Origin of the sequence: Lachnoclostridium sp. An196 (assembly GCF_002160135.1) — a bacterium.
Lineage (GTDB): Bacteria > Bacillota > Clostridia > Lachnospirales > Lachnospiraceae > Hominiventricola > Hominiventricola avistercoris.
In genome coordinates this window covers 57,672-114,050 of the sequence record NZ_NFJZ01000009.1, presented here as the reverse complement: position 1 = coordinate 114,050, position 56,379 = coordinate 57,672, and the positions used below count along the sequence as shown (strand labels likewise).

At 51.0% G+C, this 56,379-nt stretch carries 59 protein-coding genes, 1 other RNA gene and 1 pseudogene (2 of these 61 running past the window's edge); 22 read left to right on the top strand and 39 right to left on the bottom strand.

Features of this window, described 5'->3' with window-relative positions; all coding sequences use genetic code 11:
* The 8 genes from B5F29_RS11555 to B5F29_RS11525 all read right to left on the bottom strand — a co-directional run.
* Window positions 1–537 carry the 5' portion of a DUF2815 family protein gene (locus B5F29_RS11555; protein WP_087154783.1) on the bottom strand. The gene continues 12 nt to the left of window position 1, outside the view, so the window shows 537 of its 549 coding nt (coding positions 1–537); its start codon is at window positions 535–537; the stop codon falls past the left edge of the window.
* Between the two features lie 18 nt (window positions 538–555).
* A complete protein-coding gene (locus B5F29_RS11550) occupies window positions 556–1,734 on the bottom strand; it encodes a DUF2800 domain-containing protein (RefSeq protein WP_087154782.1) in 1,179 nt (392 codons plus the stop codon).
* Entirely contained in the window at window positions 1,724–2,173 is a 450-nt protein-coding gene (locus B5F29_RS11545; protein WP_087154781.1) for a hypothetical protein, read from the bottom strand. Before B5F29_RS11545 ends, B5F29_RS11550 begins: the two co-directional genes overlap by 11 nt.
* Before the next feature lie 71 nt (window positions 2,174–2,244).
* Entirely contained in the window at window positions 2,245–2,376 is a 132-nt protein-coding gene (locus B5F29_RS16980) for a hypothetical protein (protein ID WP_275532933.1), read from the bottom strand.
* Between the two features lie 39 nt (window positions 2,377–2,415).
* Window positions 2,416–2,622 carry a helix-turn-helix domain-containing protein gene (locus B5F29_RS11540; RefSeq protein WP_087154780.1) on the bottom strand — a complete coding sequence of 69 codons (207 nt, stop codon included), beginning with the start codon at window positions 2,620–2,622 and terminating at the stop codon, window positions 2,416–2,418.
* Between the two features lie 14 nt (window positions 2,623–2,636).
* Window positions 2,637–3,401, bottom strand: coding sequence for a BRO family protein (locus B5F29_RS11535; protein WP_087154779.1), 765 nt, complete (start codon window positions 3,399–3,401; stop codon window positions 2,637–2,639).
* A 14-nt stretch (window positions 3,402–3,415) separates the two neighbouring features.
* Entirely contained in the window at window positions 3,416–3,628 is a 213-nt protein-coding gene (locus B5F29_RS11530) for a hypothetical protein (protein ID WP_087154778.1), read from the bottom strand.
* A gap of 16 nt (window positions 3,629–3,644) precedes the next feature.
* A complete protein-coding gene (locus B5F29_RS11525; RefSeq protein ID WP_087154777.1) occupies window positions 3,645–4,244 on the bottom strand; it encodes a hypothetical protein in 600 nt (199 codons plus the stop codon).
* Between the two features lie 163 nt (window positions 4,245–4,407).
* On the opposite strand from B5F29_RS11525, the gene B5F29_RS11520 reads away from it, so the two are divergent.
* From B5F29_RS11520 to B5F29_RS17310, 3 genes and pseudogenes are all read left to right on the top strand, one after another.
* Window positions 4,408–4,836 (top strand): helix-turn-helix domain-containing protein, encoded by a 429-nt coding sequence (locus B5F29_RS11520; RefSeq protein ID WP_162608413.1) that lies wholly within the window; start codon window positions 4,408–4,410, stop codon window positions 4,834–4,836.
* Between the two features lie 5 nt (window positions 4,837–4,841).
* Window positions 4,842–5,276: a hypothetical protein gene (locus B5F29_RS11515; RefSeq protein ID WP_087154775.1), complete on the top strand. Its 435-nt coding sequence runs from the start codon at window positions 4,842–4,844 to the stop codon at window positions 5,274–5,276.
* A 4-nt stretch (window positions 5,277–5,280) separates the two neighbouring features.
* Window positions 5,281–6,195: pseudogene (locus B5F29_RS17310) on the top strand (recombinase family protein); the annotation flags it as partial.
* Window positions 6,196–6,708: 513 nt separating this feature from the next.
* On the opposite strand, the gene ssrA reads toward B5F29_RS17310, so the two are convergent.
* From ssrA to B5F29_RS11450, 11 genes are all read right to left on the bottom strand, one after another.
* Window positions 6,709–7,048, bottom strand: a transfer-messenger RNA (tmRNA) gene (gene ssrA / locus B5F29_RS11500).
* A gap of 88 nt (window positions 7,049–7,136) precedes the next feature.
* Window positions 7,137–7,604 (bottom strand): SsrA-binding protein SmpB, encoded by a 468-nt coding sequence (gene smpB / locus B5F29_RS11495; protein ID WP_087154774.1) that lies wholly within the window; start codon window positions 7,602–7,604, stop codon window positions 7,137–7,139.
* A 7-nt stretch (window positions 7,605–7,611) separates the two neighbouring features.
* Window positions 7,612–9,747, bottom strand: a complete 2,136-nt coding sequence (gene rnr / locus B5F29_RS11490) for a ribonuclease R (RefSeq protein WP_087154773.1) — start codon at window positions 9,745–9,747, stop codon at window positions 7,612–7,614.
* Between the two features lie 69 nt (window positions 9,748–9,816).
* Window positions 9,817–10,053: a preprotein translocase subunit SecG gene (gene secG / locus B5F29_RS11485; protein ID WP_087154772.1), complete on the bottom strand. Its 237-nt coding sequence runs from the start codon at window positions 10,051–10,053 to the stop codon at window positions 9,817–9,819.
* A gap of 68 nt (window positions 10,054–10,121) precedes the next feature.
* Entirely contained in the window at window positions 10,122–10,859 is a 738-nt protein-coding gene (locus B5F29_RS11480; protein ID WP_087154771.1) for an amino acid ABC transporter ATP-binding protein, read from the bottom strand.
* Window positions 10,849–11,535 (bottom strand): amino acid ABC transporter permease, encoded by a 687-nt coding sequence (locus B5F29_RS11475; RefSeq protein WP_087154770.1) that lies wholly within the window; start codon window positions 11,533–11,535, stop codon window positions 10,849–10,851. The genes B5F29_RS11480 and B5F29_RS11475 overlap by 11 nt, the downstream gene beginning before the upstream one ends.
* Before the next feature lie 31 nt (window positions 11,536–11,566).
* Window positions 11,567–12,409, bottom strand: coding sequence for a basic amino acid ABC transporter substrate-binding protein (locus B5F29_RS11470; protein WP_087154769.1), 843 nt, complete (start codon window positions 12,407–12,409; stop codon window positions 11,567–11,569).
* A gap of 165 nt (window positions 12,410–12,574) precedes the next feature.
* Window positions 12,575–12,961 carry a 4Fe-4S binding protein gene (locus B5F29_RS11465; RefSeq protein ID WP_087154768.1) on the bottom strand — a complete coding sequence of 129 codons (387 nt, stop codon included), beginning with the start codon at window positions 12,959–12,961 and terminating at the stop codon, window positions 12,575–12,577.
* Window positions 12,962–13,052: 91 nt separating this feature from the next.
* The gene (gene yfcE / locus B5F29_RS11460) at window positions 13,053–13,598 is read right to left on the bottom strand and encodes a phosphodiesterase (protein ID WP_087154767.1); all 546 of its coding nucleotides are present in this window, start codon (window positions 13,596–13,598) and stop codon (window positions 13,053–13,055) included.
* On the bottom strand, window positions 13,576–15,054 hold the full coding sequence (locus tag B5F29_RS11455; protein ID WP_087154766.1) for an AAA family ATPase: 1,479 nt from the start codon (window positions 15,052–15,054) through the stop codon (window positions 13,576–13,578). The genes yfcE and B5F29_RS11455 overlap by 23 nt, the downstream gene beginning before the upstream one ends.
* The gene (locus B5F29_RS11450; protein ID WP_087154765.1) at window positions 15,051–16,388 is read right to left on the bottom strand and encodes a vWA domain-containing protein; all 1,338 of its coding nucleotides are present in this window, start codon (window positions 16,386–16,388) and stop codon (window positions 15,051–15,053) included. Before B5F29_RS11450 ends, B5F29_RS11455 begins: the two co-directional genes overlap by 4 nt.
* A gap of 124 nt (window positions 16,389–16,512) precedes the next feature.
* On the opposite strand from B5F29_RS11450, the gene B5F29_RS11445 reads away from it, so the two are divergent.
* Window positions 16,513–16,872 carry a metal-dependent transcriptional regulator gene (locus B5F29_RS11445; RefSeq protein WP_087154764.1) on the top strand — a complete coding sequence of 120 codons (360 nt, stop codon included), beginning with the start codon at window positions 16,513–16,515 and terminating at the stop codon, window positions 16,870–16,872.
* Window positions 16,873–16,890: 18 nt separating this feature from the next.
* On the opposite strand, the gene pflA is transcribed toward B5F29_RS11445, so the two are convergent.
* From pflA to B5F29_RS11430, 3 genes are all read right to left on the bottom strand, one after another.
* On the bottom strand, window positions 16,891–17,652 hold the full coding sequence (gene pflA, locus B5F29_RS11440) for a pyruvate formate-lyase-activating protein (protein ID WP_087154763.1): 762 nt from the start codon (window positions 17,650–17,652) through the stop codon (window positions 16,891–16,893).
* Window positions 17,639–19,891 carry a formate C-acetyltransferase gene (gene pflB, locus B5F29_RS11435; RefSeq protein ID WP_087154762.1) on the bottom strand — a complete coding sequence of 751 codons (2,253 nt, stop codon included), beginning with the start codon at window positions 19,889–19,891 and terminating at the stop codon, window positions 17,639–17,641. The genes pflA and pflB overlap by 14 nt, the downstream gene beginning before the upstream one ends.
* Before the next feature lie 137 nt (window positions 19,892–20,028).
* Entirely contained in the window at window positions 20,029–20,829 is an 801-nt protein-coding gene (locus B5F29_RS11430) for a PDDEXK nuclease domain-containing protein (protein WP_330397603.1), read from the bottom strand.
* 171 nt (window positions 20,830–21,000) lie between these two features.
* On the opposite strand from B5F29_RS11430, the gene B5F29_RS11425 reads away from it, so the two are divergent.
* The 7 genes from B5F29_RS11425 to B5F29_RS11395 all read left to right on the top strand — a co-directional run bounded on the left by B5F29_RS11425 (window position 21,001) and on the right by B5F29_RS11395 (window position 30,164).
* Complete coding sequence (locus tag B5F29_RS11425; protein ID WP_242955650.1) at window positions 21,001–23,682, top strand: sensor histidine kinase; 2,682 nt, start codon at window positions 21,001–21,003, stop codon at window positions 23,680–23,682.
* Window positions 23,675–24,373, top strand: a complete 699-nt coding sequence (locus B5F29_RS11420) for a response regulator (protein ID WP_087154761.1) — start codon at window positions 23,675–23,677, stop codon at window positions 24,371–24,373. The genes B5F29_RS11425 and B5F29_RS11420 overlap by 8 nt, the downstream gene beginning before the upstream one ends.
* Window positions 24,374–24,635: 262 nt before the next feature.
* Window positions 24,636–24,713 (top strand): K(+)-transporting ATPase subunit F, encoded by a 78-nt coding sequence (gene kdpF, locus B5F29_RS17305; RefSeq protein ID WP_087154834.1) that lies wholly within the window; start codon window positions 24,636–24,638, stop codon window positions 24,711–24,713.
* A 21-nt stretch (window positions 24,714–24,734) separates the two neighbouring features.
* Window positions 24,735–26,510: a potassium-transporting ATPase subunit KdpA gene (locus tag B5F29_RS11410; RefSeq protein ID WP_087154760.1), complete on the top strand. Its 1,776-nt coding sequence runs from the start codon at window positions 24,735–24,737 to the stop codon at window positions 26,508–26,510.
* A gap of 13 nt (window positions 26,511–26,523) precedes the next feature.
* Window positions 26,524–28,587 (top strand): potassium-transporting ATPase subunit KdpB, encoded by a 2,064-nt coding sequence (kdpB, locus tag B5F29_RS11405; RefSeq protein ID WP_087154759.1) that lies wholly within the window; start codon window positions 26,524–26,526, stop codon window positions 28,585–28,587.
* A 17-nt stretch (window positions 28,588–28,604) separates the two neighbouring features.
* Window positions 28,605–29,258, top strand: a complete 654-nt coding sequence (gene kdpC, locus B5F29_RS11400; RefSeq protein ID WP_087154758.1) for a potassium-transporting ATPase subunit KdpC — start codon at window positions 28,605–28,607, stop codon at window positions 29,256–29,258.
* Between the two features lie 15 nt (window positions 29,259–29,273).
* Window positions 29,274–30,164, top strand: a complete 891-nt coding sequence (locus B5F29_RS11395) for a hypothetical protein (RefSeq protein ID WP_087154757.1) — start codon at window positions 29,274–29,276, stop codon at window positions 30,162–30,164.
* A 135-nt stretch (window positions 30,165–30,299) separates the two neighbouring features.
* Here the strand turns inward: B5F29_RS11395 and B5F29_RS11390 are convergent, their stop codons facing one another.
* Genes B5F29_RS11390 through B5F29_RS11380 form a run of 3 tightly spaced genes read right to left on the bottom strand, consistent with a single transcriptional unit; the run spans window position 30,300 to window position 32,379 of the window.
* Window positions 30,300–31,049: a hypothetical protein gene (locus B5F29_RS11390; RefSeq protein WP_242955649.1), complete on the bottom strand. Its 750-nt coding sequence runs from the start codon at window positions 31,047–31,049 to the stop codon at window positions 30,300–30,302.
* Window positions 31,046–31,762: a CPBP family glutamic-type intramembrane protease gene (locus B5F29_RS11385; protein ID WP_087154756.1), complete on the bottom strand. Its 717-nt coding sequence runs from the start codon at window positions 31,760–31,762 to the stop codon at window positions 31,046–31,048. The genes B5F29_RS11390 and B5F29_RS11385 overlap by 4 nt, the downstream gene beginning before the upstream one ends.
* A 17-nt stretch (window positions 31,763–31,779) precedes the next feature.
* On the bottom strand, window positions 31,780–32,379 hold the full coding sequence (locus B5F29_RS11380; RefSeq protein ID WP_087154755.1) for a DUF1349 domain-containing protein: 600 nt from the start codon (window positions 32,377–32,379) through the stop codon (window positions 31,780–31,782).
* 151 nt (window positions 32,380–32,530) lie between these two features.
* Here B5F29_RS11380 and B5F29_RS11375 point away from each other — a divergent pair, with 151 nt between their 5' ends.
* A complete protein-coding gene (locus B5F29_RS11375) occupies window positions 32,531–33,220 on the top strand; it encodes a helix-turn-helix domain-containing protein (protein ID WP_087154754.1) in 690 nt (229 codons plus the stop codon).
* Here B5F29_RS11375 and B5F29_RS11370 read toward each other — a convergent pair.
* From B5F29_RS11370 to B5F29_RS11330, 9 genes are all read right to left on the bottom strand, one after another.
* Window positions 33,217–33,510 (bottom strand): hypothetical protein, encoded by a 294-nt coding sequence (locus B5F29_RS11370; protein WP_330397597.1) that lies wholly within the window; start codon window positions 33,508–33,510, stop codon window positions 33,217–33,219. The two genes, B5F29_RS11375 and B5F29_RS11370, sit on opposite strands and share 4 nt — an antisense overlap.
* Window positions 33,511–33,575: 65 nt before the next feature.
* On the bottom strand, window positions 33,576–34,850 hold the full coding sequence (locus tag B5F29_RS11365; RefSeq protein WP_087154753.1) for an ATP-binding protein: 1,275 nt from the start codon (window positions 34,848–34,850) through the stop codon (window positions 33,576–33,578).
* A gap of 249 nt (window positions 34,851–35,099) precedes the next feature.
* Window positions 35,100–36,014 (bottom strand): SIR2 family NAD-dependent protein deacylase, encoded by a 915-nt coding sequence (locus tag B5F29_RS11360; RefSeq protein ID WP_087154752.1) that lies wholly within the window; start codon window positions 36,012–36,014, stop codon window positions 35,100–35,102.
* Window positions 36,008–36,802, bottom strand: a complete 795-nt coding sequence (locus tag B5F29_RS11355) for an ABC transporter ATP-binding protein (protein ID WP_087154751.1) — start codon at window positions 36,800–36,802, stop codon at window positions 36,008–36,010. The genes B5F29_RS11360 and B5F29_RS11355 overlap by 7 nt, the downstream gene beginning before the upstream one ends.
* A gap of 13 nt (window positions 36,803–36,815) precedes the next feature.
* Window positions 36,816–38,354: an ABC transporter permease/substrate-binding protein gene (locus B5F29_RS11350; protein WP_087154750.1), complete on the bottom strand. Its 1,539-nt coding sequence runs from the start codon at window positions 38,352–38,354 to the stop codon at window positions 36,816–36,818.
* A 2-nt stretch (window positions 38,355–38,356) separates the two neighbouring features.
* Complete coding sequence (locus tag B5F29_RS11345; protein WP_087154749.1) at window positions 38,357–38,968, bottom strand: pyridoxamine 5'-phosphate oxidase family protein; 612 nt, start codon at window positions 38,966–38,968, stop codon at window positions 38,357–38,359.
* 232 nt (window positions 38,969–39,200) lie between these two features.
* Window positions 39,201–41,486, bottom strand: coding sequence for an endopeptidase La (gene lon / locus B5F29_RS11340; protein WP_087154748.1), 2,286 nt, complete (start codon window positions 41,484–41,486; stop codon window positions 39,201–39,203).
* A 105-nt stretch (window positions 41,487–41,591) separates the two neighbouring features.
* Window positions 41,592–43,529: an oleate hydratase gene (locus B5F29_RS11335; RefSeq protein WP_087154747.1), complete on the bottom strand. Its 1,938-nt coding sequence runs from the start codon at window positions 43,527–43,529 to the stop codon at window positions 41,592–41,594.
* A gap of 132 nt (window positions 43,530–43,661) precedes the next feature.
* Window positions 43,662–44,228, bottom strand: coding sequence for a TetR/AcrR family transcriptional regulator (locus B5F29_RS11330; RefSeq protein WP_087154746.1), 567 nt, complete (start codon window positions 44,226–44,228; stop codon window positions 43,662–43,664).
* Between the two features lie 190 nt (window positions 44,229–44,418).
* Here B5F29_RS11330 and B5F29_RS11325 point away from each other — a divergent pair, with 190 nt between their 5' ends.
* From B5F29_RS11325 to B5F29_RS11295, 7 genes are all read left to right on the top strand, one after another.
* A complete protein-coding gene (locus tag B5F29_RS11325) occupies window positions 44,419–45,570 on the top strand; it encodes a pyridoxal-phosphate-dependent aminotransferase family protein (protein ID WP_087154745.1) in 1,152 nt (383 codons plus the stop codon).
* Window positions 45,563–46,924, top strand: a complete 1,362-nt coding sequence (locus B5F29_RS11320) for an MATE family efflux transporter (RefSeq protein ID WP_087154744.1) — start codon at window positions 45,563–45,565, stop codon at window positions 46,922–46,924. Before B5F29_RS11325 ends, B5F29_RS11320 begins: the two co-directional genes overlap by 8 nt.
* Before the next feature lie 43 nt (window positions 46,925–46,967).
* A complete protein-coding gene (locus B5F29_RS11315) occupies window positions 46,968–47,441 on the top strand; it encodes an RNA polymerase sigma factor (RefSeq protein ID WP_087154743.1) in 474 nt (157 codons plus the stop codon).
* On the top strand, window positions 47,438–48,028 hold the full coding sequence (locus tag B5F29_RS11310; protein WP_087154742.1) for a hypothetical protein: 591 nt from the start codon (window positions 47,438–47,440) through the stop codon (window positions 48,026–48,028). Before B5F29_RS11315 ends, B5F29_RS11310 begins: the two co-directional genes overlap by 4 nt.
* 618 nt (window positions 48,029–48,646) lie before the next feature.
* A complete protein-coding gene (locus tag B5F29_RS11305; protein WP_087154741.1) occupies window positions 48,647–49,489 on the top strand; it encodes a MerR family transcriptional regulator in 843 nt (280 codons plus the stop codon).
* A 180-nt stretch (window positions 49,490–49,669) separates the two neighbouring features.
* Window positions 49,670–50,092: an Hsp20/alpha crystallin family protein gene (locus tag B5F29_RS11300; RefSeq protein ID WP_087154740.1), complete on the top strand. Its 423-nt coding sequence runs from the start codon at window positions 49,670–49,672 to the stop codon at window positions 50,090–50,092.
* A 92-nt stretch (window positions 50,093–50,184) separates the two neighbouring features.
* Entirely contained in the window at window positions 50,185–50,649 is a 465-nt protein-coding gene (locus B5F29_RS11295; protein WP_087154739.1) for an Hsp20/alpha crystallin family protein, read from the top strand.
* Between the two features lie 66 nt (window positions 50,650–50,715).
* On the opposite strand, the gene B5F29_RS11290 is transcribed toward B5F29_RS11295, so the two are convergent.
* Window positions 50,716–51,627 (bottom strand): ketopantoate reductase family protein, encoded by a 912-nt coding sequence (locus B5F29_RS11290; protein WP_087154738.1) that lies wholly within the window; start codon window positions 51,625–51,627, stop codon window positions 50,716–50,718.
* A 27-nt stretch (window positions 51,628–51,654) separates the two neighbouring features.
* Window positions 51,655–52,437 carry a ZIP family metal transporter gene (locus B5F29_RS11285; protein WP_087154737.1) on the bottom strand — a complete coding sequence of 261 codons (783 nt, stop codon included), beginning with the start codon at window positions 52,435–52,437 and terminating at the stop codon, window positions 51,655–51,657.
* A gap of 105 nt (window positions 52,438–52,542) precedes the next feature.
* Here B5F29_RS11285 and trxA point away from each other — a divergent pair, with 105 nt between their 5' ends.
* A complete protein-coding gene (trxA, locus tag B5F29_RS11280; protein WP_087154833.1) occupies window positions 52,543–52,854 on the top strand; it encodes a thioredoxin in 312 nt (103 codons plus the stop codon).
* On the opposite strand, the gene B5F29_RS11275 is transcribed toward trxA, so the two are convergent.
* Window positions 52,851–53,717 (bottom strand): NAD(P)/FAD-dependent oxidoreductase, encoded by an 867-nt coding sequence (locus tag B5F29_RS11275; RefSeq protein WP_087154736.1) that lies wholly within the window; start codon window positions 53,715–53,717, stop codon window positions 52,851–52,853. The genes trxA and B5F29_RS11275 overlap by 4 nt on opposite strands.
* A gap of 230 nt (window positions 53,718–53,947) precedes the next feature.
* Between B5F29_RS11275 and B5F29_RS11270 the strand changes: the two genes are divergently transcribed.
* The gene (locus B5F29_RS11270) at window positions 53,948–54,325 is read left to right on the top strand and encodes a DUF5655 domain-containing protein (protein WP_087154735.1); all 378 of its coding nucleotides are present in this window, start codon (window positions 53,948–53,950) and stop codon (window positions 54,323–54,325) included.
* A 470-nt stretch (window positions 54,326–54,795) separates the two neighbouring features.
* A complete protein-coding gene (locus B5F29_RS11265) occupies window positions 54,796–55,362 on the top strand; it encodes a biotin transporter BioY (protein WP_087154734.1) in 567 nt (188 codons plus the stop codon).
* Between the two features lie 98 nt (window positions 55,363–55,460).
* On the opposite strand, the gene B5F29_RS11260 is transcribed toward B5F29_RS11265, so the two are convergent.
* The gene (locus B5F29_RS11260; RefSeq protein WP_087154733.1) at window positions 55,461–56,063 is read right to left on the bottom strand and encodes an ABC transporter ATP-binding protein; all 603 of its coding nucleotides are present in this window, start codon (window positions 56,061–56,063) and stop codon (window positions 55,461–55,463) included.
* 41 nt (window positions 56,064–56,104) lie between these two features.
* Window positions 56,105–56,379, bottom strand: partial view of an ABC transporter ATP-binding protein gene (locus B5F29_RS11255; RefSeq protein ID WP_087154732.1) — the 3' portion only. It continues 649 nt past the right edge of the window; the window shows 275 of its 924 coding nt (coding positions 650–924); its start codon lies off the right edge, out of view — the gene reads right to left on this strand; it ends in the stop codon at window positions 56,105–56,107.

The following is a 56,379-nucleotide window of genomic DNA, read 5'->3' as shown; positions in this document are numbered from 1 at the left end:
GTCGTCCTCGAAGTCGTCGCCGCCGAAGTCGGACTCGGCGGAAGCACGGGCAGCGCCCAGGCGGTCGTCGTCCTTCAGCTTCTGGATGTTATTCAGGCCGACGCCGATGCCCTTGTTGCCGTTGGTGTTGAAGGGGAAGAAGTTGATGGAGGCGCGGCCCCAGCAGCCGGAGTAGACCTCGTCGGGGTCCAGGATCTCGTTCAGATCCTTGTCCACGATGCCGGGCTTCTGGGTGCTGTTGCAGTTGAGGAAGTACATACCCTCGTACTCAGGAGCCTCGTCAGCACGCTCGGCGTCGCCGTCGCGCAGGGGCAGCTTCAGGTTGGCAGGCTTCTTGCCGCCCCACTTGGAGCTGATACCGTCCTGGACAGCTGCGTCGATGGCTGCCTTGATCTTCTTGATGGTGGCCTTGTCCTCTTTAGGGATCAGCAGGCACACGCTGTACTTGGCGTCCTGGCCAGCCTGGAAGGCGCGGCTCTTGAAGATGTTCACATAGCTGAAACGAACTTTTCCGGTGATAACTTTGGTAGTAGACATTTTATAATCCTCCTTAATTTAGAACGGCGCGACTTCGTCGTCGCCGGTGGTGAAGTCGGCCTTGGCCGCTTCGGTTGTGTTGATGGCTTCGCGCTTATCAGACTCCGGCACGAGGACCGGCTTGCCTGCTGGTTTGATCAGCAGGTCGCCCAGGGTGGCGGCCAGCTTCTTCTTGCCGACGAGCTTCTCCATCTCGGTGATGCCGTAGAGCTTGCGCTGGTAGAGCATCGCCTCGTCGAAGCCGGCGGCCTTCAGTTTGTCGGCCACCTGGATCTCGTCGGCGTACTTGCGGTTGCTGCGGCCTTCGACCAGCTTCCAGCCGTCGAAGTGCTCACCGGCCAGGGCCTGCTCCAGAGCGTACTCGCTGACCTCCTCGGCCCACTTCTTCAGGTGGTCGGCCTTGGCCAGCACTTCGCCGATCTCCTCGTTGGAGAGCAGCGGGGGCTTCTGGAACTCCATCCGGGCCAGATCCAGGTTGAACTCGGCACGCTTGCGGCAGCGGGCCTTCGCCGGGCAGAAGCGGCACCAGTCGCCGGCCACGAAGTAGTCGGAGCCCTCCATGGCCATGATGGCGCGGGGCGCGACTTCCTCCTCGCCCCAGAGCAGCAGCTCCTTCAGGATGACGACCTCGCTGTCAACGTGATCGAGGCGGGGCTGCACGACGGTGGTCTTCACGGTGTCGAAGTCGTAGAGATCGCCGAACAGAGAGACGGCGCCCAGGCCGTAGAGGCGGAACTGGGGGTTGTTCTTGGCCTCGACCTTGATGCCTTTGCCGTACTTCAGGTCGATGACCTGGATCATGCTGCCGCCGATGATCACGGCGTCGGAAGTGCCGAAGCCCTCCGGGATCCACTGGGAGAGATCGAGGCGCTGCTCGATCATCAGCTCGGCGCCTTCGCCGGCTGCGACGAACTCCTCCAGGACGGTCTCGACATAGAAGTCGGTGGCCTCGTCCATCTCGCCGTTGTAGTAGTCGTCCTGCTGGATCTTGGCCAGGCGCTTCTTGTACTGGGCGTCGGTGATCTCATGCAGGACGTGGCGGAGCTTCAGCTCTGCCAGGTTGTGGGCGACTGTTCCCTCGTCGGCGTAGCTGCTGGAGCCGGGATCCGGGCACTGATCAGACAGGGCGACGGATCCGGGGCAGTTGATCCAGCGGTACGCGGCCGACGCGGAGCAGCGGGCGTGCTTAGTCGGCATTGGTTTCCTCCTTTGCTGCTTCCATGAGCTTCGGCAGGTCAGCGAGTGCGACCTCGGTGAGCTTGCCCTTGCCGGTCTGCTCGTTGATGAGTTCCGCCGCGCGGTTGTAGCCGCACTTCTTGTTGAGGGCCGCGAGCTGCTTGCGGACGGTGATGCGGAAGTCCTCGGTCACTGCCGGAGCACTCTCATCGGGTGCAGGGTCGTCAGCAGGCTCAGGAGCGGGCTCAGCTGCCGCAGGGGCGGCCTTTTCGGTCTTCTTGGCGTTCTTCTTAGGGGCAGGGGTCTCAGGTGCTTCCTGGGGCTCCTGGACGGCCTCAGCGGGTGCAGGTGCCGGAGCGTCTGCGGCTTCCTTGGGTGCCTGGGCGAGCAGGCTCGGGGACTCGATGCCCATGTACTGCTTGAACTCGTCCAGATTTGCAAATTCGACGGTGATCTTCATGCTTATTTCCTCCTTGTTTGTGCTATAATGGGGCTGTGTTCTCTTGGGCTCCGGGGCATTAGCTCCGGGGCTCAATCTTTTTGCGCAGCCATAGGCACCACCTCCTTCACAGTCTCAGACTCCTCGGCCTCTGCGGTTTCCATGCTTCTCAGGATCGCCCGGTAGGCCGAGCGGGCCAGCATTGTCAGGTCAATGTCTTCCATGCGCTTGTCCTCCATCAAAAGATGAATAACATTCAACTTTTATTCTAAAAAAATAAGCGACTTTTCTTCTGCACTTTCAATGTGCAGCAGCTCGCAGAGTTTCTTGATCTCGTTCTGGCGAAAGTCCGAGACGTTCTCGATTTTCATAGTTAGCGCGGCCCGGCTTATGCCCAGATAATCAGCGATGTGCTGGAGCTTCAGGCCGCTGGCTTTGATACGCTGTCTGAGCAGCACTGTGTTCGTCATACAATCCTCCTCTCTTACAGTCCCAGGCAGAGCAGTCGGAAGGTCTCCACGCCCTTCGGGGTCAGTAGTGTCTGGCAGCCAGCCCAGCCGGTCTTCTGATTGGTGGATTGCTTCACATCAAAGAGGCCGTCCGACTTCTTGTTGGCGTAGGGGAGCAGGTTGCCCTTCTTGTCCCGGTAGAGGTAGCCGTGGTCTACCATGAAGCCGATCAGGGCTTTGCGTTTGACCCCGATTTGCTTGGCCGCCTCCGTGAAGTTGGTTAGCAGGTTGCGGTCTACCAGGTCGTCAAAATATTCGGCCTTTGGCTGCATGATCTGCTTGTCCACGGTGAGTGCAGAGATCTCAGCGGCCTGGGCCTGGATGCGAGCCTCGCGGTCTGCGATGGTCTGCTGTGCGACCATGAGCGCCTTGGCCATCAGTTCCTCGGGGCTCAGTGTCTCCTGCTGGGCGATGTAGCCGCCGTTCTTCCGAATGGAGGGGAGCACCTCAGCAGTCACCCAGTCAGTGAAGCGCTCGGCACTGGGTAACTTTGAGCGAAAGATCAGACGATAGAGGTCGGACTCTGGGATGAAGATAGCCTCCTGGGATCTTCCGAGGGTGTCAGTGATGGGGTAACGTTTCGTTAGGTCACCCTTGCAGTGATCGGTGAGAGCCTTGCTCGGATTGGTGTAGCCGAGGGCGCGAGCGACATCACTGCCGCAGAATAGCACGGCGCCATTCTCGCTGATCGTTCTGATCTCTCCGAACTCGGGGTTGTTAAAAATCTGTAATTCGTTCATGCGTTTCTCCTTTCTTAGTGCTGGGCCTTCTTCTGGAGCTTCAGCCAGAGCCTCATGGTGTCGCGGGCCAGATACCAGGCGCCGCACACGGCGATGAAGTGGTCGAGGTAGGTGTGCACCACTTCGCCCTCGATGACGTACTTGGCGCCGATCCAGCAGAGCTCGAAGGCGATCAGAGTGCCCAGCAGGCAGGCGATATAGTTAGAATAAAATTTGAAGCGGGTCATGGTTGTGTGTCCTCCCTTACTTCCCGGCGACCAGCAGGTCGTAGAGCTTAGCCTTCAGCTGGATGACTTCGGCCTCGGCGGTCTCAGCACGACGCTGGGCCTCTCCAGCGGCGGTCGCTTCCTCATCACATCTCTGGCCATTCCAGCGGGCGGTCTCCTGGATCTGCTTCAGCTGATCCTTCAGCCTTGCAATCTCGGCGTCCTTTTCCTCGGCGACCGCATGGGCGGCCTCGTAGTCCTTCACGGCCTCGGACAGCTTATCCTCCAGTTCTGCGACGCACTTCTCAGCGCTGCGGGCGCGGTCAGCCATGGAGCAGGCCCAGTCGTTGTCGATGTTCTCAGCGGCCAGGTCGAAGCAGCCCTCGAAGGCGGTGGCCAGGTAGGAGTCCGGGCCCAGCTGCTCGACCATCTTCCGGATCTTCTCCAGGGTGTCGCGCTCCTGTTGTTTGGTGGCCGGGGTATTGGTGCTGGCCAGCTCGATGCTGATGATGGTGGCCGTGCTGTGACGGTAGCACTCGCCGAAGTCTTTGCGGGCCTGGCGCTCGTTGATGGCGGCGAAGTGGTCGGTGCCCTGGGTCCCGTTTTCGCGGGTGAAGGTGATCTTGTAAGTGTTCATGTGTGTCCTCCTATCGGTGGTGTGTTCTCTTGTTTGGAAGTTGCATTTAATTCAACTTTCGTGAATAAGCATAGCAGAGTCAAAAATAAATGTCAAGTGTATTTTTCAAAAATGTTGAATTTATTTCATTTTTATGATACGATACGCATGGGAGGCGATTGATATGTTGAAGACCATTCATAAAAATATTAAATCTCGTCGTAAAGAGTTAAAAATGACCCAGTCGGATCTTGCGGAGAAGCTGGGATATGCTGATAAATCTATGATAGCAAAAATAGAGGCCGGTCTCGTAGATCTTCCGCAGTCCAGGATCGAGGCCTTCGCTGCCGCCCTTGGCACAACTAAAGAGGCATTGACGGGTTGGACGGAAGAGCGGGCTCGGAACAGCTTCAGCTATTGCGTGGAGCAACAAATGGCTGTCATTGGGTACAGTTTGACATACACTACAGAGGGGGATGTTATTCTGTCCTATGAGGGAGCCGACTATGAGATAACAGAAAATGACATAAAAGAGCTAGAGTCTCAGATGGCGGTATATTTGGATCTTCTCCTCGGTGGTATTATGAGAAAGTCCCGGAAGATCGGAGGCTGATGGCTATGTTCGGGCGCAGTGAGAAAAAGAAAAACGCGGAGCTGATTGCTCCGATCTGGCTAAGGGATATGCAAAAAGCCAGGGACATTGTAAACAGGACAACGGATCCAGATGCATTTTTTACGGAGTATGATAGTTTGAAAGAGTTGGCGGAAAAGCTGACCGTGGCGTCGAAGTATGTCAAGATGAAGGGCACGAAGCCCGCCGAGGTGCTACGGATGGCCAGAGATCAGGAGGAAGCTGCCACCCGGAACTTTATCCTTCGCTGCTTCCAGAAGGCGATGCTAAACGCCGAAAAAGTGAAGACAGAGAAGGGGAAGCGCGGCCAGTTCGAGAAGTTCCAGACCTCTCTGGAGCCTTATTTCTTCCGGATGTCTGACGAGAACGCCAGGCTGGTCCAGGATCTACACGATGAAGCACTAAAGAAGATCGGAGGTTGATGCCATGCGCGGCGTCATTTATGCGAGATATTCACCTGGCCCACGCCAGACGGAGCAGTCCATCGAGGGCCAGGTTGCCGACTGCCAGCAGTATGCTGAGGAGCACGGCATTGACATCATAGAGATATATGCAGACCGGAAGGTCTCAGGCAAGAGCGTCGTCGGCCGCGACGAGCTCCAGCGGATGCTGCGCGACGCGGAGAAGGGGCGCTTCGACTGCGTCCTGGTGTGGAAGATCGACCGCTTCGGCCGAGATCGCCAGGACATTGCCATGGGAAAAATGACCTTGAAGCGGGCCGGCGTCAAGCTGATGTACGCCCGGGAGAGCGTTCCGGAGGGCCCGGAGGGGATCATCCTGGAGAGCGTGCTGGAAGGCCTGGCCGAGTATTACTCCGCCGACCTGCGTCAGAAGGTCATCAGAGGCATGAGAGAAACGGCGAAGAAGGGCCAGTATTGCGGCCAGTCTTTGCCGATAGGTTACAAAGTAGACGCCGAGCGCCACATCGTCGTGGATGAGCGCGAGGCGGCAGTTGTCCGGGAGGCGTTCAAGCTCCACATCGCCGGCGGCCAGATCCGGGACATCGTCCAGCTGTTCGCCGACCGCGGGATCATGGGCCGGCGCGGGAAGCCGGTCTCCAATGCGGTCGTCTATCGTATGCTGCGGAATGAGAAGTACCTGGGCGAGTTCTACATCCAGGACGTGAAGCTGAACGTGGAGCCGATCATTGACAAGGCCACCTTCGAGGAGGCGGCCCAGCATTTCAAAACGAGCCGCAACAATGCGGCAGGGAGGGCGAAGGTGAACTATTTGCTGAGCTGTAAAATGTTCTGCGGGTACTGCGGCTCGATGATCAATGCAGAGGCCGGCACCGGGAAGCTGGGGAAGGTGTACCGGTATTACAAGTGCGGAGACAAAAAGCGTGGGAAGGCCTGCGAGCTGAAGCCGTTCCCGAAGGACCATCTGGAGGACGCGATCATCCTGGCCACGGTGAACGATATGCTGACCGATGAGATGATCGAGAAGCTGACCGTCCGGATCCTGGAAGTCCAGGAACAGGAAAACGCCGACGATCCCGTGGTGGGATTGCGTCGGCGTCTTGACTCAAACCAAAAGCGCCAGCGGAACTTGCTGGACGCGATAGAAGAAGGCGGGGCCCGTGGCCTGGTCTCTCGTTTGGCTGCCCTGGAGGAAGAGGAGGAGCAGCTGGTGCTGGAGATCCAGCGGGCAGAAATAAAAAGACCCCGACTCACCCATGAGGTGGTCGAGGCCTGGCTGCGCTCCTTCCGCGTCGGAGACGTCACGGATGACGACTTCCGCGCTCGGTTGGTTGACACGTTCATCGCCCGAGTCGAGCTCCGCAACAATGAGGCTCTGATCTTCTACAATATCAGAGAAAAAGGACCGCACTCGAGTGTTCGAGTACGGCCCGATTACTGGACCTGGCGGGAATCGAACCCGCGTCCGAAAGCCCATCCATTGCAGTATCTCCCATCACAGCCGCTTATTTGACATTCCCTCCGCCGTACGCCAACCGGCAGGCTTACGGCTTCAGTAGCTTCATGATACGCCCATATGCGCAAAGCTTAGCATATGTCGTTTCCTGCATCGTCGATGCCTGGGCCGCAAAGTGCAGGTGCTCTGCGTCAGACAGCTGCCGTTAGGCAGCGACTGCTAAATTATCTTCAGCGTTTATATTTAAGTTTGCACCTTACGCGGTACCTTCGGATGGCTGCTCCAACTTCAAAACCCCCGTCGAAACCTTTACAAGCCCGAAAACAGGTAAAGTCAGATATGCTGAAGAAATCTCATCGTCTCGCTGTCACTTCATAGTATACGCTGGGCACGAAAATGTCAAGTGTTTAGTACAGATTCCGCACCTTGAACTCTTTTTCCGCCTCCCGGCGCATATCTTTTTTCGCGATATCCTGCCGTTTGTCGTAGAGCTTCTTGCCGCGGGCCAGGCCGATCTCCACTTTCACCAGACTGCCTTTGAAATAAACCCGCAGGGGCACCAGCGTGTACCCTTTTTCCGCGATCTTCCCGGTGATCTTATTGATCTCGTACCGGTGCATCAGAAGCTTCTTCGGCCGTAGCGGATCTTTATTGAAAATGTTTCCTTTTTCATACGGACTGATATGCATGCCGTAGACGATCACTTCTCCTTTTTCTATGCGCACGAAAGATTCCTTGATGCTGCATTTTCCCATGCGCAGGGATTTCACCTCCGTTCCGTGGAGAGCCACCCCCGCCTCATAGGTATCTTCTATAAAATAATCGTGATACGCCTTTTTATTGTTCGCTATCAGTTTAATACTGTCTTTCCCCATGAATTCCTCACTCTTCCTGTTGTTCTGCCAGCTCGAAATCTACGGTCCGGGTCGTCCGGTCCGCTTTTACCACCTGCACCCGGACTGTCTGCCCCAGGCGGTATGTCTTTCCGGTACGCTGGCCGACCATCTCGTATGCATTTTCATTATACTCAAAATAATCTCCCTGTAAAGAGGCCACATGCACCAAGCCTTCGACCGTATTCGGCAGTTCCACGTATAATCCCCATCCGGTCACTCCGGAGATCACGCCGTCGTATTCTTCCCAGAGGTGCCGGCTCATATATTCCGCTTTCTTCAGCCGGATCGTTTCCCGTTCCGCCTCGTCTGCCCGGCGCTCCCGTTCACTGGACTGTTTCGCCACTTCATCCAGAATCTTACGGTAGTGTTCGATCTTCTCCTGATTCATCCTGCCCCGCAGGGAGTCTTTGATGATCCGATGGATCTGAAGATCCGGGTAACGGCGGATCGGAGAAGTAAAATGGCAGTAATATCTGGCTGCCAGGCCAAAATGTCCGGTACACTCCGTCGTATATTTCGCCTGCTTCATGGAGCGCAGGGTCAGCCGGCTGATCAGCGTCTCTTCCGGAGTCCCTTCCAGTCTCTCCAGAAGTTTCTGAAGTTCCTTGGGATGTACTTCATCCTCCCGGAAACGGATAGAGTAACCGAAATTATTGATAAATGTGCTCAGCTTTTTCATGCGGTCCGGATCCGGATTTTCATGAGTCCGGTATACGAACGGCAGTTCCTGCCAGAAATAGTCCTCCGCCACGGTCTCGTTGGCGATCAGCATAAAGTCTTCGATGATCTTTGTGGCCGTGTTACGGTCATAGGGCAGGATCTCCACCGGCTCTCCCTTCTCATCCAGGATCACTTTTGTCTCCGGAAAGTCAAAGTCGATGGAACCGCGCGCTCTTCTGCGCGCCCGGAGCAGCCCGGCCAGTTCCTGCATCCTCTGAAACATGGGGACGAGTTCCTCATAACGGGCAGATTCCTCCGCGTCCTGCTCCTCCAGGATCTTCTTCACACTGGTATAAGTCATCCTGCGGTCCACACGGATCACCGTCTCCGCGATCACATGGTCCAGCACTTTGCCCTTCTGATCGATGGTCATAATGCAGGAAAGAGCCAGCCGGTCCTGTCCTTCGTTCAGGGAACAGATCCCGTTGGACAGGCGGCGCGGCAGCATGGGAATCACCCGGTCCACCAGATACACGGAGGTTCCCCTCTCAAACGCTTCCCTGTCCAGCGCGCTCCCCTCCTGTACATAATTTGCCACATCCGCGATATGGACGCCCAGGATATACTGACCGCCGTTCATCTCCAGAGAGACCGCGTCATCCAGATCCTTGGCGTCCTCGCCGTCAATGGTCACCATCTGCACATCCCGCAGATCCGTCCGTCCCTGCATGTCCGCCTCACTGATCCGCTCCGGCACCCGCTCCGCCTGGCGCATGACTTTCTCGGGAAATTCTACCGGAAGATCGTAACCTTTCACAATGGACAATATGTCTGTACCCGGGTCACTGATATGGCCCAGGATCTCCACGACCTTCCCTTCCGGACTCTTTCTGTCCGTCCCGTAGGAGACCAGTTCCACCACTACCTTGTGGCCGTTCACGGCTCCTCCGGAATCTTCTTTCGGCACAAAGATATCCCGGGTATACCGCTCATTGTCCGGGATCACGAACCCGAAATTCCTGCTCTCCTGATAAAGTCCGACGATCCGGTCTGTTCCGCGCTTTACGATCCGGTTCACCGCGCCTTCCCGGCGTTTCCCGCTCTGTCCCGGTTTCACCGTGATCTGTACCGTGTCCTGATGCATGGCGCCGTGGACCTGATCCTCAGGGATAAACACATCCTCCTCCATACCGTCCACAGACACGAAGCCGAAGCCTTTGGGATGCGCCGTGAAGACTCCCGTCAGGAATACGCCTCTGCTCTTCTGATATTTCCCTTTCTGCGACACTTCGATCTTCCCCTCCTGCAGAAGCGCGTCCAGCACCTCCTGCAGTTCCTGGCGCCGTTCTTTCGGAACCTGCAGAAAAATCGCCATCTCCTTGATCTTCATAGGCACATAGAAATCGCTGCAGATCAATCCGTATACCATTTCTTTTTTCTGTTTTAATTCTTCCTGCGTCATCCCTTCACCTCCCTAGAACAACAAAATGGGCACCCTTGTCAATACAAGAGTGCCCAAAATCCAGTCGTTTTAAAAATTCAGATTCAAAATCACTGCCAGCAGAATAAACGCCGCAGCAAGAATCTTTGTAAGTCTTACCAGAGTCCCTTCCATGGAACGTCCCTTATTCTTGCCCCAGTATGTCTCCGCCGCGCCTGCGATCGCACCCAGACCTGCTGATTTACCTTCCTGCATCAGAACAAGCACTACCAACGCAATGCTGACTAATACAAAGACAACCGTAAGTACGATTCTCAGAATTCCCATTTTCACACCTCCTACGTGTCAAACAGTTGTATTCTAACACAAACCGACAGCAGTTTCAACCACGGCTTTTATAAAACTTTTCCAAGGAAGCTTTTTAAACGCTCATTCTGCGGATTGCCGAAAAATTCTTCCGGTCGATTCTGCTCCATCAGGATCCCGTCGTCCAGAAACACTACCCGGTCCGCCACCTCTCTGGCAAATCCCATCTCATGAGTGACAACCACCATGGTCATATGCTCTCTGGCAAGATCCTTCATAACCTGCAGCACTTCACCTACCATCTCCGGATCCAGCGCAGATGTAGGTTCATCAAACAGCATCACTTCCGGTTTCATGCAGAGGGCTCTCACGATAGCGATTCTCTGCTTCTGTCCGCCGGAAAGCTGACTGGGATAAGAATGCGCCCGATCCGCCAGACCTACGCGCTCCAGAAGAGCCATAGCCTCTTTTTCCGCCTCTTCTTTAGGAAGATTCAGCAGTTTCTCCGGGCCGATGGTCATATTCTTCAAAATATCCATATGCGGGAACAGATTAAAGTGCTGGAACACCATGCCCATCTTCTGACGATGATGGTCAATGTTCACTTTCTTCTCGGTAATATCCACATCATGAAACCATATATGTCCTGCATCCGGAACTTCCAGCATATTCAGGCATCGAAGAAATGTACTCTTTCCCGAACCGGACGGGCCGATGATCACGACCACTTCACCTTTATGAATATCCAGGTCGATTCCTTTCAGAACACCTTTTCCGTCAAAGCTTTTGCAGACACCCTCTGCACGGATCGCCACATTATCGTTCACTCTGCTTCAGCCTCCTTTCCAGCATGGATACCAGTTTGGTAAAGATCATAACCATCACCAGATAAATCAAAGCCACGGCAATCAGCGGGAAGAAAGCATCATAAGTACGGCTTCGGATAATATCTCCGCCCTTTGTCAGATCCTGCAGCGCGATGTAACCAGATACGGACGTTTCTTTCAGGAGCACAATAAACTCGTTGCCCAATGCAGGCAGGATATTCTTAAACGCCTGGGGCAGAATAATATACCACATAGTCTGGGCGTAGCTGAAACCGATGCTGCGCCCCGCTTCCAGCTGGCCGATATCGATAGACATAATACCGGCACGACAGATCTCTGCCACATACGCCCCTGAGTTGATACCGAACGCCAGCACGGCCACGATCACTTTATTGATATCCACTGATGCGAAGATTATATAATAAATAATCATCAGCTGTACTACCACCGGCGTTCCCCGGATCACAGTCAGATAAATCTGGGCGATGAAATTCAGCACCTTAAACTTACCCGTGCGGTCATGTGTAGATCGGATAATCGCGATAACGAAACCAATTACAATACCGAGCAGCGTAGCGAACAACGTCACCGTCAGCGTTATTTTCAGTCCGTCCCAAATATACAGCCAACGGTTATCTTTAATAAAGTTTAAATAAAAATGTTCCTGAAAACTCATGATTTATCCTCTGCCTGTATCAGCCGGCTGATTATTCAGCCGTAATATATTTGTCAACGATTGCCTGAAGAGTTCCATCCTCTTTCAGCTCTGCCAGAGCGGTATTGACCTGCTCCAGAAGTTCTTCATTGTCTTTCGCAACTGCCACCGCATAATCTTCGGTTGCAAATGCTTCATCCAGAATCTTGAGTCCTTCTACTTCAGACACAAATACGTTTGCCGGCTCGTTGTCGATGATCACCGCATCGATCTTGCCCTGGGACAGAGACTGCACTGCCTCCATACCTTTCGCATAGCGCTCGATCGTAGCGCCTTCCACATCTGTCGCATACAAGTCTCCGGTAGTTCCCTGCTGAACGCCAATGGTCTTTCCGACCAGATCGTCTGCGGATGCAATGTCGCTGTCTTCTGTTACGATAATTGCCTGAATACCGGTCGCATAGGTATCAGAGAAGTTTACAGAAGCCAGGCGGTCCTCTGTTACAGTCATACCTGCTGCCACGATATCTACCTTACCGGAAGAAAGCGCCGGAATCAGAGAGTCAAATGCCATATCCTCAATTTTCAGCTCCATCCCCAGCTTCTCAGCTACTGCCGCAGCCATCTCCGCATCGATTCCGACAACCTCCTGTCCCTCATAATACTCATACGGCGGGAACTCTGCGTTGGTACCCATTACCAGGGTTCCGCCCGCGCTTTCCTCTGTATCAGCCTCGGCGGTCTCTGCGGTCTCTTCCGCAGCTACATCCTCAGTTTCTTCCGCAGCTGCCGATGTATCCTCTGAGACGGTCTCAGCACTGCTGCTTCCACAGCCGGCCAGCACTGCAGCTGTCATGGCTGCACACAGCATCACACTTACTACTTTCTTTTTCATAATCATCATTCTCCTCACTTTGAACTGGTTTTAATTCTCATAAACCTATTTTATTATAATGCAAAGTTCCGTTAATGCAAGTCTTTTTCTGAATATATTTTCAAAAAAATTGCATAAAAAAGGGCTGTCACATCAGGACGGCCCCTTTAATCCGGTATCTCCGGTTTATTTCTCTACGACTTCCAGTACATCCATCGGACAGGCTTTTGCACATATACCGCATGCGATACACTTGCTCGTTACCGGTGAATCTTCTGCTTTCACCATTACATGGAACGGACAGACCTCCACACATTTGCCGCAGCCGGTACAGAGTTTTTTGTTAATCATGTACACGCCCTTTGCGTTCTGGGTAATCGCTCCTGCTTCGCAGGCTTTCGCGCATTTTCCGCACTGCACGCAGACAGACGGTTTTACAACCCCGTTCTTTTCCACGATCTGGATACAGGATTTTCCCGGATCCATCACCTTGTAAAAGGCTTCGGAGCAGGCCTGTACACACGCCAGACAGGCCATGCACTCTTTGTCTTTTCTAACTGTCAGTTTTTTCATGTCGATGTTCCTCCGTATTTGAGACTTTTTATCGTATAAAGTCATTATACGAAATTCCACCGGCAAATTCAACAATTATCGACAGCAATTATTAACCGACCCGATACTCCAGATACGCTTCCCGGTCCAGATTCTTCCAAATGAATATTCCGTCTTCGTACGTCATATAGCTGTGCTCGCTTCCTTCTTTCGGAATGGATACGGAGCCTGGATTCATATAAATATACTCCTCATGCTCTCTGCATACGGGCACATGGGTATGCCCGTGGAGCAGGATATCCCCTTTTTTCAGCATCGGAAGATGGTTTTCGTTAAACACATGTCCATGGGTCAGGAAGATCATGCGTCCCCTTTCGTACAGGAAACCATAATCCGCCAGGATCGGGAATTCCAGCACCATCTGATCAACCTCCGTATCGCAGTTTCCCCGTACGCACAGGATTTCCTGCTTCATGGGATTGAGCATGGCAATCACCTCTTTGGGCGCATATTCTTCGGGCAGATCATTCCGGGGGCCATGATACAGGATATCCCCCAGTAAAATCAATTTGTCCGCCTCTTCCTTTTTATAAGCTTCCAGCAGTTTCCTGCAATAATATGCAGAACCGTGAATATCAGATGCAATCAGCAGTTTCATATTGTTCCTCCAATGTTTTTATTTTTTCTTTCAGAGCCGCCTCCTGTCCTTTACGGTCCAGGAGTACGGCGTATTCCGGCCTGGAAAATCCCAGAGCATGCGCGTCCCCGTGGTTTTCGATTCCCCGGAGCCATTCCGCCAGTTCCAGGTCTTCCCCGAACGCGTCTCTGACAAAATCTGTCAGCCGGTTCAGGTTCTTCAGAATCTCCTCTTTCTGCCTTTTCAGATCTTCCGTCTCTTTTCCGATATCAGAGTCATCTCCCGGACCGTACAGGATCTCTCTCAGGCTGTCATCCACCCGGCGCTCCAGGCCTTCTTCGCCCGGCTTTAACAGACCGTTTTCTTTCCTGACCTTCAGAGCATGCGCCCGCTGCCTGAGAAAATCCTCCGCGTCCTGCCCGTCTCCCTGTCTGCTCCGGTACTGTTCCAGGACCTCCTGCCTCCGGGACAGATATCTGCGCCGCCTGCCGTATTCCGTCATCTGCGCGCCGGCTGCCGCCAGAAGATGTCTGATAAACACGCACCGGGCGTCTGCCGGAACATTCTGAAGAGATGCCTTCAGCGCATCCGTTTCCGCAGCTTCAAGCCGTCCGTCCGCCAGTTCCGCGATCCGGTATTTTCCGGTCATAGAGCAGTACATTTGATAATAAGAGGCAAAATCGCCGGCGATCTCCGGGCAGCGGAGAAATCCGGCCATAAAATCTCTGCCCGTCTCCATCCCCTGCCGCTCATATTCCGTAAGCACCACCGAGAGGTCCTCCCATCCTCTGGCGGTCACGAACTCCCTTTTTCCATGTTCCTGGTTCACCCGGTAAAAATGCTCCGGATGTGTCTCCAGATAGGACAGCACCGCCGGATGCACGCCTTTTTTCCACGCATAATCTTTCCAGACTCCAAAATCCGCCTCTACCTGGATCACCCGGACCCGGTCCAGCGAAGCCATATCCAGATCGCGCACAGAACGGTTGAATTCTTTCGGATTTCCCGCGGCGGCTATGATCCAGCCCTCCGGTACCCGGTGATTTCCAAAAGTCTTATACTGAAGGAGCTGGAGCATGGTGGGAGCCAGAGTCTCTGACACACAGTTGATCTCGTCCAGGAACAGGATCCCTTCCCGGTATCCAGTACGTTTCATATACGTATAGATCTCACCGATGATCTCGCTCATGGTGTATTCTGTCACCGTGTATTTCTTTCCCTCATATTCCTGTTCTGCCAACTGAGGGAGCCCTACCGCGCTCTGTCTGGTATGATGCGTCATGGTATAAGCGAGAAGTCCTACTCCGCATGCGTCGGCCGCCTGCTCCATGACCGCGGTCTTCCCCACACCGGGCGGTCCTATCAGGAGCAGCGGCCTTTGTTTCGGCACCGGTATCCGGCTGCATCCGTATGCGTCTTTCGCGGTATAGGCGCGCACACTCCGGATAATCTCTTCTTTTGCTTCTTCTATATTCATTCCCGTCTCTCCAATTCCCGGTCCAGGGTCAGGGAAATCGCCCAGTCAGGAGCCTTCCCTTTCCGTAATTTTTCATTTAAAAATACAAAAGCCGTATCATAGGAGGGCGCCTCCGAAGGGTAGACGCCATCCCCGTCTGTAAAATACAAAAGGCCTTTCAGGTTCCGGAGATCTCCTTCACTCACCAGCCGGTCCACCAGCCGGAAAACCGGCGTGAAATCCGTATCTCCATGTCCCTTGATCCGGATATGCTCCAGGTACTCCTTCCACTCCTCTTCACAGGTGATCCTCACATGCTCCTGAATCAGGCAGTCACACTGAATAATGTGAATCTCCATTTCCCGGAAAAAATTTTCGCGCTCGCTTAAAATCTCCCAGGTTTCCTCCAGAAAGCTGCGGACAATCTCTCCCGAACAGGAACCGGACGTGTCGATAGCGATCACGAACTCCTGAAGCTTCCTCATCTCTCTGTACTCCAGCGGTTCCAGAAAAACCAGCCGGTCGTACATTCTCCGGCTGTAATCATAAGGGATATAGTCGAAACTGTCCATATCCAGACACATTTCTTCTCTCTGCACCGCAAAGCGTTTCAAAAACCGGCGGAAATCATGCCCGCGTTCTTTTTCCAGGACAATGGAAACATCCCCTGATCCGGCGCTTCCCCCCGCCTGTCTCCGGTGCTCCGCCTCCCTGACGGGAAGCTGTTCAAAAATCGTTCTCCAGCGATGCAGCGCCTTGATTCTCTGTCCGGCGTCCGCCTGATCCGGCATACGCTCCCGCCTCAATGATCCGGCGCCTTCCCCTGCATCGTCATCCATACCGGAAAGCCAGTATTCATGACTGTCTCTGCCAAAAAGCAGTCTTAACTGCTCCAGTTCTTCCGCCGTCCGTGAAGACAGCCAGGAAAGCAGCTTCTTGCCGGAAAAAAGGCCGCCGTTTTTTCTCAGTGTCCGGTACACCCTGCTTCTGTCCCCGGGGATTGTCTTGCCGGCCTCCTCCAGATACAGGCGGTCAATCCGGTATTCTGTCATCAGATCGCAGGCGGCGTCCCAGACGGACTGCTCCTCCTCCGCCCTTCGCAGCGGATGCTGGTAAAGGTTATGATAGATAAGATGCAGATAGACGCGCCGGAGACTTTCTGTATCTTTGCGAAACTGCGCAAGAACCTCCGCCGGATTCCAGTACAGACTAAGACCGTCCGTCCCCGGATTCCCCGCCGTCTCTTTCCATTCCGGAAACGCCAGCGCCTCGCCAAGATAAGGGAAAACAGTCTGCAGGTCTCCCCGGATCAGCTTCAGCACTTCCCGGACAAATATTTTTTCCTCAGATTTCATACGCCCATTGTACCCTGTTTCTCCGGGATTTGCAATTGCATTCCGGGATTTCCTGTGTTATGCTTGACTTACTGATTGCAGTGCGAATAATAACACTTAAAATACAGAAAGGGGGAATTCATCTATGAAAATGCAGGAATCGCCGGAAGACTATCTGGAAGCCATCCTGGTCCTTTCCAGAGAATTAGGAAACGTGCGTTCCATCGATGTGGCGAATCATCTGGGCTACAGCAAGCCCAGCATCAGCGTGGCGATGAAGCGCCTCCGCGAGAATGGATATGTGACGCTGGACGACCACGGCAACCTGATGCTGACCGGTTCCGGTCTCTCCATCGCCCTGAAAATCTATGAGCGTCATCTGGTATTGTCCCAGTTCCTGATCTCCATCGGCGTGGACGAAGAAGTCGCCAAGAAAGACGCCTGCCGCATGGAGCATGTAATCAGCGACGAGAGCTTTGAAAAGATCAAACAGCTTCCCAGGTAATCCCGGGAAGCTGTTTTTCTACGCGCGCATGCCTGTCAGTTCTTCTGCCCGGCGGACTTCTTCCTCCGACGGAGGGCGCACTCCGTCCAGGGCATAAGGAAGTCCCATCTGCTCCCATTTTATCTGTCCCATGGTGTGATATGGCAGGATCTCGGCTCTTCGTACCGTCTCCAGTGTCCCGAGAAAGTCTCTCAGTGCCAGCAGGCTTTCCCGGCTGTCCGTCACTCCCGGCACCAGCACATGGCGGATCCACATATCTTTCCCCATGTCCGACAAAGTCTTTGCCATCTGCAGGATATTTTCATTTCCATGCCCCGTCAGTATCCGGTGTCTCTCACTGTCCATCTCTTTCAGATCCAGGATCACCAGATCCGTCACCTCCATCAAAGAACAAAATCTTCCCCGGAACGGATCTTTCATGGAAAACAAAGCCCCGGATGTGTCCAGCGCCGTGTGCACTCCCCGTTCTTTCGCCAGCCGGAAAAAACGGGTTACAAATTCCATCTGCAAAAGCGGTTCGCCGCCGCTCACGGTGATTCCTCCGGTCACTTCTCCTCCCCGTTTTCCCTTCCAGTACCTGTGGTACCGGCAGGCTCTGGCAAACAGAGTTTCTGCCGTCCAGAGCTCTCCCTCTTTCATCTTCCAGGTCTCAGGATTGTGACAGTACTGACACCGCATGGGACATCCCTGCAAAAAGACCACAAAGCGGACGCCCGGCCCGTCTACCAGGCCGAACGTCTCTATAGAATGAATATATCCTTCCACACTAGATCCTTGCATGGCAGGTTCTCGCGATCACATCCATCTGCTGCTCTCTCGTCAGATCGATAAATTTCACCGCATAGCCGGACACCCGGATCGTGAAATTGGCATACTCCTCTTTCTCGGGGTGCTCCATGGCGTCGATCAGTTTCTCTCTTCCGAACACATTTACGTTCAGGTGATGCGCTCCCTGATCAAAATATCCGTCCATTACCTGGACCAGATTGCGGATCCGTTCCTCTTCCGCATGTCCCAGAGCGTCCGGATTGATGGTCTGCGTATTGGAGATCCCGTCCAATGCCCACTCGTAGGGCAGCTTCGCCACCGAATTCAGGGAAGCCAGCAGGCCGTTCTGCTCCGCATGATAGCTGGGATTGGCGCCGGGAGCCAACGGATCTCCCGCTTTGCGGCCGTCCGGCATACTGCCGGTGGCTTTTCCGTACACCACGTTGGAAGTAATCGTCAGGATCGATGTGGTAGGCTCTGAATCCCGATAGGTATGGCACCGTTTAATCTTATCCAGGAACGTTTTCAGAAGCCATACGGCAATATCATCCGCCCGGTCGTCATCATTGCCGTAACGCGGGAAGTCTCCTTCCGTCTCGTAGTCCACCGCCAGCCCCCGTTCATCCCGGATCACTTTCACCTTTGCATATCTGACCGCGCTCAGAGAATCCACCACATGGGAAAATCCCGCGATGCCGGTGGCAAAGGTCCTTCGCACATCCGTGTCGATCAGCGCCATCTCCGCCGCTTCATAATAATATTTATCGTGCATATACTGAATGGCGTTCAGCGTATTGACATAAAGTCTTGCCAGCCAGTCCATCATCTGATCATATTTTTCGATCACTTCATCATAATCAAGATATTCAGAAGTAATCGGACGGTATGCGGGGCCTACCTGCTCTCCGGACTTGGTATCCACGCCGCCGTTGATGGCATAAAGCAGGCACTTGGCCAGGTTCGCCCGAGCGCCGAAGAACTGCATCTCTTTTCCTGTCTGGGTCGCGGACACGCAGCAGCAGATGGAATAATCGTCGCCCCATACCGGCTTCATCACATCGTCATTCTCATACTGCACCGAACTGGTACGGATTGAGATATCCGCCGCATAATTTTTAAAATTCTCCGGCAGAGAAGAGGAATAGAGAACCGTCAGGTTGGGTTCCGGACTGGGTCCCATATTTTCCAGTGTATGGAGGAACCGGAAGTCGGTCTTCGTCACCATGGAACGTCCGTCCACGCCGGTTCCCGCCACCTCCAGCGTCGCCCACACCGGATCGCCGGAAAAAAGCTGATTATATGACGGGATCCGCGCGAATTTCACCATGCGGAACTTCATGACCAGATGATCGATCAGTTCCTGCGCTTCCTTCTCTGTCAGGATACCCCTGTCCAGATCCCGCTGGATATAGATATCCAGGAAGGTGGAGATGCGTCCCACGCTCATGGCGGCTCCGTTCTGCGTCTTGATCGCCGCCAGATATCCGAAATACAGCCACTGCACCGCTTCCCTGGCATCCGCCGCCGGTTTGGAAATATCATATCCGTAGATCCGGGCCATCTTCTTCATCTCTCCCAGCGCCCGGTACTGCATGGATATCTCTTCTCTCTGACGGATCACATCGTCGGTCATGGTTCCATCCCCGCAGTTGGCTAAATCCCTGGCTTTCTCCTCCATCAGATAATCGATGCCGTAAAGAGCCACCCGGCGGTAATCGCCTACGATCCGTCCCCGTCCGTAAGTATCCGGCAGCCCCGTGATGATCTTATTATGGCGTGCCTTCTTGATCTCCGGCGTATAGACGTCGAATACACCCTGATTGTGCGTCTTGCAGTATTCGCTGAAAATCTTATGGAGCTCCGGGCTGGGTTCATAACCGTAAGTCCGGCATGCCTCCTCCGCCATACGGATCCCTCCGAAAGGCATAAACGCCCGCTTCAGCGGCTTGTCCGTCTGAAGACCCACCACCTTTTCCAGATCTTTCGTCTCTTCACTGATGTAGCCGGAGCCGTGAGAAGTCAGCGTGGAAACCACATCCGTATCCATGTCCAGCACTCCGCCTTTGGCACGCTCCTCCTTCTGTAATTTCTGTAAAATACCCCACAGCCTGTCGGTCGCTTCCGTGGGACCTTCCAGAAAAGAAGCGTCCCCGTCATAAGGCTGGTAATTCTTCTGAATAAAGTCTCTGGTGTTGACCTCTTCTTTCCAGAGACGTCCTTCGAATCCATCCCACTGTTTCCAGTCGTTCATCCTGCATCCTCCTTATTTCCATATTTTGGTTAGCTTATGCTAACTCTGCTCTATCATAACATATCATATAGGAAATGCAAGGGGAAAGAGATGGGAATTTTTCTCAGTGCGGACAATTATTACAGCTGATAAAAGATCTACTCTTTTTCGTTCATTTGCAAAGTTGAATGCTGCATGAAAAAAATTTCTTTTTGTCGATCAATTTCCGCTTTCAACTGCTCTTTCGTGGGTAAATAAGTCAAATATTTTGACATAAATAATCGATCATTATCATGAAGAACCGAATATCTGGCAATATCTTCATCCGTTTCTGAGCACAATAATATTCCAATGGTCGGATTATCTCCTTGTCCTCTCTTTAAATCATCGTACATACGGACATACATATCTATCTGTCCTACATCTTGATGAGTAATCCTCCCCATCTTCAAATCAATCAGGACATAACATTTGAGTTCGATATTATAAAATACAAGATCCAGATAATAATCCGATGTTTCCGTCACAATATGCTGCTGACGGGCAACAAAAGCAAATCCTCTGCCCAATTCCATCAAAAAATCTCTGATATGCGAAAGAATGGCTGATTCCAAATCACCCTCCAAGTAAGTGTCCTCATTTTTGAAGCCAAGAAATTCTGCAACTACCGGACTTTTGATCAATTCAAATTGATTCTTCTGAAATTGCGCCGTTTTCTGTTTCATTTCTTCAATTACAGCAGCTTTTTTCGGTGTCTGAAGAAGCCGATAATAATATTGCGTACTGATATTACGATCTAAGGTTCGCGAACTCCAGTTCTCATCAACAGCCTCTTTCATATACCAATAACGCGCATTTTCATCTGAAACACGAAGAAGACTTCTGATATGTGTCCAGTTAAGATTGTGAACGCATGCGTTCACAATCTGCTCATCAGGAAAATATTGATAAAATCTGATGTAATAATGGAAAGAGATTTGTCAAGGGTAAATTACACCTCATGTCCCATGGGTATCTTAATTTCGTCTTAATGTCAGTCTTGCCATCTTTATGGCATAACAAGGTCTCTTATGCTATAATAAATTATCTAGAGGACAAATTTATTGTAACAGGCGGGGAGGGATGCAGGGTTGGAAAATTATCAGGCGCAAAATCAATACCGCCCAGGAGCTTTTCAAAAAGGACATTTAAAAATCTTTTTTGGATATGCTGCGGGTGTCGGCAAGACTTATGCTATGCTGGAGGCCGCTCACCAGGCTCAAAACAGAGGGATAGACGTTGTTGTGGGCTACATTGAACGTCACACCCGCCCCGATACATTGGCATTGCTGGAAGGGCTAGAACAGCTGCCCGAAAAAATAGTTGAATATAAGGGAATCTCCCTCAAGGAGCTGGATTTGGATGCCGCCTTACAGCGCCGCCCCAATATCCTGCTGGTAGATGAGCTTGCCCATAGCAATGCTGCCGGGTGCCGCCATTCAAAACGATATCAGGATGTGGAGGAACTGCTGCGAGCCGGTATCAGTGTGTACACCACCGTTAATGTTCAGCATCTGGAATCCCTGAATGATCTGGTGGCCTCCATCACTCATATTGCCGTCAGCGAGCGTATCCCTGATTCGATTTTTGACTCCGCCGACCAGGTAGAATTAGTGGATATCGAGCCGGACGACTTGATCCTGCGGCTGCAATCCGGAAAAGTCTACCAGAAGCAGCAGGCTTCCCGTGCCTTGAATCACTTCTTCACAAGGGATAATCTGGCGGCCCTTCGTGAAATTGCGCTGCGCCGCACCGCTGACCAACTAAGCAAAAAAGCCCAGAAAGCGGAAAATGAGACTGCCGCCAAAGCCGGGGAACACATTCTCACCTGCCTTTCCAGTGCGCCATCCAACGCAAAGGTGATCCGCACGGCAGCCCGCATGGCTGAGGCCTTTCACAGCGGATTCACGGCGCTGTTTGTAGAAACTCCCGAGACCAGGGATCTGAAGGGCGAAAACCTGAAACGCCTGCGGGACAATATGCGTCTGGCTGAACAGTTGGGAGCGCGGATCGCCACCGTGTATGGGGACGACCCGGCTGTGCAAATCGCCGAATATGCCAAGGTAAGCGGCGTCACAAAAATCGTGCTGGGGCGCACAAACCACTCTGCATCCCTTTTTATGAAAAGCAAGCCGCTGGTGGACCGGCTTACCAGCAGGATGGAGGATGTGGACGTCTATATCATTCCGGATGTCCAACCTCTATATAAGAAAAAAAGGGCACTGCTTCGCAAACCGGAACAGAAATTTGATTGGAAGGATTTAGGGAAATCCCTCCTGCTCACCCTTGCCGCTACGGGGATCAGTTTTTTGTTTTATGAACTCGGCCTGCGTGAAGCGAACATCATCATTGTCTACCTATTGGGGGTTCTGCTCACAGCGGTTTGGACGAACGGGTATTTCTACGGGGTTTTGGTTTCACTACTAAGCGTAGTCTCCTTTAACTTTTTCTTTACAATTCCGCGTTTTTCCCTGACAGCGCTCGACCCGAACTACCCGGTCACCTTTCTAGTGATGATGCTGGCAAGTTGTCTTTCCTGCTCTCTGGCTACCCGCGTGAAAAGGCAGGGGCGGCAATCTGCTCAACGGGCCTATTATATGGAACTCCTGATGAGCAGCAATCAAAAAATGCAGCAGGGCCAAAGCGAACAGGAAATCATCCGGATTGCCGCGCAGCAGCTCCAATCTCTTCTGGGACGTCCAGTGTTGTATGCACTGCTGGAAAAGGATAGACAGCTCCGATTTCATGCGGTCCCAGCCTCTGAATCAGAACAGACCATGGGCAGGCTGACTGCCGAAGAGCTTGGGGTGGCGGAATGGGTCGCCAAAAACGATAAGCACGCGGGCGCTACGACCAGCACCCTTTCTCATGCGCAAAATCTGTATCTGTCCGTCCGGGGCAATCAGGAGGTCATGGCGGTGGTCGGCATACCATCCAAGTTTTATCCGCCGTTGGATACTTTTGAAAAAAACCTGATGATCGCCATGCTGGACGAATGCGGCCTGATTTTGGAGCGCCGCAAACTGCGCGCTGAAAAGCAGGCCGCCGAGATGGAAACCCAGCGTGAACAGCTGCGGGCCAACCTGCTGCGGGCCATTTCCCACGATCTGCGCACACCGCTGACCGCCATCAGCGGCAACGCCGGTATGCTGATGGAAAAAAGCGTTTCTCTGAATGAAAATAAAAAACAGGAAATGTACCGTTCCATCTATGACGATTCCATGTGGCTGGTCAACCTGACGGAGAATCTGCTTTCCATCACCCGAATCGAAAACGGGACCCTGCCGCTGCGGCGGGACGCAGAGCTGATTGGCGACATTTTCCATGAAGCGCTTTCCCATGTGGATCGCAGGGCTGCGGAACACGAGATTCGCGTAGAACTTGAGGACGATATGCTGATGGCCAATATGGACGCCCGCCTGATCGTACAGGTCATTATCAATATCGTGAACAACGCCGTCAAGTATACGCCTGAAGGTTCGGATATCTGCCTGTCGGCAAAAAAGGAAAACAGCATGGTCCGCATCGAAATTGCTGACAACGGCCCGGGCATATCCGACGAAGCCAAACAACGGCTGTTTGATATGTTCTATACAGTGAACACCGGCAGCGCCGGGGCGGACAGCCGCCGGGGCCTTGGGCTGGGATTAAGCCTGTGCAAATCCATTGTAGAGGCGCACAGCGGGTCTATTACCGTTCATGACAACCAGCCCCATGGCTCAGTGTTCTCTTTTACACTGCCCTTGGAGGAGGTGAAAATTCAAAATGTATAAGCCCAAAATTCTTGTGGTAGAGGACGACGCTGCCATCACCAATTTAATCCGAACCACGCTGGATACACAGGAATACCAGTACCACACCGCCAAAAACGGCGCAGGCGCGCTCCTGGACGCCGTCTCCTATAACCCCGATGTTATCATTCTGGATCTGGGGCTGCCCGATATGGACGGTGTGGAGATTATCCGCAAGGTGCGCGGATGGAGCAGCGTGCCCATTATTATTGTAAGCGCACGGAGCGAAGATCAGGACAAGGTGGATGCGCTGGACGCTGGAGCAGACGACTACCTGACAAAGCCATTCAGCATTGATGAATTTCTGGCCAGGCTTCGCGTGGCCCTGCGCCGCAGCCGAACCGATCAGACTGCCGAGCCGGCCCAGTCCTCCCTATATCAGAACGGGGAATTAAGGATTGATTATGCGGCGGGATGCGCTTATATGGGGGGAAAAGAAATCCACCTCACCCCCATTGAGTACAAACTCCTGTGCGTACTTGCAAAAAACACGGGTAAGGTGCTGACCCACAACTATATCCTGAAAGAGGTGTGGGGAACTGCCCTTGCCGCCGATATCCCTTCCCTGCGCGTTTTTATGGCCACCCTGCGCAAAAAGATTGAACGTGACCCATCTGCCCCCAGGTATATTCAGACCCACATTGGCGTTGGTTACAGGATGATCCGTCAATAGACTCTGCGTTCCAGAGCCGTCCGCTTTTGCGGGCGGCTTTTTGTTTTGGCGGGCCTTTATATGCTTTTAATCCTTGCCCGGAAATGTTAAGAACACCTTCACGGTTTATATGGTAAGATTCTCTCCAGAAAAGCGGAGAGGAGGGAACCTTTATGATGGATTGTATCATGCTTGCAGTGTTGGCAGGCTGTATCGGTTCCATTATCCTGCTGATCGGCTGGTGCCAGAAGCAGGTGGATAAAAGCGAGTAAGGAGGGAAATCATGATTGTTTTAGGAATCATCATTTTACTGCTGGGTGTTTATTTGGTCTATGCACTTCTTCACCCGGAAAAATTCTAAGTCCAGTAGGAGGAAAATCAGATGTTACAAATTGCCTTGACCATTCTCATCTATTTGATTCTGGTCATCCCGGCAGGCGTTTACGTGTATCATATTGCCGCCGGAAAACATACCTTTGCCGATCCGGTATTCAACCGGGTGGACGGCGCTATTTATAAAGTCTGCGGCGTCAATCCCAAAAATGGAATGAACTGGAAGAAATATGCCGTTTCTCTGGTGATAACCAATGGGATTATGATTCTGCTGGGATACATAATCCTGAGAATTCAGAGTATTGGCCTGTTCAATCCCAATGGGATCGGAGCGATGGAGGAATCCCTTTCCTTTAACACCATCATCAGCTTTATGACCAATACCAATTTGCAGCACTATTCCGGCGAGTCGGGGCTGTCCAATCTGTCGCAGATGCTGGTCATCACATTCATGATGTTTGTATCCGCCGCCAGCGGTTACGCTGCCTGCATCGCATTCATCCGCGGCCTGGCAGGCAGGACGAAGGATAACGTCGGAAACTTCTTTGTCGATCTGGTTCGCATCACGACCCGCGTGCTGCTTCCGTTCTCCATTATCGGCGGCCTGCTGCTGGTATGGCAGGGCGTGCCGCAGAATTTTTCCGGGAATGTGGTGGTGGATACCATTGAAGGCACAAAACAGGTGATTGCTATGGGGCCTGTGGCGGCGCTGGAAATTATCAAGCATCTCGGCACAAACGGCGGCGGATTTTTGGGCGCGAACTCGGCTACGCCGATTGAAAACCCGACCATCATCTCCAACTTGATTGAGCTGTATTCCATGATGCTCCTTCCCGGAGCCTGTGTGATCACCTTCGGCAAGATGGTTCGGGACCGCAAACGGGATCTGGCGGCTGCGGTTGTCGCAGATGATGCAGCCGCTGCGATCCCCCAAATCGAAGGTCGGGAAAGCCTGACGGCAAGAATCTTTGGCCGTGAAGGCCGAAGCATCTTCGCGGCAATGGGAATCCTGTTTCTGATTGGGCTGGGGGTCTGCTTCTGGGCGGAAAGCCAGGGCAACCCGGCGCTGGCAGAAGTCGGGCTGGCACAGTCCATGGGCAGCATGGAAGGCAAGGAAGTGCGGTTTGGTATCGCCCAATCCGCGATGTTCACAACCACAACGACGTCTTTCACGACCGGTACGGTCAACAATATGCACGACACGCTCACGCCGTTGGGCGGCATGATCCCCCTTCTCCACATGATGCTCAACGTGGTATTCGGCGGCAAGGGCGTTGGTCTTATGAATATGATCACTTATGCGATCCTGGCCGTTTTTATCTGCGGTTTGATGATCGGACGCACGCCGGAGTATCTCGGCAAAAAAATCGAAGGCCGGGAGATGAAGCTGGCGGCCCTCTGCATCATCATTCACCCGCTGCTGATCCTGACGTTCTCTGCGCTGGCGGTAGCTACGCCGGACGGTCTGGCCGGTATCACCAACCCCGGTTACCATGGGCTTTCGCAGGTGCTCTATGAATTCGCGTCTTCGGCAGCCAACAACGGCTCCGGATTTGAAGGCCTGGCGGACAACACGTTGTTCTGGAATATTACCACCGGTCTTGTCATGTTCTTCGGCCGTTACCTCCCGATCGTCTTGCAGCTTGCAATTGCGGGATCTCTGATGAAAAAGCGGTTTGTCAGTGAATCGGCAGGTACGCTTCATACCGATACCATGAGCTTTGCCGTCATTTTGGTGTTTGTCGTTTACATCTTTGCGGCGCTGACCTTCTTCCCGGCGCTGGCGCTTGGCCCTGTTGCCGAACATTTGACCCTTTGGGCATAAGGAGGAATTTACCATGAGCAAAAAGAATCAGAAGCTGGTCACGCCTGCAATTTTACGCCAGGCAGTTATCGGTTCCTTTACAAAACTGAATCCTGTTTACATGATGAAAAATCCCGTCATGTTTGTTGTGGAAATCGGCTTTTTTATCACACTTGTACTTTCATTTTTTCCGGGCCTTTTGGGGGATGTCAGTTCGGGTACAAATTTGAGAGCATACAATATGATCGTCTGTGCGGTGCTGTTTGTTACCGTCCTGTTCGCAAACTTCGCAGAATCAGTGGCGGAAGGACGGGGAAAAGCGCAGGCCGCCAGTCTGAAAAAGACGCAGAAGGATACGCAGGCCCGTCTGTTGCTGGAGGACGGCACGGAGAAAACCGTTCTGTCCAGCGAATTGAAAAAAGGCAATGTCGTCATGGTAAAGGCGGGCGAGATCATCCCCGGCGACGGAGAAGTCATTGAGGGCATCGCTTCGGTAGACGAGTCGGCCATCACGGGTGAGTCCGCTCCGGTGGTGCGGGAATCCGGCGGCGATTTCTGTTCCGTGACCGGCGGCACAACGATCGTATCCGACTGGCTGAAAATCCGCATCACCTCTGACCCGGGCAGCAGCTTTCTTGACCGCATGATCGCTCTGGTCGAAGGCGCTTCCCGCAAAAAGACGCCCAACGAAATCGCGCTGAATACACTTTTGGTCTCTTTGACCATCATTTTTCTGATCGTTATTGTAACGCTGTATCCGATTGGACTGTATTCCGGCGTACAGCTGCAAACTTCTACCCTGATCGCTCTTTGCGTATGCCTGATCCCGACGACCATTGGCGGCCTGCTTTCCGCCATCGGCATTGCAGGTATGGACCGCGTGACCCGGTTCAATGTCATCGCCATGTCCGGCAAGGCTGTGGAGGCCTGCGGCGATGTGGACACCATGATTCTGGATAAAACCGGCACCATTACCTACGGCAACCGCCTGGCCGCCGATTTCTTCCCCGTGGGAGGCGCTTCCCGCAGCGAACTGATCCGCTGCGCCGCCCTGACAAGCTTGCATGACGATACCCCGGAGGGCAAGTCCACATTGGAGCTTGCCCGGCATCTGGGCGATACGAGCCAGGACGCGGCGGGCGCTGCATATATTGAATTTACTGCGCAGACCCGGATGAGCGGCGTGGATCTGCCCGACGGCACAAAAGTGCGAAAGGGTGCGGCCGAAGCCATTGAGCAGTATGTAAAGTCTATGGGCGGTATGATCCCCGCCGACCTGCATGAGCAGGTTGACAAAATTTCCAGCCTTGGCGGTACGCCGCTGACGGTCTGTGAAAACAACCGAATTCTGGGTGTTATCTATCTGAAAGACACTGTGAAGCCCGGCATGGTGGAGCGGTTTGAGCGCCTGCGCGCCATCGGCATCAAGACCATTATGTGTACCGGCGACAATCCGCTGACCGCAGCGACTATCGCCAAAGAAGCGGGCGTGGACGGTTTTATTGCTGAATGCAAGCCGGAAGATAAGATTGACGTCATCAAAAAAGAGCAGGCAGAGGGCAAAATCGTTGCCATGACCGGCGACGGCACCAACGACGCGCCCGCGCTGGCGCAGGCGAATGTGGGCCTTGCCATGAACAGCGGTACCACCGCAGCCAAGGAGGCTGCCAATATGGTGGACCTGGATTCCGACCCCACAAAGATTCTGGAGGTCGTGGAGATCGGTAAGCAGCTTCTGATTACGCGGGGCAGCCTGACGACCTTCTCCATTGCCAACGATATTGCAAAGTATTTCGCTATCATCCCCGCCATGTTTATGATGGCGATCCCGCAGCTGAGTGTTTTGAACATCATGCACCTGGCGACACCCTACAGTGCGATTTTGTCGGCGCTGATCTTCAACGCCATTATTATCCCATGCCTGATTCCCCTGGCCATGAAAGGCGTAAAGTATCGTCCTATGTCCTCCGGGAAACTGCTGGCACGGAATATGCTGATTTACGGCCTCGGCGGCGTCATCACGCCGTTTGTCGGAATCAAGATTATTGATACGTTGATTGCTCCGATGCTTACGGCAATCGGTATGGTTGAGTTTTAAGGGAAGGTGGATATGTGATGAAAGAATCTGTTAAAAGCATATTACATAGCGCACGTCAAACAATCGGCGTTACGGTTATTCTGATGCTGGTCTGCGGCCTGCTGTTCCCCGGCCTGCTGACAGGGTTGTCCGCACTGATTTTCCCTCACCAGGCAGACGGGAATCTGCTCACGGTCAACGGGCAAACGGTGGGCGCTGAATATGTCGGCCAGGAATTTACCGAGGATTATTATATGTGGAGCCGTCCCTCCGCGTATCACTACAATGTATATGTGGAAGGGGAGGACGGGAAGCTGTACTACAATGACGGCACGGAATTTCCCGGAATCGGTTCCGGTTCCAACAATTACGCGGCGACCAATCCGGCGCTGACCGAACGCGTAGAGGCGGACATCAAGGCATTTCTGGAGAAAAATCCTGGCGTAAAGCGGGAGGATATCCCCACCGATTTGCTGACGGCCTCCGGTTCCGGCCTGGATCCGCACATTTCCCCGGCTTCCGCCGAAATACAGATCCCCCGGATCGCTGAAGCGTCCGGGCTTACAGAGGAAGAGATCGAAGATATCGTGTCAGAAAATACCCAGGGCAAAGTCTTTGGCGTCTTTGGCGAGGAGACTGTCAATGTGCTCAAAGTCAATATCGAGATCGCACAGCGGATGGGAATTCTGTGACAGAGGTGGACGGCTATGGAGGAGATGCACTATTTCAAAGAATCGCAGCGGGAAGAAATCCCCGTTCCCGATTTTAAGGATAACATTACACGGAAACTCCTGTTGCAATTTCTGTGCGACCTTTGCACTTGGGCGCAGGCTACGCCGGTCACCAGCGTTGGAATTAAAAAAGATGCGCATAGCCTCTATATCCTTTTTCGCAATTTTGCGTTTTCCGAGCAGGATTTCTGGCAGACATTTGGCGGGTATCTGATTGCCCTCCGACCAAAATGGAAAATCGGCATCTTTGGCACAGAACTTTCTTCACAGGAAACGGTAGCATTGTTGCTGGACCAGCAAAACGGGAAATTCTATGCGGTTCAAAAAACGATTTCAGGCCGCTATGCGGACAGTATCCGTTCTCTCTGCCTGCGAATTGAATGTGCCAACACAGAGGACGCCGCGATGGTGAACTTGCTCTGTCAGCATATGGACTGGCAGAGCGGGATTCTTGTGGCAGATTGGGATCTGCGCGAGGCATTTGAACGGGAGTACATCCCATGGCTACATCAGAGTACCTGCTACTGTTATGGGAATCTGTCAGAAGATCAGGAACAGCAGGACTACCTGGATGTGTTATCCTTCCCGCAGAAGGTCGGACTCTGGCTGCAATTCTTGGAAAATGGAATTGATTATGAGGAATTTGCATGGCTCTATGACAGGATTTCCGCACAGGAGCTGAACGGCCGAATCGAATGGGAGCTGGCCGTATATGCAGCCCTGAACCAACTGGAGTACGCCTTGAAAATATCCAAATCAGAGTTTGAGCTATACGATGGGAGCGGCGAGAGGCGATACTTCAGTTTTAACAGCGAGCAAAACGCTCAGCGCGTTTTTCTCAAGCTTCTATTCCCGTTAAATGTCTGACTTTAACACGACTTACTGTTATGTTTGTACAAAATCAACAGCGCAGACGGATGTGTTGTGCCAAGCGGGATAGCTGTCTGCGCTGTATACGGTAAACCTATAACAAATAACAAAAGATAAGGGACAGAAATGGCATCACCGCTCCTGTCCCTTATCATCTTTTTTTCGAGGAAAAATCCGGTGCTCTTTCTGCGCCTGCCGCACCATTCTCCTCACGGCCTGTCGCTCTTTATCTTCATTCAGCATACAGGAAACCGTCTTTTGGCTGTCAAACATCAAGATTGGGCTGTACTTCTCGCCGTAAACCGCCTGCACCCGACTTTCTGCTTCCTGCTCCTTTTCGGGGCGGATAGCCTGTTTTGCTTCATAGAATTGCACTGGATCGAAGCCCTGGGCCTGCTCCCGAAGCCCAGCATACTCATTCAGGGCAGCATCCAACTCAGCGGAATATTTCTGCTCCTGTTCTTCCAGTCGTTTCAGGTTCTGCTCCATGGCAGCGATGTCTTTAGGGAATTGATCGGCAGCATTTTCCTCGGAATATGCCAGCGACGCCAGAAGCAGATTCTTTTCCGAACGCAGTTCCTCCAGATCCTCTGTCAGCGCCGCAATTTTAGCCGCCAGTTCCTGGTGCCGGAACACATGGACAGCAGAGAGTGACTTTTTCTCGGAGAGCAGACTGCGGCGTTCTTTCGTCTTATCCCGTATGTCCTTTGCCAGCTGATTGTACTGCGTGAGGGCAGGGCGCAGCGTATTCAGCGAAGCGTTCAGGCGTTCCTTGCCCTTGCGGAGATACCCCAGCTGATAACAGAACAGCCGCAGATTTTTTCGCAAATTTTCCATGGCCTCGGCGATCGCCGGAAGGGTGTTCTTGACAGTCTGCGTCAACTTCTTATCCTACGCATTACACTTGTCCTGCATATTGCAACTGCCGCAATCGAAACAAATATCATCACAATATTTGCTATTACCGTTCCTGTCCAGGTTCCGGTTATCATACCAAAAACAGAAAAAGCCGCATTGAACATGGTATGGAACAACACACACATGAACACATGATTTTCCCCCGAAATTTTACAGATTGCTCCAAGAAAGAACCTCAATCCAATGCACTGAACGGCAAACATCCCGAAATTAATGCCCCCTCCTTCATGATTCGTCCCTGGTATGAAAAAAAGCGGTATATGCCATGCTATCCAGATGATCCCTGAAAAAACGCAGGATAAAACATAACCAAATTTTCTGTCAAGTTCTGGCCATAAAAGATACGACCAACCAGCTTCCTCTAATCCTCCAATGAAAAGATTCCCCGGTAATGAAAGGAAAAACGCGTAAAATGGAAGTGCCATTTCTACATGCCCGCAAATCATAGCATGCATAAAAAAATACAATACCAGCCCTAAAATAACAAACAAATAGGAATATACATTTTTACTAGGACAAAATACATTTTTTAACCATTCACGAGCATTCCGTATTTTATTATTTTTTCTCAGGATGATGTAAGACGCAATAGCCGGTGACAAAATATAGACAGCAAAAGGAATATTCATACAAAATGTCAAAACGGTAAAATGTACTACGATTTTTTTGTCACCCACTAGCTCTCTCCTCATTTTCAGTCCGGCTGCTGCCCGTCATGTGCTTTCCATTGACACTCCATCATTTCTATATTGGAAAAGACAGCTTTAAAAGAAGATTCTTCCGGAGAGCAGGCATAAACGCCGAACCGGATCTTTCCGGCTCCTTCGTGCATATGGCAGACTCTCATCTGGCGGTACGATATGCCATCCCTGGAGCACTCGATACAATAGTCATCCTCCCGCCTGCTGAAACGATACCACATGCACTTCACAGATGTGTCTATCTGTGTGGTTGCCCAATCGGAATATCCATGATTCGTGACAACGCTTCCCAGATTCTGGTACTCGTCATTTTCATACTCCACAGAACCTTTCAGCCAGTTATCACTGTCTAAATACATCACAATGCCGCACTGGTCAAAGCGATGATGGCTTTCGGTAAAATCAGTCTTTACAACAAAACTGAAATATTTCTCTTCCGTCTCCATCTGCAGCACAGGCGCATTGTCATTTCGAAAATGGTAATAGGTCCTCTGCCACAGATCCGTATGAGGCTCTGTTGTAATCTCGATCTTGTCGTCCTGTATACAAAACTTTTTCGGTTCCCGCGTCCACTTGAATTCTCTTAAATTCATAATCTGCGCTCCTTCCGGCTTCCGTTTTCTAAAAACAACTTTCTTTTATAATAACGCATTTTCTCCCGTTTTCAAAGAATCTTTGCGTGACATTTTCATCCCTTTATGTCATGATAAAAATACCAAAACATATACGAAGGGGGGAACAACCATGACAAACATAGGAAAAAATATCCGTATCCTCCGCACAGAAAAGAAAATGACCCAGGATGAATTGGCAGAAAAATTATTTGTCAGCCACCAGACTGTCTCCAATTATGAAAGAGGAAAAACTCACCCTGATATTGAGACTCTGATGAAAATCGCAAATATATTAGGGACAGATGTTACCGCCCTGATCTATGGCATTCCGGCAAAATCTGACCGAAGAAGGGAATATGCTTACTGCCTGATCCTCATAAGCACCACTGCATTCCTAGGGATTCTGTTGTCCCTTCTTACTCCTTATTTTTATGAATTATGGCTCCGATTCATATCAACACCATATTTAATAACATGTTTCCTGGCTTTCCCTGCCTTTTACCTGTTAGCGGGATGGGCCGCTCTGTACACTGCCGGATGCTTTCTTCACGCAAAGTCTTTCAAAGGGACATGCGTTCCCGGAATACACCTTGCCCTCCTTCTCCTGACTGTATTCTATTTTGTACTCGCACTTTCAGGATGCCTTCTGGCGCTTGCAAACCATCTGGGAATCCTTCCCTCTATTACTATGCCTGTCCGGAACAATATTATCAAAAGACTTTTTCTCCTTATGCTTTCCCAAAAAGGAGCTTTGGTATTTCTTCCTCTGGGCGCCGCTCTTTGGCTTACCAGACCATGTGATAAAAATTTATCATGCTAATCAAATTTTCTGTCATAAAGCAGCGCGGCAATCAGCACCACAAAGCAGGAACCCGCATTGTGCACCAGCGCTCCGGTAGTAGGCGTCAGCACTTCCATGAGCGACAGCACGATCGCTGCAAAGTTGATGCACATAGACAGCGTGATGCTGGCTTTTATGGTATTGACCGTCGCGTTGGACAGCCGCTTCAAATACGGGATTTTTGAGATATCATCGCTCATCAGCGCCACATCCGCCGCGTCTCCGTAATTGATGCACACATACGTCGCCTTCGGATTCTGATATGTCATCCTCCAGAAGTTATACTTGACTATCGTTGGGGTGTTCAGTCCTCGCTCATTCTGCAAAATACTGATTAAATGAGCCAAACTGGTACGTACCAGTTCTTGTCGTCCACAGGCAACAGATCGTTTGCCATACAGACCACGCTTCCGGTTCCAATCTCAACCTTCAAAGACTCTAAACCTCCGAAAACCGATTCCTTGGTAATGGGTTCCAATACCTTGAAGTTTTTAATGGCGGTCTTGCCCGGCGACGCCAATTTTTTGATCTCTATCGGAGAAAGCACACCATTCTGATAAAGCAACAGGTCTATTTTTTTCTGGTCTTTATCCCGGTAATAGAAAATAGGCGGCTCTTTTCCTGCGTTCAGATAACTCTTATAAATCTCTGAAAAAACATAGCTCTCAAAAAACGCCCCAGACATGGCGCCTCTTTCCAATGCTTCGGGATTGCCCCATTTTAAGAGATACGCTGCCAAACCGGTGTCCAGGAAATGGATCAATGGCATCTTTACAACCCGTTTGAGTGCATTGTTATGATAAGGCTGTACAAGCGCAATGATATGAGACGACACCAAAATAGAGAGCCATTTTTTTGCCGTTGGAGCTGAAACGCCTGCGGCACTCGCCAGTTCCTCATAGACGACAGGTTTTGAGGTCTGTGCAGCAACAATCGTCATAAAATTGTAAAATTGCATTTCATCCGCAACCTGTGCCAGATCTCGAATATCCCTTTGCAGATAGGTATCAACATAGGAGCGGTAGTAAGTCTCCCAATCTACATTTTCGTCTGCATAGAGTTCCGGCATGGAACCTTTGAATATCCTGCGGTAGATCTCATTCAAATCTCTTTTTCTTTTTACGGACAAACGCTCCATCAAATGCCCAGCTTCCGTTTGAAAAGGCTCGCTCGGTTCCTGGTAGATCTCCGCATCGGATAATCCCAGCAGGTTCACGATTCCGACCCGTCCGGCCAAACTTTCGCTGACATTTTTCATAAGACGGAACACCTGCGAGCCTGTGATCCAGAAATCACCTTTTTTCTTAGAACAGTCAACGCTCATTTTGATATAGGGCAGCAGCTCTGTTGCATACTGGATCTCATCAATCAGTACCGGTGGGGAATACCTCTGTAAAAACAGGGCAGGATCGTGTTTTGCCAGGTATCTGACGTCAGGATCATCCAGAGTAACATATTTGCGCTCTATGCCTTCGCTTTGCTGTGCCTCTGCCATTCTTTGCAATAAGGTCGTTTTTCCAACCTGCCTTGGACCAGTTACCAGCAGCACTGGAAACATTTTGGACATCCGTGCAATCGTCTCTTCCACAGCTCGTTTGATATATGTCATGACAATCTCTCCCTTCGGTTATAGTATAGTCAATTTTATTCAGAATATTCGTCTAAACTAAATTGTCATTTTTGTTTAGACGTATCTTTTACCACAATTCGAGTGACTATTCTAACCAAAGATTGGAACAAAATTTCTTCTTCGTTAAGTTCCATGTGAATTCCCTCCTTCTGAAAATGGGCGCAAAAAAGGAGCGTCCATCAGATCAGATGAAACGCTCTTTGGCTTCCAGCATTACGCCAGTGATATTTATGTGGGTTTGAGTTGATTCAGAATCGCTCCAATATCTCCATTGATACAAATTGACTTCTTTTTTATTTCATCAGGGGCAAAAGCCTCTCCGTAATTCAAACAGGCATACAACGCATCTTCCCACTCATATGCCATCCGCCAGAAGCTATACTTGACTATCGTTGGCGTATTATATCCCACTCCTGCCTCCAGAAAGAGGATTTTCAGATTCTGGTGTCTTCGCAAAAACTCTGTATACCGTTCTGACGCCCTGTGCCATCCTTCATCTTCCACGAACGTGTCGTCCGCGCGAAGATTCATGCTCATGGGCGCGCCGCACCTTGGACAATGAGGCACAAGTTCCGCGGGAACTGACATTTTCGGGACGACGCCCTCCGGCAGGGTCAGGACCCCATCCCCGTCGATCACATATCCCTGCGACTCTGCCATCTTTCTTACCATATCCTCATTGTCGTAGGTGTCCTGATGGCACGGCCTGCTGCATTGAATGAGTCCATAATCTCCCTGGGTGTAAAACAGGCGGCGCCTGTCAAATCCTGCCTTCTGGAAACAGTGATCCACATTGGTGGTCAATACAAAATAATCTTTGTCCTTTACCAGTTCATAAAGGTCTTGGTAAACAGGCCTCGGCGCGTCCATATACCGGTTGATATAGATGTACCGGCTCCAGAAAGCCCAGTATTCTTCCAGGGTGTCATACAGATAAAACCCGCCGGAATACATATCCTTAAAACCGTATTTTTTTGCAAAATCACCGAAGTATTTTTCAAACCGTCCGCCGGTATAAGCGAATCCGGCAGAAGCCGACAATCCGGCGCCGGCGCCGATAACCACCGCGTCCGCCGCGTCCAGTTCCGACCGCAGACGCAAAACGCTGTCTATAACTTCCTTTTCCTGAAAAGCTCTCAGCATGTTCTCACCCCGCTGTATTCGCATTCTTCCAGACGGTCATCCGGCAGGTGGCAGGCATGGCGCTGCTGGGCCACCAGTTTTTTTACAAAATCCGTAGCCGGATGGCGCAGCAATTCTTCAGGCCTGTCATACTGCTGTATATCGCCTTTGTCCATCACCAGCACCTTGGTCCCCAGCTTCAGGGCCTCAGAGATATCGTGGGTGACGAACATCACCGTGATGCCGGTCTGGGCATGGATTCTCCCGATCTCTGTCTGCAGCTGCCCTCTGGTGATCTCATCCACCGCCCCGAAAGGTTCATCCATCAGCAATATCTCCGGAGACGCCGCCAGCGCGCGCGCTATGCCCACCCTCTGCTGCTGTCCGCCGGATAATTCCGACGGGAAGCGGCTCCTCAGTTCATCATCCAGTCCGACGATCTTCATCCATTTGGACACGGCGTCCCTGGTCTTTTTCCGATCTTTTTTATTTAACAGATTCGGGACATAGGAAATGTTCTGTTCCACGGTCATATGAGGGAAGAGCACGCTGCCCTGGATCGCGTAGCCGATATTTCTCCGAAGCTGTGTCTGATCCTTTCCCCGGATGTTTTCACCGTATACGAAGATATCTCCTCCATCCGGCTCCAGCAGGCCGTTGACCATCTTAAGCGCCGTGGTCTTCCCGCATCCGGAGGATCCGATGATCGTGACAAACTCTCCTTTTTCCACCGTCAGATTAAAATCTTTCAATACCGGTTTATCCCCGTACGATTTTTTCACATGCCGAAATTCAATCATTGTCTCCATAATTCATGCCTCCTCACTCCAAAAGGCCGCAGTCTCTGAGGAATTCCTCTGCCACATCTTCCGGCTCCCGACCTTCTGTCTCCACTTTGTAATTCATCTCCGCCATATCGTTGTCAGAAATCGTACCCGTCAGCTTTTCAAATACCTCATTCAATTCCGGATGCGCTTCCAGGACTTCGCTCCGGATCACATTTCCGCAGAGATAGGACGGGAAAAACTGAAGATCATCTTCCAGTACCACCACATCCGAGGAAGACAGCTGCCCGTCTGTGGTGAACACCACCATCACATCGATCTGCCCTTCATTCAGCGCCTGATATTTCAACCCGATATCCAGATCCATCGTGTCCTTGAATTCCAGCCCGTAGGTTTCGCAGAGGCTGTCGTATCCGTCTTCTCTCTCAAAGAAATCATATTCGGCGCCGAATGTCAGCTCCCCGGCAGCGGCTGCCAGATCCGAGTAAGTCTTAAGCCCGTACTGCTCAGCAATCTCTCTGCGGGCCACCAGCCCGTAGGTATTGTTAAAACCGTACATTCCCACCCACTCCATGGAGTAGTCATCCTCGTAGGCCTGTTCCAGTTCTCCGAACAGGTCTTCCGTATACAGGCTGTCTTCTTTCAGCACCATGTTCCAGGCGGTGCCGGTGTACTCCGGATACATGTCAAACTCGCCGCTCTCCATGGCCGGCTGGATATTGGAGGTTCCTCCTCCCACGCCCTGGGTCAGTTCCACATTCAGATCCGTGTCCTGTTCGATCAGAAGCTCCAGCATCTCCCCCAGCACATACTGTTCCGTCATAGGCTTCGTGGCGATATGGACCGTATCTCCGGTGTGTGTCCGGAACATGCCCACGCCTGCTCCCGCCAGGCAGAGGACCAGCACCGCGGCCGCTATCCGGTGATTTACTTTTTTGGCTTCCGCGCTGCATTTCGTCATGCGCCGTTCCACGATTCCCAGAAGGAAGTCCATGAGCAAAGCCAGAAGAGCGATCAGAAGGCTCCCGTCCATGGTCATGGCAGTATTATTCGTGGTGATTCCTCTGTAAATCGCTACGCCAAGTCCGCCTGCCCCGATAAAGGAAGCGATACCTGCCAGGGCGATGGTCATGGTTACCATACTGCGGATACCCGACATGATCACCGGCATGGCAAGCGGAAGACGGATCTTGAAAAGCACCTGCATCCGGGTGCTTCCCATCCCCTTCGCCGCCTCCAGGATGGCCGGATCCACGTTGGTCATGCCGGCGTACGTGTTTCTCACCATGGGAAGCAGCGCGTAGACCGTCAAAGCGATCACCGCCGTCGCGTTTCCCACACCGGAAAACGGGATTAAAAAGCCCAACATGGAGATCGACGGAATCGTATAAAGAAAGCTGACCACGCCCAGAGTCGGTTTCGCGGCCCCTCTCACTTCACTGATCAGGATGCCCGCCGCGCCGCCGATCAGGACGGCGATCACGATCGCCAGCAGGGAGATCCCCAGATGCTCCCATAAAAGATCCGCGAAGAAATCACTTCGTTCCAAAAACAGGTTCCACATTTCCCAAATCATCTTTATCTACCTCTCTTCCGTATGGCCTGTACCGGGCAGTTCTCGGCGCAAAGACCGCAATGAAGGCAGTTTTCCTGCCGGATTGAAAACGGCGTACCTTCTTCGATGCAGCGCTGCGGACATCCTTCCATACAAGTTCCGCAGCCGATGCACTCATCCGTGATCTCATATCCTTTTTGTTCCTTTTTCACATCGCCCAGCGTGAAATTCTCCCGGTAAATCGGACTTTTCCCGAGATCAAAAAATTCAACCTGTCCTTCTTCAAAACAGAACGGCTCCAGAATATAGCGGCTGTCCTGCGGATAGACCTCTTTCATGGAAGGATTTTCCTCAAAGATCCTGTCGATCCACTTCTTCTGGTCTGTGAGTCTTTTTACCTTTCCGGAAAACCGCACCATCTGATAGTCTTTATTCAGCGCCGTTACCGCCGCCCGTCCTGTCCTGGCCAGCTGCTGATAAAAATCTTTTCCTCTGGCCGTGCAAAAATAAATCGTGCCGTCTTCCACCAGCATTACATCTATGATGCGCACCTGGGGATAACCGTTCTCATCCACAGTGGCGAAAGCCGCGTCCTTCACTTCTCTCAATATCTGCAGACAATCCTGTGCCGTCATATCTCTGCTCCTCCTTGTATACTTTCTTTTCTGTCAGGTCTTATCTTTAATCGTATTGTAAACAAAGGAAAAAAATACGTGAAGTACGCACTTTTTGGTAACTAAGCCCCTTATGAAGTAACCTTTGCCGATTTTACGGGCTTTTTCCCGCATAAATTTTTTCACGGTTCGGAACGGAAACAGCAAAACGGCGAAGGCCCGAAGCCTTCGCCGTCAATGACACATGATTATTTTATTTCTCTGTTTCTTTGGAAAGCAATACTCTGTCCAGCACTTCCGTGACGGTTTTCACCGGGATAATCTCCAGCTTCTCTTTCACTTCTTCCGCCACTTCGTCCAGATCATCCACATTCTCTGCCGGAATATAAACTCTAGATATACCGGCTCTCTGTGCCGCCATCAGTTTCTCCGGCAGACCGCCGATGGGCATGACGCCGCCCCGCAGCGATACCTCCCCGGTCATGGCGCAGTCCGGATCCGCAGGACGTCCGGTCACCAGCGAAGCCAGCGCCGTCACCAGCGTAATACCTGCGGACGGTCCGTCCTTGGGCACTGCCCCCGCCGGGACATGAATATGGAGATCGTTTTTCTCCAGTACTGCCGTCTCCTTCGGATACAATCCCTTCACCAGACTCAGCGCGATCTGCACGGACTCCTTCATCACGTCTCCCAGCTGGCCGGTGATCAGAAGATTTCCTTTTCCTTTGGTCAGCTTGCTCTCTATAAAGAGAATCTCGCCGCCCGCCCGGGTCCATGCCAGTCCTGTCACTACTCCGGGGATCCCTTTCTCCAGCTTTTTCTCATGCTGCAGCTGTTTCTTTCCAAGATAGTCTGCCAGATTCGCCGTGGTCACGACCAGTTTTTCGTTTTCTTTTTTCACCAGTTTTACCGCCGCGGTACGGCAAAGCGTATCCAGATGCTTCTTCAGGCTCCGGACTCCGGATTCCATCGTGTATTCATCGATGATCTTCTGTAACGCCGCATCCTCGATCTCCAGCATATCGCTCTTGATTCCCATGGCTTCCATAGCCTTCGGAAGAAGATGTCTTCTGGCGATCTGGAACTTCTCCACCGCTGTATACCCCGGGAAATTGATCACTTCCATACGGTTCAGAAGCGGTTCCGGGATCGTGTCGGTGGTATTGGCGGTGCAGACAAACAGAACATTGGATAGGTCGTAAGGCACGTTCATATAGTGATCCGTAAATGTGCTGTTCTGTTCCGGATCCAGCACCTCCAGAAGCGCGCTGGCCGGATCTCCGCCGTAGTCTTTCGCCAGCTTATCCACTTCGTCCAGCACCATAACCGGGTTGGAAGCGCCGCTGCGCTTCATGCCTTCCATAATCCGTCCCGGCATGGCGCCTATGTACGTCCTGCGGTGGCCGCGGATCTCAGCCTCGTCGCGGATACCGCCCAGGCTGATCCGTACATACGCTCTGCCCAACGCTTTCGCGATACTCTGTCCGATACTGGTCTTGCCGGTTCCGGGCGGTCCTACGAAAAGCAGAATCGAACCGTGCTGTTTCCGGTTCAACGCCATGACCGCAAGCTGCTGGATGATCCTCTCCTTCACTTTTTTCAATCCATAATGATCCTCGTCCAGGATCTCCTCCGCCTTCTCCAGATCGATGGAAGGCATTTTCGGCGTCTTCCAGGAAAGACTGGTCACAAAATCCAGATAGTCGTAGAGAAGCCCGTATTCGTGGCTCTCTTTTCCTTCCTGACGCATCCGGTTCAGCACCTTTTCCGCCTCGTTCTTTGCCTCTTTATTCATGCCGGAGCGGGCGATCTTTTTCTCGAACTTGCGCACATCCGACATATTCTCCGGATGCATGTCGTCCAGTTCCTTCTGCAGATAATCGATCTGCTTCTTGATGGCAGCCTCCCGGTACAGCTGTTCCTGATTGTCCTTATGGGCATTCTGCGCTTCTTCCGACACTTTTGCGATCTCAATAAATTCATGAATCGCCTTCTTGATCAATTCATACCGTTCTCTGACCGAATCAGCCGCAAGAATCGCATATTTTGCATCTGTATCCAGATTCAGATAATCGGCCAGGGCACATGCAAGATCATTGATATTCTTTCGCTGAAGGATAAAACTCCTCGCCCAAAGTCCCCACTGATAACCCTGCACAAACTTGAGCAGCGACGCCTTTAACTGGCCAAACTGCTCTTTCTCTTCTCCTTCTGTCATATCCACGGTCTCCGGGCGGCTTGCCGCAGATGCCGTAATATATCCATCCTGTATCTCCAGGTCCTCAATATCCACTCTCTCCAGCGTACGGACCTGCACATTATCGTCTTCATTAAATCCTTCTATTCTTGCCAGCAATCCAATCGGATAAAAATCTTCCTCCGTCATCTCCGAAACTTCTTTGCCTTCTTTCATCAGGGCAAACAGAATTTCGGTTCCGGTATCCAGGTCTTCCCCTGTCCAGTCTTTAAAAAATTCCTTCCGGAAATAATATGATACGTCCGGCAGGAGCAATATATCATGAATCGGTCTGATAATCATAAAATTTCCTCCTCTTCTTGTTAGCAGTCTCCTTTATCGAGTGCTAACAAGAAGTTACCATAAATATGACTCGGTGTCAAGAGGAAATTATCTGAAAATATTTGTCTATATGATATTATGATCTTTCAGCAGCTTTTCCGCCACTGTTCCCCTGATCAATCCAACCAACGGTTTTTTCAACGCGTTAAGCGGACCTGGAAGCTCCATATCCAGAGGAGATTTACCATCCATCAGTTTTACGGCACTGTCCAGAAGACAGCGTATGTCGTAAACGCTTCCCCATACTTCCGGTACTCCCCGATCTATGCCCAGCAGGCCATATACAGCTTCCATCGCTGTTCTCACGGAATATTCGGTTGTGAATACAGTGTCTCTTGGAGTCTCGGCAAACTGTCCGAGAAAAGCGAAATTTACACATCCGTCCGGAATCACGTCCGGCCTGTCCCCTATGGTTCTTGGCATAAAGAAGGCGGTAATATACGGCATTAAAGTCGGCACACAAACAGCGCTGCGTTCAGCCAGCTCCGGAATCTGCTCTTCCGGTACCCCCAGATGATAAAGCCACTCTTCCGTGATCTCTTTACCGGTGCACTCTTTCATGGGCTTTTTCACATAATCTCCCGGCACATCAGTAAACAGGCCATAAACCCAGACACAGACCTTTTCAGGATCCTGTTTCCGGAACTGCCCCTGACGGTTGATCGTCCAGCTCAGAAGCCATGCCGAATCTTTACAGCTTACGATACCTCCTGTCACCACTTTTCCGCTTCTGGGATCTCTTTTGCAGATATTTGTAATATAAGGAAGAATCCGGTCATCCAATGTGGTAACTGTCGCTGACTCCCAGCTGGTCTTTCCGATATCAGAACAAAACTTCTCCGGCCGTCCAAAAGATGAATCCTGTCTGGCTATATTTTTCCAAAGGTTCCAGCATCCGCTTGTACGAACCTCTGCGTCTCCATTGGGCGCATGATCCTGATCTCCATAAATAGTTCCCTCGGTACAGCTCCCGTTGGTCACAAAGACCAGGTCATTTTCTGTCAAAGGAATACCTGTCTCCACACCTTTGATCTTGCACTCAATAGCTGTCGCCGTCTTCTTTCCATTCCGGATTTCAAAATGCACATTGGTCACTTCCGTCCTGAACCGGAAATCCACGCCCGCGTCCTCCAGGTATTTCTGCATAGGAAGGATCAGGGATTCATACTGGTTATAACGGGTAAATTTTAAAGCGCTGAAATCCGGAAGTCCTGCAATATGATGGATAAAGCGCTGAAAATACAACTTCATCTCCAAAGCGCTGTGCCAGTTTTCAAACGCGAACATGGTTCGCCAGTACAGCCAGAATGCGGAACCGAACACTTCATCGTCAAACACATCCTCGATGGTCTTATCATACAGATCCTCGTCTCTGGTCATAAACAGCTTCACAATCTCCATGCAGCCTTTCCGGCTCAATCCGAACTTTCCGTCCGTATGCGCATCCTTTCCACGTTTTTCTGTTGCCCTGCAAAGAGAAAAGTTGGGATCATGTTTATTGAGCCAGTAAAATTCATCCAGCACAGAGGCTCCCGGTATCTCCAGGGAAGGAATACTTCGGAACAGATCCCAGAGACATTCAAAATGATCTTCCATTTCCCGTCCGCCTCTCATAACATAACCTCTGACCGGGTCGCAGATTCCATCACACGCGCCTCCCGCAATATCCTGCGCCTCCAGAATATGTATATGATTTCCCGGCATCCGGGCATCTCTTACCAGGAAACAGGCCGCCGCCAGGGAGGCCAGACCGCTACCCACTATGTATGCGTTCTTTTCTTCTACTCCTTCCGGTTTTTCCGGTCTGGCAAACGCTTCATAATTTCCGCTGCTGTAATAAATCCCTTTCTTGTTCTTTGCATTTTTCCCCAACTCTGTGTTTCTATAAGACTCATCCGCTCCGGCTTCCTTTTTCTCTCTTAATTTTCGGGAAAGAAGCACAGCCACCCCCGTTCCTGCCAGCACTGCGCCTGCCGCTTTAACCTTTGTTCCTTTTTTTGCCATATGACTGACCGCCTTTCTGATATTTGTTTTATATAATTATCCTACGACCGCGGCCATTCTTTTTCCATTTACAAACAGGGACGAATGTCAGAAAACTGATCATCCGTCCCTGTTTGTAAAGTTAGTAAAACTTCACGTCCGTCTTTGCCCGGCAAAATTCCGGATAGAACCGGAAATATTGCCCTGCATGGTAATACTGATCTTCTCCACGATCTTTGCATAGTCCGCTTTCATACCGCCCTGAATCCAGTCCAGCATCACACCTACAAAACCGTATTTGTAAAATTCCGCGATAAATGTCTTTTCCTCTTCCGTTACAGCGAATCCTTCCGCCTTCTCATCCACAACACACCGAATCAGCCCGTACGTCAGTTTATACAAATAATTCTCTATCTTTTCACGACTGATGCAGCGATACGCGTTCATCACAAACGGCTTATTCTCCAGCACAGCTTCAAAAATCTGCAAAAAACCTTCCTGCCAGGTATCATAAGTCTTCTTTCCTTTCAGCGCCTTCACCGCATCTTCATAACAGACCCATTCCACCAGATCATAAATATCCTGAAAATGATAATAAAAAGTCATCCGGCTGATTCCGCTGTCAGCGGCCAGATCCTGAATCGTGATCCGATCCAGAGGTTTTTCCAAAAGAAGTTTTTTCAGCGACGCTTCCAGCGCCTGTTTGGTTCTATTAGGCATATACTATCCTCTCTTCACATATTATCGGCTGTTTTCTATTGATTTTAACTTATCAGAAAATATGGGTCAAGAGCACAGGCAGCGAACTGGTATGGTCAATTTTATCAAAACTGGATATTTTAAAGAATCCAGATGTATTTTATGATGAGAATCAACGTAAACAACAACCATTTAGAAAGGACGTAATACTATGTACAACATCATGACCCCCGGCCCCACTCAGGTCCGGGAAAATGTAAGACTATCCAGAAGCCTCACCTGTACTAACCCGGATCTGGATCCGGAATTCTATACCTTTTACAAAGAAACCTGCGAACTGATCAGCTCGCTCCTGCGCACTCGGAACCGCAGCCTGATCCTGGGCGGAGAAGGAATCCTCGGGCTGGAAGCTGCCTGCGCTACCCTGACAGAGCCGGGCGACCGGGTTCTTGTCCTGGATAACGGAGTATTCGGCAAGGGATTTGCTGATTTTGTAAAAATATATGGCGGAGACCCGGTACTCTATACCGCGGATTACCGTCGTGCCCTGGATGCGGACGCGCTGGAAACATATCTGAAAAAAGATCATGATTTTAAATACGCCACCGTTGTCCACTGTGATACCCCCAGCGGCATGCTCAACGATATTTCACGTATCTGCCCTTTGCTGAAGCGATACGGCATCCTGACTGTCGTCGACTCTGTCTCCGCCATGTTCGGGGAAGAGATCCGGGCGGATGACTTTGGCACAGACATTCTCTGCGGGGGATCACAGAAAGCGCTCTCCGCGCCTCCCGGACTTGCTTTCGTCACCATAAGTCCCGACGCCGACGCCGCCATGCACGGCAGGAAAACACCGGTGGCTTCCTTCTATGCCAATCTTCTGACTTTTGACAACTGGTATGAAAATCAGTGGTTCCCGTATACCATGCCCGTAAGCGACATCCACGGGCTCCGCGCAGCTCTGGAAAATGTGAAAAATGATCCGGACTTTCTGAACCGCCATGCCAGAATCGCGGAAGCCTCCCGCGCCGCCGTCACCGCAGCCGGTCTCCGGCTCCATCAGGAAACCGGATTTTCCAATACCGTCACCGTTTTCGACGTGCCGGAAGGAGTCTCCGCAAAAGATATCCTGAATACCGTGCTCCGGGAATACCGCATCATGCTCGCAGGATCCTTCGACGTTCTGGCGGGTCAGGTCATCCGCCTGGGACATATGGGAGAAAATGCCCGTCCGGAAAAGATGGCCGCAGTCTTCCATGCTCTGGACCAGGTACTGCCTTCTCTGGGCGTGACGCTGAACGCAGAAATGGAAGAGATTTTCCTGCGGCATCTCTCTCAAGGAGCTGTGAAAGATGCGTGAAAACGGTTTATTAAAAGATCCCCTGCCGCGATTGTTCCTCCGCTTTGTGGTTCCTGCCATGATCGCCATGGTACTGGACGGTATTCAGGGCATTGTGGACGGACTCTTTCTCGGCAATTATGCGGGAGCAGACGCCATGGCAAGCGTAAATATCGCCAACCCCTACTTTCAGATTATCATCGGAAGCAGTATGGTGATCTGTACCGGAACCATGAGCGCCGCGGGAAGAGCGCTGGGCGCCGGCGATCAAAAGCGCGCGAAAAATATCTATCATTCCGCGCTCCTGGTGCTGGCCGTACTTTCCATCCTGATCCTTCTGGGCGGACTATGCTTTTCCGTCCCCATTGCCCGATTTCTGGGAGCAAATGAGGTACTGCTCACAGGTTCCAGCCAGTATATCCGTATCCTGGCATGTTTCGCCCCGGTGATTGCTTTTAAGATCCTTTTCGGATTCTCGGGACGTCTGGTGGAAAAGCCCCGGCTCTACCTGGCCGGCACTGTCACCACCATATCCTGCAACGTAATTCTGGATTATCTGGCTGTGGGCGTGCTGGGCCTGGGCATACCCGGAGCCGCGGCAGCCACCGGTCTGGCTTATCTGGGAGGACTGCTGGTGGCGTCTTCTCCTATGTTCCGCCGGGAAACTGTCCTGAATGTTTTTGACGGCCATTTTTGTCCGCGTGAAATCCTCCATGCCGCTTTCAATGGTTCTTCCGAAGGCGTTACCTACGCAGCCGCGGCACTGACCGTTTTCCTGATGAACCGTTCTTTTATGGCCTATGCAGGAGAAGACGGCGTGGCTGCATTTACTATCATTAATTATATAGGGAACTTCGTCACACTGCTCATGTTCGGCATGTCCGACGGGATCAGTCCCATTCTGAGCAGCAATTACGGGGCAGGAAATCTGGACCGGATCCGAAAGACGCGGACCGCCGCCCTTATCTCCAATTTTATCATGGGGGCCATGCTTTTTGGCGTCTTCTGGATCTTCGGAAGGCAGCTGATCGGTCTGTTTCTGGACCGGGAACAGAGCGGTACCGTGATCGATATGGCCGTCCGGGGAGCCAGAATATACGGGCTTTGTTTTCTCGCCAGCGGATTTAATATCGTCCAGTCCGGCTATCACACCGCTCTGGGCGACGCTGTAAGCTCTATTCTCATCGCGGCAAGCCGGGGAATCATCTTTGTGCCTGTCGGTCTTCTCCTGTTCTCCCGCCTGCTCGGTGTGGACGGAGTGTGGTTCTCCCTTCCTTTTGCTGAGATCGTCACCGTCGGCGTCTGTCTGGCGATTCATTTCATAAAAAATAAAAACTCTGTTACCTTTTCTCCTTCTGAATCGTGTTATAAGTGAAAGGGCCTTTCAAAGAAACAACGAAAAACCGAGGAACCAACTTATGAGACAATCGCTGGAAGAACTGATTGAGCTTCATCAGAAAAGCCTGTACGCGGCGGCGTTCAGCGTCTGCCGCAACATAGACGACGCCAACGACGCCGTCCAGGATACATTCATTCAGTACTATACTTCAAAAAAACAATTTCACGACGGGGAACACCTGAAGGCCTGGCTGCTGCGGGTGGCGATCAACCGCGCGAAAGACATCTCCGGATCTTTCTGGAAAAGGAACAGGATCTCCATAGAGGACTGCATGAACGAACTTCCTTTTGAAGACCAGGAAGAGCATGCTCTGTTTGAAGAAGTCATGAAGCTCCCGGAAAAATACCGGGAAGTGATCCATCTCTACTATTACGAAGACCTTTCCGCCAGAGAGATCGCCCGGATCCTGCGGATCACGGAAGGCAGCGTGAAAATGCGTTTGTCCAGAGGACGAAGTTTCTTACGGGACGTATTAAAGGAGGAAGAAGCATGACGGATAAAGAACGCTACCAAAAAGTATTTGACACAGTATCTTCCTTCGGAATGGAACATTTGGAGGCGGATAAACTTATGAAAAAAACAAGAAAACATGCTTATATGGGAACTGCTGCCGCTATCGCCGCTGCCCTTCTGATCGCGGGCAGCACCGGGGTCGCCTATGCAGCCAATGTGGGCGGCATACAGCGCACCATCCAGCTCTGGATTCATGGAGACCAGACTGACGCCGAGCTTGTCATCGGTGAAAACGGCGAATATAATGTCGCCTGGCAGGAGGAAGACGGCTCCACACAGTCCATGGGCGGCGGAGGCATCGCCATCGAACCGGACGGTACAGAACGTCCTCTCACAGAAGAAGAGATCCTGGAAGAGCTGTACATGCCGGAAGTGGAATACAAGGACGACGGAACCGTCTGGGTATACTATTACGACCAGGAAATCGAAATCACCGATCTGTTTGAAAACGGTATCTGCCGTGTAAAACTGGTAAATGGAGAGGAAACCCTTTATATGACAGTCGAATATGACAACGGATATTCCGTGAGTCCCGATAAATATCCGGATCCGGATTCCTTCAATTAGATATGCCGTCCTGTACAGTTACAATCAGATAAAATATCTTCGTGCCGCTCTGTCAGACGCCCCATCCGGCAGGGCGGCATTGTTTTGTCTTGTTAAGCTGACAGACGCGCCATTATAATGGTATTATCTGTATAGTTCCAGATATGCGAGGACACAGTTATGACAAACCGAATCTTGAAAGCAGTCAGATGGCTGCTGGCAGGGCTGCTCTGCAGCGCATTGACCATAATCTCTTTTCAAATTGAATATAACACTCCCCGGCACGATCATTGTCGAGGATATCTTCAAAATGAATTCCGGCGGATGTGTAGTCACGGGTACAGTACAGGGAGGATTTTACGTGGGAGAAAAAGTCCGGATCACAGACCGCACGTTCACAATTTTGGGCTGACTAAAAAACTTAGAAAATTAGCACTCACCTCTTGTTAGCTGCGATTGGTTTTTGTCCCGTGTCATCAAGTGCCGCAGATCCTTATTTTCAGGGATTCTGCGGCATTGATGTAAAAAATTGATTTGTAACTAACAGAGCAAAGATTTTTGATAAATGCTTGACTGTAAACCTTGTTTATAGCTTATTATTAAGTAAAATAGAGTTGCTTGAAAGAGGGAATGCATAACATGACTATAAAAGACGTAGAAAAACAAACAGGTTTATCCCGTTCTAATATCCGTTTTTATGAAAAGGAAAAACTTATTGATCCTTCGAGAAATGAAAGTAATGGTTATAGAGATTATTCTGAAAATGATGTGGAAAATATAAAGAAGATTGCATATCTACGTACATTGGGAATTTCTATTGAAGACATCCGAAATATTATTTCCGAAAAAGCAACATTGAAGGATACGCTCGAGAAGCAGTATGAAGTATTAAAAAGTCAGATTACTGATTTAAATAAGGCGAAACTCATGTGCGAAAAAATGCTGGATGAAGAAAGTATTAGTTATGAAAAATTACAGGCAGAACAGTATATAACCGATTTGCATGACTATTGGAGAGATAATCAAACTGTTTTCAAACTGGATTCAGTCAGTTTTTTGTATATATGGGGAAGTATGCTTACTTGGACAGCGATTACCGCACTGTGCTTGATTATTGGGGCTTTGTCTTATTCTAAGCTGCCGACAGAAATTCCGCTACAATGGAGTAAAGGAGTGGCAACATCCTTGGTTAATAAAAACTGGATTTTTATTTGTCCGGTTATATGTATCATAATCCGTTATATATTAAAACCCTTTATCTATGTGAAATTGCAGATGAACAACTATTATGGAAAAATTATAACAGAGTATATAACAAACTATATGTGTTTTATTGTGCTGTCAGTAGAAATTTTCTCCATACTTTTTACTTTCGGAGTTGTAAAAAGTGTTGTTGCACTGTTATTTGTGAACACGACAGTTTTTATTGGATTGTTAGCAGCTGGTTTGTTAAAAATGGATTTGAGAGGGAAAGAAATTTAACATTCACAATTAACGTTCACAATTTTTTCACAAAAGAATTAGCACTCACCTCTTGACAGTGCTAACAAGAAGTGTTATAGTACAGCTAGAACAAAGGAAAGGGGTTCAAAAGAAAGATCTCCTCCACCTGGTTCCGACAAATAAAATTGACTATAAAAGATATAAAAGGAGCGATGATTTATGTTGATGCCTAGTATTTTTAATGATAACTTATTTGATGATTTCTTCGATTTTAACTATCCGACTTTCCGGTATGATACGACCGAACTGATGAAGACCGATATCAAAGAAACGGATAACGGTTATGAAGTGACGATGAACCTTCCGGGCGTAAAGAAAGAAGATGTGAAGGCAGAGTTGAAAGACGGTTACCTGACCATCCAGGCTTCTTCCAATACCAGCAAGGATGAGAAGGACAACGATGGCAGATATATCCGCCGTGAACGTTACGCCGGAACCTGCAGCAGAAGCTTCTATGTGGGCGATGCAGTAACTCAGGAAGACATCAAGGCGAAATTCGAGAACGGAACCCTGACACTGGATATCCCGAAGAAGGATGCAAAACCTGCTGTAGAGCAGAAGAAATATATCTCGATCGAATAATACATTTTCCCTCCGGAGTCATCCGGAGGGGCGGATAATCTGACATGTACAGTTTTTGATTGGTTCAATGAATCGACAAGGAGGAATGATTTATGTTAATGCCCAGCATTTTTGGTGAAAACTTATTTGATGATTTCTTTAATGATTTCCCGTTCTATAATGACAGGGATATGAAAAAAGCAGAAAGGAAACTGTATGGACACAGGGCTAAAAACCTGATGAAGACCGATATCAAAGAAAAAGGCGACAGCTACATTCTGGAGATGGATCTTCCGGGATTCAAAAAAGACGAGATTCAGGTGTCCCTGGAAAACGGTTATCTGACCGTTCAGGCCGCAAGAGGCGTAGACAAGGACGAACAGGAGAAAAAGACCGGCAGATATATCCGTCAGGAACGGTATGCCGGAGCCTGTGAGAGATCCTTCTATGTGGGCGATGATCTGACCCAGGACGACATCAAAGGAGAATTCCATCACGGCGTACTGAAGCTGACGATTCCGAAAAAAGAGGCCAAACCGGCAGTGGAACAAAGTAAATACATTTCCATCGAAGGTTGACCTTTCATATATATTATGTAACTCCTATATCTTCTGCCCCGCCTCCGGTTTTCCGGAGGCGGATTTTTACTGTCCGTCAAACGGATGTCCGGTCAGTACTTCATAAAAATGGTCGTTCTGTGGTGTATCCAGTCCATGCTTTCTGCCCAGGCTGCAGACCAGTCCCGCGAACAGATCCACTTCTGTCGGCCGTCCTTCTCTGGTATCCTGTCTCATGGACGGCTCTCCTTCCGGAGAAAGAGAATCGATCAGTTTCACCCATTCCCGGATCTCTGCCGTGGTCAGAGGGATGCCCTCCGCGCACGCGGCCTGTCTCGCTTCCTCCATAGCTGCCAGCATGGCGTCCCGGTGCTCTCCCTCCTGTTGGACTCCGCCGTAGCTGATGCCGCATACGGCACAGACCTGATTGACGCCCACATTCAGCATCCATTTGCTCCACTGCTGATGAATAATATCATCCGGGATCACATATGGAATACCGGTCTGGAGAAATAATTCTTCCAGACGCGCGGTAGCTTCTGTCCGTCCATTTTCTTTTTCTCCGAAAGCAATGGACCCCGCCCGGGTATAAGTCAGTTGGTTTCCGGTACGGGTGGCATCCATACCCTGTACGGTACAGTACAGCAGATGCGCCGGATGCAGGATCTGCTCCAGCACTTCTTCCGAGGTAACCCCGTTGAGTACCGACAAGACAATCGTATCCTTCCCGCACGCTTTTGCCGCGTTTCCTGCAGCATCTGCAAGTCCGTGATATTTTGTGGCAAAGATCAGAAGGTCCATCTCTTCTGCTTCACCGGCATCCATATAGAGGAAATCGCAGCGTTCCCCATTGGCATACACACCGTCTTTCTGGTAACGCTGTATCCGATCCCTGTCCGCGATCACATACACATGTCCTTTCCCCAGAGCATCCTGGAACAATTCCGCATACATAATACCCAGCGCTCCCAGGCCGACGATTCCGATCTTCTGAATCATTTCACTTATCCCTCCTGTCATATCATCCTATCCCAACGCCACATCAAGCGCCATCATCACTGTAAATCCCAGCGCGAAAAGCACCGGACCGATATTGGAATGTTCTCCCTCCGACATCTCCGGAATCAGTTCTTCCACTACCACATACATCATGGCTCCGGCCGCGAAGCTGAGCAGGTACGGGAGTGCCGGAACCACTATCCCTGCTGCCATTATTGTGAGAAATGCTCCAGCCGGCTCCACGATCCCGGAAAGAGCGCCGTAAAGAAACGCTCTCCCTTTTCCAACTCCCTCAGAACGAAGCGGCATGGAAATGATCGCTCCCTCCGGGAAATTCTGAATCGCAATGCCCAGAGACAACGCCAGCGCGCCCATAAGGCTTAATTCTGCCTCACCGGCCATCCAGCCTGCATACACCACTCCCACCGCCATTCCTTCCGGAATATTATGCAGAGTGACCGCCAATACCAGCATTGTCGTCTTTTTCAGCTGTGTGCACGGACCCTCTGCCTGATCGCAGTTCATATGCAGATGAGGCACAATATGATCCAGCAAAAGCAGAAAAAGGATTCCCAGCCAGAATCCTGCTGCCGCCGGTACAAATGCCAGCTTTCCCATCCCCTCCGCCTGATCCATGGCAGGAATCAGAAGGCTCCAGATGGAAGCTGCGACCATCACCCCGGCTGCAAATCCGGTCAGAGCTTTCTGCACCAGCCGGTTCATATTCCCTTTCATGAAAAAAACACAGCCTGCTCCCAGCGCAGTCCCCAAAAAGGGAATCATTAATCCTCGAAAAACCTCTAAAGTCATACATTCCATCCTTTCGCGTAACATTTGTTACTGCCCTTGCAATCTTTTAAAGATAAACTATAATAAAATATATTAATATCCAGAAAGGAGTCTTTCATTATGAATATAACTATAACGACTATAACCAAAGATAATTTCCGACAGGAAGTACTGCAGTCTTCAAAACCTGTCCTGGTAGATTTCTGGGCATCCTGGTGCGTTCCATGCAAGATGCTCGCGCCTACGATTCAGCAGATTGCGGACGAGATGCCGGAACTGAAAGTCTGCAAAATCAACATTGACGAGGAGATGTCTCTGGCACAGGACTACCAGGTCATGAGCATCCCCACATTGATTTTATTTAAAAACGGACAAGTTTCCGCACGAACCATGGGAAATATGCCGAAACAGATGATCAAGCAGGAGCTTGGACTCTAAACTCCTGCCTGTTTTCTCGCCTGTTTCACAATATCGGTTCCCGCGACGGCACCCTCGTAGACCGCTTTCGCGATCTGGAGCATGCCTCCGTTGCAGTCTCCTGCAGCATAAAGTCCGGGAACCGTGGTTCTCATTTTCTCATCTGTCACCACATGATTATCTTCTGTCTGCGCGCCGATTTTTTTCGCCAGATCGCTTCCTCCGGCTGTCCCGTACGCAACAAATACGCCGGATATCCTGACCTGACTTCCATCCTTAAAGGACACAGATTCTACGCAGTCTGTTCCTTCAATCTTCTGAATTTTCTTGTCAATCACCGTGATCTCTTCCGGAAAATCCGCAGTCAGTTCCGCGCCGTCGGTCAGAAGCGTCACGGAAGACGATGTGGGAAGCAGTACTTCCGCTTCATGAAGAGCGTATTCTCCGCTTCCCAACACTGCAACCGGCTTCTGACGGTAAAAGAACGCATCGCAGATTGCACAGTAACTGACGCCTTTTCCTTCCAGCTCCCGAAGTCCCGGAATCTTTGCCGTCTTTCTCTGCACTCCGGTGGCAAGCACCACATAATCTGCGGCAAAAACTCCCTTTGTGGTCTCCACGGTCAATTTTTCCTCATATCCAAGACTCAGAACTTCCGCATCCAGAAATTCTACGCCGACTTTTTTCGCGCCCTCGATCCCGTTCCGTTCCAGTTCCTCTCCCGAGATCAGATCCGGAAATCCATAATAATTCTGTATCTTGTCCGTCTTACCCAGAGCTCCGCTTCCTTTGGAAATCACTCTGGTCGCAAGACCGCCCCTCGCTGTGTACAGCGAAGCAGAGACTCCGGCCGGTCCGGAGCCAATCACGATCACATCCGCCATCTATTTTTCTCCCTGTTTCTGTCATATTATCGCACCGGCAGGTTTTCCCCGCAGTGCACGCTCGATTCCGCACTGCTCATTGGCATATGAACATTATACCCTAAGTTTCATGTTATGTACAGGGGGCATCTTTCAACGCCGGAGACGGAAATAGTATGGATACACTCACAGGATTTATGCTATACTTTAAAATAGAAAATCGGAATATTTTTATTGGAGGATGAAGATAAATGGATGCCGATACTCTGATGTTTTTTGAACAGCAGCCGGATGCGCTGCCGTTATATGAAACTTTTTCGGAGGCAGTATTAAAACGATATCCGGATACAAAAATCAAAGTGCAGAAAACACAAATTACATTTACAAACAGGCATATCTTCGCCTGCGCTTCTTTTCTTCGTGTAAGAAAAAAGAAAGAATTGCCGAATCCATATCTGGTAATCACACTGGGGTTGTCCTACCCATTGGAATCGCCCCGCGCAGCGGTCAAAACGGAGCCTTATCCCGGACGGTGGACAACCCACATTGTGATTGAAAAAACAGAAAATATCGATCAGGAACTGCTTGGATGGGTCGACGACGCATACCGGTTTGCGGAAAACAAGTGAAAGGCACCTCGATTTCACTGTTTTCACGCCAACTACCGCTTCATAATTTACACAGCAAACCTCCTTTGTCATGCCCTCGGGCTTTGGCTTTGACACCAGACGCACAGATTTCCCGCTTTTTCCGGATCCGCCATCCCCCAGAATCGCCAGAAATTCTCCGACCTCCAGTGTGAAATTGATCTTCTTCAGAACCTTCGGCCCGCCCTGATAATGAAACTGCAGATTCTCTACACTCAGCATTTCTGCTTCCCTCCTTTGAACAGAAGATGCAGAAACAGAGGCGCGCCCAGTACAATGATCGCAAAGGCCGCGCCTCCTTCTCTGCAAACATATTTTCTCCCGTCTGCGGCGTTCATACATGTTGTTATGATTGTCAACCAATTATTGACATTGGTTGATATTTTAGTTATACTGACTCCATAACATACACCGGCAATCTTTTCCGGTACCAAAGAAAGAAGGTATTTACTATGACATTCTCTTCATCTGCGGCAGGTTCCCGCACATCGGTACAGGCGCTCGCCATAACCGGCATGTTTACTGCTGTCCTCGCCGTACTGTCCATCCTTCAGATCCCCATGCCCTCCGGCGTACCGGTCACGCTCCAGACTTTTGCCGTCTCCCTCTGCGGATATGTGCTCGGGGCCAGAAGGGGGACGCTCTGTGTAGCTCTTTATCTGCTGTTAGGCATCATCGGCTTGCCCGTATTCACAGGCATGACTGCCGGAATCGGGCGGATCTTCGGATTCACCGGAGGATTTCTCTATGGTTTTCTTCCTCTGGCTCTGGCCTGCGGACTCGGCTCCCGCGCGCATCATCCTGCGGCAGCATTTCTTTCCGGTCTTCTGGGGCTGGCAATATGCCACCTTCTGGGCGCCGTCCACTATTCCATAGTGGCAGACTGCGGTGTATGGCAGGCTTTTCTTCTGGTTTCCCTGCCCTATCTGATCAAGGACGTCCTGTCTGTGGCCGGAGCCCTGGTGGCCGCTCTGATCCTCAGAAAAACCATGAATCGCGCCGGGATCACAATCCTGTAAAAGTCAAAAACCTCGAGACGATTCCGGTGTATTGATATGAGACCGGAATCTCCTCGGGGTGTATTGCATCTGTTACGTCTGCTCTGTGTTCAGTTCTTTCAGGACAGCCGCACAACCCTGGTACATATGCGGTCTAGCAGTTCCCGGTCGTGGCTCACCGCCACCAGGCCGATCTCTCTCTGCTCTGTCTCTCTCAGAAGAAAATCCCAGATCTGACTCTGAGTAATCAGATCCAGCATGGTGGATATCTCGTCTGCCAGCAGGAAACATGTCCTCTTTCCCAGCGCCCGCGCGATGCTGAATCTCTGCAGCTCCCCTCCCGAAAGCTCTCCCGGGAAACGCCTCATCCAGTCGTCTTCAATCCCCAGTTCCCGCACAATCCGCTCTTCCACCTGGTCTCCTTCCAGGATCACTTCTTTCATGCGCAGTCTCGGATTAACCGCAAATTCCGGCTGCTGCCAGATCATCTGCACCGGACAGTACCCTTTGTAAGAAGACAGCGGCCTGCCGTCCAGCAGGATCTCCCCCTCGTCCGGCTCCAGATATCCGGACAGCAGTTTGCACAGGGTCGTTTTCCCAAAGCCGCTGGGGGCCTCCAGACCGACTCTTTCCCGGCTGTCTATGCTCAGGCTGAAATGGTCCAGGATCTGCCGTCCTTTTTCTTCATACTGGTAAGAAACATTTTTTATCTCCAGTGTCATATCCTATTCTCCATATCCTGTCCGGGGATCAGAAGCCGGGTTCATTCCGCATACAGGCAGCGCACCCTGCCTCCCCGTATTTCTTTATAAGGAATCTGCCCCCGGCAGGCTTCCGTGCATTGTCCGCACCTGGGCATGAACGGACATCCTTCCGGCATATTTTTCACATAAGGCTGGCTGCCCGGTATGAACTGGAATCCGTTTTTCGGCATGGCCCGCCACAACGCCTTTGTATAAGGATGGCGAAGTGTTTCTTCTTTCTCAAAATCTCCGACCCCGGCTTCTTCTATGGTGGTGCCCGCATAAAAGACGGCAA

Excerpts from the sequence above, each read along its gene's own strand:
- B5F29_RS11550 (WP_087154782.1), bottom strand. The coding sequence starts at position 1,734 with ATGCCGACTAAGCACGCCCGCTGCTCCGCGTCGGCCGCGTACCGCTGG.
- B5F29_RS11545 (WP_087154781.1), bottom strand. The coding sequence starts at position 2,173 with ATGAAGATCACCGTCGAATTTGCAAATCTGGACGAGTTCAAGCAGTAC.
- B5F29_RS16980 (WP_275532933.1), bottom strand. The coding sequence starts at position 2,376 with ATGGAAGACATTGACCTGACAATGCTGGCCCGCTCGGCCTACCGGGCG.
- B5F29_RS11540 (WP_087154780.1), bottom strand. The coding sequence starts at position 2,622 with ATGACGAACACAGTGCTGCTCAGACAGCGTATCAAAGCCAGCGGCCTG.
- B5F29_RS11535 (WP_087154779.1), bottom strand. The coding sequence starts at position 3,401 with ATGAACGAATTACAGATTTTTAACAACCCCGAGTTCGGAGAGATCAGA.
- B5F29_RS11530 (WP_087154778.1), bottom strand. The coding sequence starts at position 3,628 with ATGACCCGCTTCAAATTTTATTCTAACTATATCGCCTGCCTGCTGGGC.
- B5F29_RS11525 (WP_087154777.1), bottom strand. The coding sequence starts at position 4,244 with ATGAACACTTACAAGATCACCTTCACCCGCGAAAACGGGACCCAGGGC.
- B5F29_RS11520 (WP_162608413.1), top strand. The coding sequence starts at position 4,408 with ATGTTGAAGACCATTCATAAAAATATTAAATCTCGTCGTAAAGAGTTA.
- B5F29_RS11515 (WP_087154775.1), top strand. The coding sequence starts at position 4,842 with ATGTTCGGGCGCAGTGAGAAAAAGAAAAACGCGGAGCTGATTGCTCCG.
- smpB (WP_087154774.1), bottom strand. The coding sequence starts at position 7,604 with ATGGGGAAAGACAGTATTAAACTGATAGCGAACAATAAAAAGGCGTAT.
- rnr (WP_087154773.1), bottom strand. The coding sequence starts at position 9,747 with ATGACGCAGGAAGAATTAAAACAGAAAAAAGAAATGGTATACGGATTG.
- secG (WP_087154772.1), bottom strand. The coding sequence starts at position 10,053 with ATGGGAATTCTGAGAATCGTACTTACGGTTGTCTTTGTATTAGTCAGC.
- B5F29_RS11475 (WP_087154770.1), bottom strand. The coding sequence starts at position 11,535 with ATGAGTTTTCAGGAACATTTTTATTTAAACTTTATTAAAGATAACCGT.
- B5F29_RS11470 (WP_087154769.1), bottom strand. The coding sequence starts at position 12,409 with ATGAAAAAGAAAGTAGTAAGTGTGATGCTGTGTGCAGCCATGACAGCT.
- B5F29_RS11465 (WP_087154768.1), bottom strand. The coding sequence starts at position 12,961 with ATGAAAAAACTGACAGTTAGAAAAGACAAAGAGTGCATGGCCTGTCTG.
- yfcE (WP_087154767.1), bottom strand. The coding sequence starts at position 13,598 with ATGAAACTGCTGATTGCATCTGATATTCACGGTTCTGCATATTATTGC.
- B5F29_RS11455 (WP_087154766.1), bottom strand. The coding sequence starts at position 15,054 with ATGAATATAGAAGAAGCAAAAGAAGAGATTATCCGGAGTGTGCGCGCC.
- B5F29_RS11450 (WP_087154765.1), bottom strand. The coding sequence starts at position 16,388 with ATGAAATCTGAGGAAAAAATATTTGTCCGGGAAGTGCTGAAGCTGATC.
- B5F29_RS11445 (WP_087154764.1), top strand. The coding sequence starts at position 16,513 with ATGAAAATGCAGGAATCGCCGGAAGACTATCTGGAAGCCATCCTGGTC.
- pflA (WP_087154763.1), bottom strand. The coding sequence starts at position 17,652 with ATGCAAGGATCTAGTGTGGAAGGATATATTCATTCTATAGAGACGTTC.
- pflB (WP_087154762.1), bottom strand. The coding sequence starts at position 19,891 with ATGAACGACTGGAAACAGTGGGATGGATTCGAAGGACGTCTCTGGAAA.
- B5F29_RS11420 (WP_087154761.1), top strand. The coding sequence starts at position 23,675 with ATGTATAAGCCCAAAATTCTTGTGGTAGAGGACGACGCTGCCATCACC.
- kdpF (WP_087154834.1), top strand. The coding sequence starts at position 24,636 with ATGATTGTTTTAGGAATCATCATTTTACTGCTGGGTGTTTATTTGGTC.
- B5F29_RS11410 (WP_087154760.1), top strand. The coding sequence starts at position 24,735 with ATGTTACAAATTGCCTTGACCATTCTCATCTATTTGATTCTGGTCATC.
- kdpB (WP_087154759.1), top strand. The coding sequence starts at position 26,524 with ATGAGCAAAAAGAATCAGAAGCTGGTCACGCCTGCAATTTTACGCCAG.
- kdpC (WP_087154758.1), top strand. The coding sequence starts at position 28,605 with ATGAAAGAATCTGTTAAAAGCATATTACATAGCGCACGTCAAACAATC.
- B5F29_RS11395 (WP_087154757.1), top strand. The coding sequence starts at position 29,274 with ATGGAGGAGATGCACTATTTCAAAGAATCGCAGCGGGAAGAAATCCCC.
- B5F29_RS11380 (WP_087154755.1), bottom strand. The coding sequence starts at position 32,379 with ATGAATTTAAGAGAATTCAAGTGGACGCGGGAACCGAAAAAGTTTTGT.
- B5F29_RS11375 (WP_087154754.1), top strand. The coding sequence starts at position 32,531 with ATGACAAACATAGGAAAAAATATCCGTATCCTCCGCACAGAAAAGAAA.
- B5F29_RS11370 (WP_330397597.1), bottom strand. The coding sequence starts at position 33,510 with ATGACATATCAGAATCCGAAGGCGACGTATGTGTGCATCAATTACGGA.
- B5F29_RS11365 (WP_087154753.1), bottom strand. The coding sequence starts at position 34,850 with ATGACATATATCAAACGAGCTGTGGAAGAGACGATTGCACGGATGTCC.
- B5F29_RS11360 (WP_087154752.1), bottom strand. The coding sequence starts at position 36,014 with ATGCTGAGAGCTTTTCAGGAAAAGGAAGTTATAGACAGCGTTTTGCGT.
- B5F29_RS11355 (WP_087154751.1), bottom strand. The coding sequence starts at position 36,802 with ATGGAGACAATGATTGAATTTCGGCATGTGAAAAAATCGTACGGGGAT.
- B5F29_RS11350 (WP_087154750.1), bottom strand. The coding sequence starts at position 38,354 with ATGATTTGGGAAATGTGGAACCTGTTTTTGGAACGAAGTGATTTCTTC.
- B5F29_RS11345 (WP_087154749.1), bottom strand. The coding sequence starts at position 38,968 with ATGACGGCACAGGATTGTCTGCAGATATTGAGAGAAGTGAAGGACGCG.
- lon (WP_087154748.1), bottom strand. The coding sequence starts at position 41,486 with ATGATTATCAGACCGATTCATGATATATTGCTCCTGCCGGACGTATCA.
- B5F29_RS11335 (WP_087154747.1), bottom strand. The coding sequence starts at position 43,529 with ATGGCAAAAAAAGGAACAAAGGTTAAAGCGGCAGGCGCAGTGCTGGCA.
- B5F29_RS11330 (WP_087154746.1), bottom strand. The coding sequence starts at position 44,228 with ATGCCTAATAGAACCAAACAGGCGCTGGAAGCGTCGCTGAAAAAACTT.
- B5F29_RS11325 (WP_087154745.1), top strand. The coding sequence starts at position 44,419 with ATGTACAACATCATGACCCCCGGCCCCACTCAGGTCCGGGAAAATGTA.
- B5F29_RS11320 (WP_087154744.1), top strand. The coding sequence starts at position 45,563 with ATGCGTGAAAACGGTTTATTAAAAGATCCCCTGCCGCGATTGTTCCTC.
- B5F29_RS11315 (WP_087154743.1), top strand. The coding sequence starts at position 46,968 with ATGAGACAATCGCTGGAAGAACTGATTGAGCTTCATCAGAAAAGCCTG.
- B5F29_RS11310 (WP_087154742.1), top strand. The coding sequence starts at position 47,438 with ATGACGGATAAAGAACGCTACCAAAAAGTATTTGACACAGTATCTTCC.
- B5F29_RS11305 (WP_087154741.1), top strand. The coding sequence starts at position 48,647 with ATGACTATAAAAGACGTAGAAAAACAAACAGGTTTATCCCGTTCTAAT.
- B5F29_RS11300 (WP_087154740.1), top strand. The coding sequence starts at position 49,670 with ATGTTGATGCCTAGTATTTTTAATGATAACTTATTTGATGATTTCTTC.
- B5F29_RS11295 (WP_087154739.1), top strand. The coding sequence starts at position 50,185 with ATGTTAATGCCCAGCATTTTTGGTGAAAACTTATTTGATGATTTCTTT.
- B5F29_RS11290 (WP_087154738.1), bottom strand. The coding sequence starts at position 51,627 with ATGATTCAGAAGATCGGAATCGTCGGCCTGGGAGCGCTGGGTATTATG.
- B5F29_RS11285 (WP_087154737.1), bottom strand. The coding sequence starts at position 52,437 with ATGACTTTAGAGGTTTTTCGAGGATTAATGATTCCCTTTTTGGGGACT.
- B5F29_RS11275 (WP_087154736.1), bottom strand. The coding sequence starts at position 53,717 with ATGGCGGATGTGATCGTGATTGGCTCCGGACCGGCCGGAGTCTCTGCT.
- B5F29_RS11270 (WP_087154735.1), top strand. The coding sequence starts at position 53,948 with ATGGATGCCGATACTCTGATGTTTTTTGAACAGCAGCCGGATGCGCTG.
- B5F29_RS11265 (WP_087154734.1), top strand. The coding sequence starts at position 54,796 with ATGACATTCTCTTCATCTGCGGCAGGTTCCCGCACATCGGTACAGGCG.
- B5F29_RS11260 (WP_087154733.1), bottom strand. The coding sequence starts at position 56,063 with ATGACACTGGAGATAAAAAATGTTTCTTACCAGTATGAAGAAAAAGGA.